Origin of the sequence: Kineococcus lubricus, from assembly GCF_050871965.1 — a bacterium.
In the GTDB taxonomy this organism is placed as follows: Bacteria; Actinomycetota; Actinomycetes; order Actinomycetales; family Kineococcaceae; genus Kineococcus.
Genome location: NZ_JBJLSK010000005.1, coordinates 111,035 through 167,905 on the forward strand (window position 1 = coordinate 111,035; position 56,871 = coordinate 167,905).

Below are 56,871 nucleotides of genomic sequence, written 5' to 3' on the forward strand. Positions count from 1 at the left end.
GACGGACTCGGCCGGGACCGTCCCGGGCAGGGCCCCGTCGCCGAGGCGGGCGACGTCGCGCAGCGGCAGCAGGTCGGTCAGCGCCTTCTCCAGCGCGGCCACCGCGTCCTCGGCGAAACCCTTCGCGCGCAGTTCGCCGAGCACGCCGTCCAGGCCGATCTTGTCGTTCTTGTCGACGGTGATCAGGACGCTGCCGTGGTCGGCCTCGGCGAACCCGCAGCCGGTCAGCAGCCCCGTCAGGACGCCGCGGTCGTTGATCCGCAGGACCGTGCCGGTCAGACCCAGGCGGGTCAGCGCCGTGTGGGTCGCGGTGACGAGCTCGATCTCGGCGAGGCTGCCGGGTTCGCCGACGATGTCGATGTCGCACTGGACGAACTGGCGGTAGCGGCCCTTCTGCGGCCGCTCGGCCCGCCACACCGGCCCGATCTGGACCGCCTTGAAGGGCATCCGCAGCGCCGCCGCGTTCGAGGCGACGTACCGGGTGAGGGGGACCGTCAGGTCGAAGCGGAGCCCGAGGTCGGCGGCGTCGGCCGGCAGCAGCGGCTCGTCGGCGGCCAGGCCGCGGCGCATGACCTTGAACAGCATCTTCTCGTTCTCGCCGCCCTGCCCGGACTCCAGGCGGGACAGTTCCTCCAGGGCCGGGGTCTCGACCTCGTCGAAGCCGAACGAGCGGTAGACCTCCCGGATCACGTGCAGCGCGTGCTCCCGGCGGGCCTTCTCGACCGGCAGGACGTCGCGCATGCCCCGTGCGGGGACCACCTTGGAAGCCATGGGCCCATCGTAGGAGAGCGGCGCGGGCCCCCGGGACGCCCCGGGGGCCCCGCCTCAGCGCGCGACGAGGTCCTCCAGCGTCGCGCGGGCGCCCTTGGCGTGCAGCGACGCCAGGGTGGCGGTGTACTCGGCGACGAACGCCTCGTCGTCGACGAGGTCGCCGAACAGGGACCGGTCGGCGATGAAGGCCGTCGGCTCGTCCCGGTTGCGCTGCGCGGTCGCCACGAGGCGGTCGGCGATCCGGTCGGACACCGCGATCGGCTCGCCCTGCTCGTCGACGCCCTCGGCGTAGCGAGCCCAGCTCGCCACGACGGCGGCGGCGCGGAAGAACTCCCCGCCGGAGGCGATCTGCTGCCGGACCACCGGCAGCAGCCACTTCGGGATGCGGTCCGAGCTCTCGTTGCACAACCGGGCGACGGTGTCGCGGACCTCGCCGTTGGAGAACCGGGCGATCAGCTCGCGCCGGTAGGCGTCCAGGTCGATCCCGGGGACCGGCTCCAGCGTCGGCGTCGCCTCGCGCTCCATGTAGGCCAGCAGGAAGCCCGCGAACAGCGGGTCCTGGGCCACCTCGTGCACGAGCCGGTACCCGGCCAGGTACCCGAAGTAGCACAGCGCCTGGTGGCTGGCGTTGAGCAGCCGCAGCTTCATCAGCTCGTACGGCTCGACGTCCTCGACGACCTGCACGCCGGCGTCCTCGTACGGGGGACGGCCGGCGCCGAAGTCGTCCTCCAGCACCCACTGCACGAACGGTTCGCACACCACGGGCCAGGCGTCCTCGATCCCGAACCGCTCGGAGACCTCGGCGCGGTCGTCGTCGGTGGTGCCGGGGGTGATGCGGTCGACCATGGAGTTCGGGAACCGGACGTTCGCGTCGACCCACGCCCCGAGGTCGGGGTCCTTGGCCGTGGCGAAGGCGACGAACACCTTGCGGGCGACGTGCCCGTTGCCCTGGATGTTGTCGCACGACATGATCGTGAACGGCGGGACGCCGCGCTCGCGGCGGCGGCGCAGCGCCTCGGTGACCAGGCCGAACGTCGTCCGCGGCACGGCCCCGTCGGTGAGGTCGGCGGCCACGCCCGGTTCGTCCAGGACGAACTCGCCGGTGACGGCGTCGATGTTGTACCCGCCCTCGGTGACGGTGAGGGACACGATGCGGATCCGCGGGTCGGCCATCGCCTCGACCGCGGCGTCCGGGTCGGCCGGGGCGTGCAGGAAGTCCAGGATGGACCCGATGACGCGCGGTTCGCGGGAGCCGTCGGGGGCCTTGAGCACCAGGGTGTACAGACCGCCCTGGGCGTCCATGACCTCCTTCATCCGCGCGTCGTGCGGCAGGACGCCGATGCCGCGGATGCCCCAGTCCAGCGCCTGCCCGGCGTTCATGAGGCGGTCGAGGTACATGGCCTGGTGGGCGCGGTGGAAACCGCCCACCCCCAGGTGCACGATCCCCGGCGTGACCTGCGCGCGGTCGTAGGCGGGGACGGGCACCCGGGGGTGGGTGCCGGTGCCGATCGCGGCGAGGTTCTGCGGGTTCAGCTGGGTCACCGGGGTCTCTCCGAACGTCGCTGGGCTGCTGGGGTCGCTGGGGGTGGGGGTCACTCGCTGGGGGTCACTCGGTGCTGGTCACTTGACGGCACCCATGGACAGACCCTGCACGAGCTTGTCCTGGGCGGCGAAACCGGCGACGAGCACGGGCAGGGAGATGACCGTGGCCGCCGCGCACAGCTGGGCGAGGAACAGGCCCTGGCTGGTGACGAAGCCGGTGAGGAAGACCGGCGCGGTCCCGGCGACGGTGGCGGTCAGGGTGCGGGCCAGCAGCAGCTCGTTCCAGGAGAAGATGAAGCAGATCAGCGCGGTGGCCGCGACGCCGGGCATGGCGACGGGCCGGACGATCGACCACAGCATCCGCAGGAGCCCGGCGCCGTCGATGGACGCCGCCTCCAGCATCTCGCCGGGGACCTCGGCCAGGAACGACTGCATCATCCACACCGCGATGGGCAGGTTCATCGAGGTGTACAGGACGATCAGCAGCCAGATGTTGTCCAGGGTGCCGGTCTGCGTGGCGAACAGGTACAGCGGCAGCAGGCCCGCGACCAGCGGCATGAACTTCGTGGACAGGAAGAAGAACATGACGTCGGTCCACTTGCGCACCGGGCGGATCGACAGCGCGAACGCGGCCGGGATCGCCAGGCACAGGACGAGGGCGGTGGAGATCACCGACGCCATCGCCGAGTTCAGCAGCGGGGGGACGGGCCCGGCGGACCAGAACGCGCGGTAGCCGTCCAGGGTGAGGGCGGCGGCGATCGAGGGCGGGTTGGTGGCCGCGTCGGTCTCGGAGTGCAGGGACGTCAGGACCATCCACAGCACGGGCAGGACGAACAGGACGCCGACGACCCAGGCCAGGGCGCCCCAGATCGGCTTGCTGCGGTTCAGCTCCCGGGCGCGCTGCTCCTTCTTGGAGGTGGGGACGTGGGCGTTCGTGCCCGACTTCAGAACGGCGGTGCTCATCGGCCGGCCTCCTGCTTGAACATGCTGGACACGACGCGCAGGGCGAAGGTCGCGATGACGATGGTGGCGATGACGACCACGACGCCCATGGCCGAGGCGAGGCCGTAGTCGTGGGCGGAGAACACGGTCTGGTAGATCGTGTACGGCAGGTTCGCGGTGCCCAGGCCACCGGCGGTGATGGTGAACACGGCGTCGAAGTTCTGCACGATGTAGATGGCGCCGAGCAGGCCGCCGAGCTCGAGGTACTGCCGCAGGTGCGGGAACGTCAGGTACCGGAAGATCTGGAAGGCGCTGGCGCCGTCCATGCGGGCGGCCTCCTCGGCGTCGGCCGGTTTCGACTGCAGGCCCGCGAGCAGGATCAGCATCATGAACGGCGTCCACTGCCAGATGAGGGACACCTCGATGGCGATCTTCGGCGCGGTGGACAGCCAGTCGACCTGCGGGGCCGAGTCGGAGCCGAACAGCTTCCAGACCGCGTTGATCGTGCCGTTGAGCAGGCCGTAGTTCGGGTTGAACAGGGCGTGCTTCCACAGCAGGGCGGCGGCGATGGGGACGACGAGGAACGGCGCGATCATCATGGTGCGCACGGCGCCGCGGCCGGCGAACCTCCGGTCCAGCAGCAGGGCGATGAGCATCCCCAGGACGAGGCTGATGAGCACGACCGTCACGGTGAGGACGACCGTGTTGACGACGGCCTCGCGCAGCTGGGCGTTGGTGAACACCGAGACGTAGTTGTCGATGCCGCCGAACCCGCGGTCCTGGGGGTAGTAGGAGTTCCAGTTCATGAACGAGATGACGATGGTCGCCACGAACGGCAGCTGCGTCACGATGATCGTGAAGATCAGCGCGGGCAGCAGGGGCGCGCGGCGGGCCCAGTCGGCGGCCCGGCGCGCCGAGCCCGCACTGCGCTGGGGCCGGTCGGGGCCCACCTTCGTGTGGTGGGGGGCGGTGCTTGCGCTCATGGGGGACGTCCTCCGTGCTCCCGGGGGGCAGACGGCTGGGGTGGCGGGGCTGGGTGGCGAGGCCCCGGCGTCACCGGGGCCCCGCGGGGGTCACTTCTTGTACTTGTCGCTGACCAGCTTCGTGGCGAGTTCCTGGCCCTGGTCCAGGGCGTCCTCGACGCTGGTCTGCCCGGCGATGGCCGAGGAGACGAACTGCGAGACCTGGGTGCCGAGGTCGGCGAACTCGGGGATCGCGATGAACTGGATGCCGGGGGCCGGGCGGGGCTGCAGGCCCGGGTCCTCCGGGTTCGCGGCGTTGATGGCGTCCTGGGTGGCCTGGTAGAAGGGGCCGGCGGACTTCTGGTAGTCGGCGTTCTCGTAGGTGGAGGTGCGCTTGCCGGCCGGGACGCTGGCCCAGCCGACCTCGGTGCCGACGAGTTCCTCGTACTTCTGGCTGGAGGCCCAGGAGATGAACTTCCAGGCGTTCTCCTGCCGCTTGGACGCCTTCTGCACGCCCCAGGCCCAGGTGTAGAGCCAGCCGGAGGAGTCGGTCTTGTTGACCGGCGCGGCGGTGTACCCGATCTTCCCGGCCACGGGCGACCCGGCCGCGTCGAGGGACCCGGCGGCCGACGTCGCGTCGTACCACATGGCGACCTGGCCCTGGGTCATGCCGTTGAGGCACTCGGTGAACCCGGCCTGCGGGGCGCCGTTCTCGCCGTGGGCGCGGACCAGGTCGACGTAGAACTTCGTCGCCTCGACGAACTCCGGCGCGTTGACCTGCGCGGTCCAGTCCTCGCTGAACCAGGTGCCGCCGAAGGTGTTGACGACCGTGGTGAGCGGGGCGAACACCTGGCCCCAGCCGGGCAGGCCGCGCAGGGCGATGCCCTTCATGCCCGGCTGCGCGCCGTCGAGCTGGGCGGCGAAGTCGGCCACCTCCTGCCAGGTCGGCTTCTCGGGCATGGTGAGGCCCTTGGACTCGAAGACGTCCTTGCGGTACATGAGGAACGAGCTCTCGCCGTAGAACGGCTCGGCGTAGACCTTGCCGTCCTCGCCGGTGAGGGCGGTCGCCAGCGGCTTGAGGATGTCGTCCTGGTCGAACTCCGAGTCGGCGGAGATGAAGTCGTCCAGCGGCGCGAGCCAGCCGTTGGTGGAGTAGAACGGCACCTCGTAGTTGGAGATCGAGGCGACGTCGTACTGGCCGGCCTGGCTGGAGAACTCCTGGCTGATCTTGTCGCGGACGTCGTTCTCGGGCAGCACGGTGTACTTGACCGTGATGCCGGTGTCCTTGGTGAAGTGGTCGGCGGTGAGCTTCTGCAGGTCGACCATCTGCGGGTTGTTGACCATGATGACGTTGAGCGTCTTGTCGTCGCCACCACCTCCGCCGCCCCCTGCGCCGCCCCCGCCGCCGGCGCCGGAGCAGGCGCCCAGGAAGGCCGCTCCGCCCAGCCCGGCCGCGCCGCCCAGGGCCGCGCGGCGGCTGATGCTCGAGCGGGTGCCGGGCAGGTGGATTCCGTGACGTCCAGCCATGGTGTGCCCTCCAGTGTCCTCTTCGACGTCTTCTTCGACTGGTCGAGATCTCCGGGTCCGCGGACCGGGGGTGCCCCGGCGGTGCGACCGTTGCGACCGCTCATTTGAGCGGACTACTCTCAGCTGTGCCGATCGTGACGCGCGACACGGGCACTGTCAACTCATCCACCCCCCAGGAGCAGCCATGGCGAAGACGCCCGCCCGCGGCGCCACGTCCCGCCGCCCGTCCACGAGCGCCCTCGCCCTCGCGGCCGCCGCGGCCCGCCGCTTCTACGTCGAGGGGCAGACCAAGGTCGACATCGCCCGCCAGCTCGGCGTCAGCCGGTTCAAGGTCGCCCGCCTGCTCGCCGACGCCCAGGAGGCCGGCCTCGTGCAGATCCAGGTCGTCGTGCCCAGCTCCCTCGACGGCGACCTCGCCGACGCCGTGCGCGAACGGTTCGGCGTGCGGTCGGTCTACGTCGTGCGGCCCGACGACGACACCGTCGCCGGGCAGCGCCGCGCCGTCGCGACCTTCACCGCCGGGCTGCTGGAGGAGAGCGTCACCGCCGACGACGTCGTCGGCCTCGCCTGGGGCCGGACCATCTCCCAGCTGGCCGCCGCCCTGGCGGCCCCCCTCGGCTGCCGTTTCGTGCAGCTGTCCGGGGCCCTGCCGCGACCGGACGTGGACGAGAGCGCCGTCGAGCTCGTGCGCCGCGCCGCCGAGGCCACCGGGTCCTCGGCCACCACCTTCTACGCCCCCCTGGCCGTGCCCGACGCCGCCACCGCCGACGGGCTGCGGTCGCAGTCGGGCATCAGCGAGGCGCTGGCCGAGCTCGACCGGCTCACCCGCGCCGTCGTCTCGGTCGGCGCCTGGCGGCCGGGGGAGTCGACCGCCCTGGACTCCCTGGGCACCGCCGACCGCGAGGCGCTCTCGGCCGCCGGCGTCGTCGCGGAGGTCACCGGCGTCCTGCTGGGCGCGGACGGGACCGAGGTCGACGCCCTGGCCGACCGGGTCATCGGCGTCACGGGCCGCCAGCTGCGCGCGACCCCCGACGTCGTCGCCATGGCCTGCGGCGACCTGCGCGCCGAGGCCACCGCGAGCGTGCTGCGCAGCGGGCTGGTCTCGACGCTGGTGACGCACGCGTCGCTGGCCCGCGCGGTCCTCGCGACCCCGTCCTAGCCGAGCACGCCTAGCGCCCGCCGCCCGGCTCCGCGCCCGCCGTGCTCTCCCGCACGACGAGCCGGTGCGGGACGACGATCCGCTGGGCCGCGACGGTGCCGCGCCGGCCGATGCGGTCGGCCAGGCACGCGAGCGCGCGGGCGGCGATCTGCCGCTTGTCCGGGGACACGGTGGTCAGCGACGGCGTCGCGTACCGGCCGTCCTCGATGTCGTCGAAGCCGGCGACGGCGATGTCGTCGGGGACGCGCCGCCCGCTGCGCAGGATCACCCGCAGCGCCCCCAGCGCGAGGCCGTCGCTGAAGCAGAAGACCGCGTCGGGCGGTCGCGGCGCGGCCAGCAGGGCTTCCACCGCTCGCGCCCCCTGGGCCCGGTGCAGCGTCCCGACGGGCACCTCCAGCGTCTCGTCGTGGGGCAGACCGGCGTCGGCGAGCGCCTGCCGGTACCCCAGGAGCCGTTGCGCCGCGGTGCCGTTGGTCAGGTGCGGCTGCAGCCCGACCGCGGCGATGCGGCGGCGCCCGAGGCCGGCGAGGTGGGACGTCACCGCGTGCGCCGCGGCGACGTTGTCCACGGTGACGTGGTCGGCCACGCCCGCGGGGTCGCGCTCGCCCAGCACGACCAGCGGCAGCCGGCTCGCGTGCTCGGACAGCTCCTCCGGCGGCAGCGCCCAGGGGCTGACGACCAGGCCGTCGAGCATCCGGCCGCCGCTGCCCTCCAGCAGGCGGCGCTCGCCCTCGACGGTGCCGCCGGACTCGTTGACCAGGACCGTCCAGGACCGTTCGAGGGCGTTCTCGACCAGCAGGCCCGCCACCTCGGCGAAGTAGGCCGAGGTGAGCTCGGGGACGACGAGGCCGATGACGCCGGTGCGGCCGCCGCGCAGGTGGCGGGCGGCCAGGTTCGGCCGGTAGCCCAGCTCGTCGAGGACCTGCTGGACGCGGGCCCGGGTGGCGGGGGCGACCGGGCCGGCCCCGCTGACGACGTTGGACACCGTCCGCACCGAGACCCCGGCCTTCGCCGCGACCTCGCGCAGGTTCGCCGCCACGCGTGCACTCCCTTCGTCCGCTCCCTCCGAGGATCGTCGCACGGTGTTCCCGGCCTCCGCTTGCCACGTGGCATGCCACGTTGCAGACTGGAGTCGCCCCGTACTCGACGAAGAGGTGGACCATGACCGCGAACGTGACGGCGAACCAGACCCCGACCACGCCGCAGGACCCCGAGCCCAGCACCGAGGAGCTCGTCGCGGCGATCTACCGCGACGGGATCGTCGCCCGCAAGGGCGCCTTCAGCACCGAGTGGGCCGACCGGCTCCGCGAGGACATCGAGGCCGCCTTCGAGGAGGCCCGCTCCCGCCCCGACGGCGCGGTGGGCCGCGGCCCCAACCGCTACTACGTGGAGATCCACCCCGAGCAGATGCGCGGGTTCGTCGACCTCGTCGACCACCCGTGGGTGCGCCAGGTCTGCACCGGCGTCCTCGGGGAGGACTACGAGATCGTCGAGCTCGGCTTCGACGTCCCCTTCGCCGGCGCCGTGAACCAGCCCTGGCACCGCGACTTCCCCGCCCCGGAGGAGACCCGCCGCGACCGGCGCCTGACCTCGCTGGCCTTCAACCTCACGGCGGTCGACACCGAGGAGGACATGGGTCCCTTCGAGGTCGCCCCCGGCACCCAGTTCGACGACGGGTCGGAGTTCAAGCACGAGATGTTCCCCGACAAGTCCGTCTACGGCCGCTACGAGGGACTGGCGGTCCGCAAGTACCCGCAGCGCGGTGACATCTCGGCCCGCTCGGCGCTGACCATCCACCGCGGGACGAAGAACTTCTCCCAGAAGCCGCGCCCCGTGCTCGTCCTGGGCGTGGACGCCCCCGGCGCCGGCAACGCCGAGCACCACGACATGGCGGTCACCAAGCAGTACTGGGAGGAGCTGCCCGAGCGGGTGAAGGCCCACCTGCACTGCCCGGTGGTGGACGAGCTCACCCCCATCACGCAGAAGCACACCATCGAGGGCCTCGTCATGGGAGAGGCGTGAGCGTCCGCTCCGCCCCCACGGGCCGGCAACCCCGGCTCGTCTACGCGGTCGCGGCCACCTCCGCCCTCGGGGGGCTGCTGTTCGGCTACGACACCGGGATCATCTCCAGCGCCCTGCTGTTCCTCAGCCGCGACTTCGGGCTGTCCCCGCGCGAGCAGGAGGTGGTGGTCAGCGCCATCCTCGTCGGCGCGATGGTCGGCGCCCTCGGCGGCGGGGCGCTGTCCAACCGGTTCGGGCGGCGGCGCATCGTGCTGGCCGTCGCCGTCGTCTTCGGGCTGGGGGCCGTCGCCGCGGCGCTCGCCCCGGGCACCGGCTCCCTCATCGCCGCGCGCTTCGTCCTCGGGCTCTCGGTGGGCGGCGCCTCGGCGATGGTGCCCGTCTACATCGCCGAGATGGCCCCGCCGGGGATCCGCGGCCGGCTCATGGTGCTGTTCCAGCTCATGGTCGCCATCGGGCAGCTCGTGGCCTACGTCTGCGGGTACCTGCTCGCCGGCCACGGCGACGGCTGGCGGTGGATGTTCGCGCTGGCCCTCGTCCCGGCGCTCGTCCTGGTCGTCGGCATGACGCGGCTGCCGGAGAGCCCGCGCTGGCTGGTGGAGGCGGGGCGGACCGAGCAGGCCCGCGCCGTGCTCGCCCGGCTGCGCCGCCCCGAGGACGACGTGGACGCGGAGATCGCCGAGATCCACGCGGTGCAGGACCGGCTGCCGGCCAACCCCTGGCGGGAACTGCGCCGCGGCTGGATCCGGCCCGCGCTGGTGGCCGCGCTCGGCATCGCCATGTTCTCCCAGCTCACCGGGATCAACGCGGTCGTCTACTACGCCCCGACGGTGCTCACCGACGCGGGTTTCGGCGACTCCGTGGCCCTGCTGACCGGCATCGGGATCGGCGTCATGCTCGTGGCCGCGGGCATCGCCGGGACCCTGCTGGTCGACCGCGTCGGGCGGCGCCGCATCCTGCTGCTGCTCATGCCCGGTTCCGCGCTGGCGATGGGGGTGCTCGCGCTGTCCTTCCTGCCCGAGCAGACCTCCGTGACCCAGCAGTGGGTGATCGTCGGCGCGCTGTTCGCCTACATCGGCCTCAACGGCGTGAGCATGCAGTCGGTCGTCTGGCTGCTCGGGCCGGAGATCCTGCCGCTGGCCGTGCGCGGGCCCGCGACGAGCCTGGCGGCGCTGACCCTGTGGGGCTTCGACCTGCTCATCGCCCTGACCGCGCTCACCGCCGTCAACAGCATCGGCCGGACGGCCACCTTCGGGATCTACGCGCTGATGAACGTGCTGTGCATCGCCTTCGTGGCCCGCTACGTGCCCGAACCCAAGGGCCGCAGCCTGGAGCAGATCGAGCAGGCCCTGCGCGGGCCCGGGCGGTTCGTCGAGTCCGTCGGCGCGGCCGGCCGCGACCCGGCGCCGGCCGCCGCGTCCCGGCGGCCCTGACCCCGCCCGACCCCGCCCGATCCCGTCCCGCGGCTCCACGTCCCGGCGGTCCTGCACCGTCGGGACGTGGAGCCGTACGGCGTCCGGGGGGCGTCAGAACCCGGCGACCTCGTGGGGTTCGTAGGGCGCCTCCAGCTCCGCGACCTCCTCGTCGGTCAGCTCCAGCTCCAGCGCGGCGAGCGCGTCGTCGAGGTGGTGGGGTTTGGTCGCCCCCACGATCGGGGCGGTGACGACCGGGTTCCGCGCCACCCAGGCCAGCGCCACCTGGGCGCGGGAGACCCCTCGGCGCTGCGCGACGCGGGCCACGGCCGCCACCACGTCGGCGTCGGAGTCGCGGTAGAGCGTCTTGCCGAACTCGTCCTTCTCCGACCGGTTCGTCGCGGCGTCCCAGTCGCGCGTCAGCTTCCCGCGGGCCAGCGGGCTCCACGGGATGACGCCGATGCCCTCGTCGGCGCACAGCGGCAGCATCTCGCGCTCCTCCTCGCGGTAGAGGAGGTTGTAGTGGTCCTGCATGGTGACGAACCGGGTCCAGCCGTGGCGTTCCTGCAGGTGCAGGGCCTTGGCGAACTGCCACGCCCACATGGAGCTGGCCCCGAGGTAGCGGACCTTGCCGGCCTGGACGACGTCGTGCAGCGCCTGCAGCGTCTCCTCCAGCGGGACCGTCGGGTCGAAGCGGTGGATCTGGTAGAGGTCGACGTGGTCGGTGCCCAGGCGGCGCAGGGAGTTGTCGATCTCGCTGAGGATCGCCTGCCGGGACAGGCCCGCGCCGTTGGGGCCCGGGCGCATCCGGCCGTGCACCTTGGTGGCGATGACGACCTCGTCGCGCCGGACCGCTCCCAGCAGGACACGGCCCAGGATCTCCTCGCTGGAACCGTCGGAGTACACGTTCGCGGTGTCGAAGAAGTTCACCCCCGCGTCGAGGGCGCGGTGCAGGAACGGGCGGCTCTCCTCCTCGGGCAGGGTCCAGGCGTGGTTGCCGCGCTGCGGGTCGCCGTAGCTCATGCAGCCGAGCGCCAGGCGGGACACCTCGAGGCCGGTGCGGCCGAGTTTCACGTGCTCCATGCCGTGATCCTTCCCCGGGTCGGGTCCGTCCACCCGTCAGCCCCCGGCGAACACCGGCATCGAGCCGACCCGACCCAGGTTGTGACCCCCGGAGGCGCCCGACCCGGGCGCCGAGAACCGTCCGAGGAGGACGATCGTGAACACCTTGTCCGTGTGGCGCCGCAGCCCCTTCGAGACCCAGGCCCGGTTCGACGCGCTGGTCCGCAGCGGCTTCGGCGCCCCCACCCGTCCCGCCCCCGCCGGTCCCGTCCCCGCCGCCGAGGTGGGGCGCGACGGCGACGACGCGGTCGTGAAGCTGGAACTGCCCGGCGTCGCCCTCGACGACGTCACCGTCGAGGTCGAGCAGGGCCGGCTCGTCGTCCGCGGCGAGCGCGAGGACCTCCGCGCCGAGGACGCGCGCGGTCGCAGCGAGTTCCGCTACGGCGCCTTCCGGCGCGCCTTCTCGCTGCCCAGCACCGTGACGGCCGACGCCGTGAGCGCGAGCTACGACGCGGGGATCCTCACCGTCCGGGTGGCGGGCGCGCACGCGACCGTCCAGCCGACCCGCATCGCCGTCACGGCCGCGACCCCGGCCTGACCGTCCCGCGGGAGGGCGGGGGAGAGGAGCGCGCAGGTCAGGGTAGGCTCACCTGATGTGCGCGTGAAAACCCTCGCCCTCACCCTCGCCGCCGGGCTCGTCGCCGCCGGCTGCTCCTCGTCCCCGTCCTCGGCGGCGGGGGAGACCCCGACCGCCGCGGCCGGGCGCAGCGTCCAGCACGCCCGCGGGACCACGACCGTCCCCGCCGAGCCCCGGCGCGTCGTCGTCCTCGAACCCCTCCAGCTCGACACCGCCGTCGCCCTCGGCCTCACCCCCGTCGGGGCCGCCGTCGCGAGCAACGTCACCGGCGTCCCGGCCTACCTCGGCGTCGGCGACGCGGTGCAACCCGTCGGCACCGTCCCCGAACCCGACCTCGAGGCCATCGCGGCGCTCGCCCCCGACCTCGTCCTCGGCACCGACTCCCGCCACGCGGAGCTCTACGACGAGCTGCAGGCCATCGCGCCCACGGTGTTCATGGCGACCCAGTCCGACCCCTGGCAGCAGAACGTCGAACTCGTCGGGGAAGCCCTCGGCCGGGCCGACCGGGCCGCCGAACTGCTCGCCGAGCACCGCCGCCACTGCGAGGAGGTCGCGAGCGAGCACCCGTCCGCCGGCACCGCGAACCTCGTCCGCCCCCGCGACGGCGGCACCCTCAGCCTCTACGGCCCCACCTCGTTCGCCGGCAGCGTCCTGGAGTGCGCGGGCCTGACCCTGCCCGCCCGCGACTGGGCCGGCGGCATCCAGGTCGACATCTCCCCCGAGCGGGTCCCCGAGGCCGCCGCCGACCACCTGTTCGTCCCCGTCCAGGACGTGGACGACCCGGCCGGGGTCCCGGCGCTCGTCGCAGGCAACCCCGCGGCCTTCCCGGCCGTGCACCTCGTCGACACGTCCTACTGGATCTCCGGGGTCGGCCCGCTCGGCGGCCGGCGCGTCCTCGACGACATCGACCGCGTCCTCGACGCCCCCTGACCCACCCTCAGGCGACGGGGGGTTCGGCGCCCGTCAGCAGCAGCAGCTTGCCGACGTGCGCCGAACCCTCCAGCACCTCGTGGGCGCGGGCGGCGTCGGCCAGGGCGAACCGCTCGTGCACCACCGGGCGCACGGCGCCGTCGGCGACCAGCGGCCACACGTGGTCGCGCACGCTCGCGACGATCGCCGCCTTCTCCGCCGTCGGCCGCGCCCGCAACGTCGTGGCGTGCAACGAGATCCGCTTGCGCATCAACGTGCCCAGGTCGACCTCGGCGCTCGTGCCGCCCTGGGTGGCGATCACGACGAGACGCCCGTTCGTGGCCAGGACCTCCACGTTCCGGGCCAGGTAGGGCGCCCCCACGACGTCGAGGACGACGTCGGCCCCCGCCGGTTCCCAGGCCCGCACCGCCGCCACGAAGTCGTCGGTGCGGTAGTTCACGAGCAGTTCCGCGCCGAGCGCGGCGCAGGCCTCCAGCTTCTCCGCCGACCCCGCCGTCACCGCGACGCGCGCCCCGACCTGCCGGGCCAGCTGGATCGCCATCGTCCCGATGCCGCTGGACCCGCCGTGCACCAGCAGCGACTCACCCGGCCGCAACCCCGCCAGCGTGAACACGTTGCTCCACACCGTGCAGGCCACCTCGGGCAGCGCCGCGGCGTCCTCCACCGGCACCCCCGCCGGGACCGGCAGCACCTGACCGACCGGCACCGCGACCAGCTCGCCGTACCCGCCACCGGCCAGCAGCGCACAGACCGGCTCGCCGACCCGCCACCCCGAGACCCCCGGGCCGAGCGCCGCGACCCACCCCGACACCTCCAGCCCGGGGTGCTCCGGGGCACCGGGCGGCGAGGGGTACTTCCCCCGCCGCTGCATCACGTCGGCCCGGTTCACCCCCGCCGCCGCGACCCGCACCAGCACCTCCCCGGGCCCGGCCACCGGGTCGGGCAGCTCGGACAGCCGGAGGGAACCGGGAGGGTCGACGATCACCGCGCGCACCCTGCGGACCCTACGTCGGACGGTCCGTCCCCGCCCCTCCCAGCAGGTCCCGCGCCCGGTCCAGGTCCGCGGGCACGTCCACGTCCAGGCACTCGCGCGCGCTCACGGGGACCTCCGCGACGTGCCCGCGGAACAGCTCGCGCAGCGGCAGCCCGGCCACCGCCGGCAACCCGTCCAGGACGCGGACCGCCGCCGCGCGCCGGTGCGCCGACAGCAGCGGCTGCCGCCGGCCGCCGGGGTCCACCCCCACCACGGCGTCCAGCGCCGGGTCCGCCCGCAACGCCGCCACCAGGCGCGGGACCGCGCTCGCCGCGAACGGCTGGTCCCCGCCCAGCAGCACCACCACCTCGCCCCGCACGGCCGCCAGCCCGGCCGCGAAACCGGCCAGCGGCCCACCCCCGGGCGGGTCCTCGCGCACCCCGCCGGGCCCGACGACCACGACGTGCCACCCGTCCAGCCCCTCCAGGAGGGTGCCCCTCACGGTCGAGGACCCCAGGGGGGCGGCCAGCTTGTCCGCCCCCGCCCCCGCACGGGCCGCGAAACGCGTCCCCGCGCCCCCGGCGACCACGACCACCCCGACCCCGTCACCGCTCACGGGTCGAGGGACGCACGCCGCGCTTGAAACGGTCAAGCGACGCGCCGGGCTGCCGATGGGCCGAACGAGGGTTTCGGTGCCCACCGGGTTCACCCGGCGGTCCCGCGTCCCGATCACTCACGAGTCTGCTCGACACCCCGGTGAGCAGTTCGACCGCTCACCACGCGTACGGAAGGTTGACATGCTGCGGAACCTGAGCATCCGAGCCAAGCTCGCGGTCCTCCTGGTCGTCCCCCTCGTGCTCCTGCTCGTCGCCGTCGTCGCCACGACCGCCCAGAACGCGGTCTCGACCACGGAGCGCCGTCACCTCGCCGCCTACGCGAAGTCGACCGCGACGATCAACGAGTTCTTCACCGCGCTCCAGACCGAGCGCAAGGACAGCGTCCAGTACCTGACCGCGCCCACCGACGAGGGTGAGGGGAAGCTGGCGACCGACCGGGCCGCGACCGACGCCGCGATCGCCGCCGTCCAGCAGGCCGTCGCCGACAGCGGCCTCGACCTCACCGCCGGCAGCGCCGGCGCCGCCAACGACGCCGTCACCCGGGCCCTGGGCCAGACGCTGCCGCAGGCGCGCAACGCCGTCGACGGCGCCACCACCACGCCCACCGCGGCGCTCGACACCTACAGCGCCATCAGCTCCGCCGCGACCGACCTCACCGTCGCCGTGGCCGAGCAGGCCGGCGACCGCGACATGGCGCAGGAGATCGGCGCCTTCGGGTACCTGCTCAAGCGCGTCGACGCCCTCGCGGTCGAGCAGACCGCCGGTTCCCTCGTCCTGGGCGGCACCTCCTCCTCCGCGGTCCAGGGGCTGCGCGAGACCGCCATCGAGCGCGGTGCGTACTTCGAGCAGCAGGCCCGCTACCGCCTGCGCGAGGACGACATCGCCGAGTTCGACGCGCAGCTCAACAGCGGCCCCACGAACTCCGCGCTCGCCTTCCTCAACCAGGACCGCAACCTGTTCGCCGCGAGCAGCACCCCGTCGCTGACGGCGGCCGCGTGGGAGGACACCACCGGGCAGGTCATCACGGCCTACCAGGACGCCATCGTCGAGCGCGCCGCCGACGTCGCCGAGGAGGCCGACGCCGCGGCCACCCGCGCCACCGTCGGCACCGTCGTCCTGCTCGTCGTCGCCCTGCTGCTGTTCGCCGCCGTCGGCTGGTTCGGTTCCCGCACCGCCCGCGACATCGGCCGCCGCCTCGCCGACCTGGCGCGCGCCGCGACCGAGGTCCGCGACGAGCTGCCCCGCATGGTCGAGCGCATGCAGACCCCCGGCGAGGGCCCGGGCGTGGAGTTCACCCCCATCCCCGTCACCAGCAACGACGAGATCGGCCAGCTCAAGGTCGTCATCAACGACCTCAACGAGACGACGTTCCGCATCGCCGGTGAGCAGGCCGCCCTGCGCGCCTCCATCGCCGAGATGTTCGTCAACGTCGCCCGCCGCGACCAGACGCTGCTGGCCCGCCAGCTGGCCTTCCTGGACCAGCTGGAGCGGACCGAGGAGAACCCCGACACCCTCGAGGACCTCTTCACCCTCGACCACCTCGCGACCCGGATGCGGCGCAACGCCGAGTCCCTGCTCGTGCTGGCCGGCATCAACACCGGCCGCCGCCTGCGCCGCCCGCTGCCGCTGTCGGACGTCGTCCGCACCGCGGCCGGGGAGATCGAGCACTACGACCGCGTCGACCTCGCCCTGCAGGTCGACCCGCCGGTCGTCGGCCACCTCGCGCTGTCGGCCTCGCACATGATCGCCGAGCTCCTCGAGAACGCGACGAACTTCTCCGACCCCGGCAGCCGCGTCGTCGTCGGCACCGCCGAGACCGACCGCGGCGTCGAGATCACCATCAAGGACACCGGCCTCGGGATGACCGACGAGGAGGTCCAGACCGCCCACCAGCGCATCTCCGGTGGTCGCGCCTCGGAGTTCGTCGGCGCCCAGCGCCTCGGCTTCTACGTCGTGGGCCGCCTCGCCGGCCGCCTGGACGCCGAGGTCGAGTTCGTCACCGCCGAGGGCCGCGGCACCACCGTGACCCTGGTCCTGCCCGCCGCCCTGTTCACCCCGGGCAGCGTCAAGGGCGGGCAGCCGGAACTGGCCGCGCTGGACTCCGGCCTGCCGGTCGCCGACGCGGCGGTCTCCGCCCTGCCCGAGGCGCCCTCGGCCCTGCCGCAGGCACCTTCGGCCCTGCCCGACGCGCTGCCCAGCCGCACCCCGTCCGCCCCCACCGGCGGCGCGAACACCATCGTCAGCAACCCGCTGGCCGCCAGCGGCCTCGGCGACGCCCTGTCCGAGACGCTGTCGAAGTCCGCGGCCGAGGCCGCCGCCGGCTCCGAGGTCGGGGTGACCGCGCCCAAGGCCAAGGTCGAGGGCCGGCAGCTGCCGACCCGCCGCCGCGGCGCCCAGGCGCAGGCCAAGGCCGACGCCGCGGCCGCCCCGGTGGCCCCGGTGGCCCCGGTGGTGCCGCCGGTCGTCGAGCCCGAGCAGCCCTGGAAGCCCGCCGCGGCCCCCGCCCCGGGTGCCTCCGGCGCCCCGGCGATGCCCAAGCGCGAACGGCGCGAGCAGGCCCCCGCGGCACTGGCCGCGGCGCAGGACATCCTGCCCAGGGCCGGGAAGAAGCCGCGGCAGGTCCGCGACTCCGCGACGCCGCCGAAGACCGCGGCCGAGGCGTTCTGGACGTCCCGCAAGCGCGGGGCCGACACCGAGCTGGCCGGGTCCGCGCTGGACGCCCTCGAGGCGAACCGCGCGGCGGAGACGCCCGCCGAGCCGGTCGCCCCGGTCGTCCCGGTGGCCGAGCCGGTCGTCCCGGTGGCCCCCGTGGCCCCGGTCGCCGAGCCGGTCGTCCCGGTGGTCCCGGTCGCTCCGGTGGCCGAGCCGGTCGTGCCGGTGGCCGAGCCGGTCGTCCCGGTGGCCCCGGTGGTCCCGGTGGCCGAGCCGGTCGTGCCGGTGGTCCCGGTCGCGCCGGTCGCCGAGCCGGTCGTGCCCGTCGTCGAGACGCCCGTGGTCGAGACGCCCGTCGTCCCGGCCCCCGCGGCCCCCGCGGCCCCGGCCGCGAACCGCACGGTCGGTGAGGCCCTGCGCCAGCGCAACGCCCTCGCGGCCGAAGCGCTGAACGCCCTCACCGAGGGGCAGAACTTCACCCCCTCGCGCGGCACCGGCTCCGCCCCGCTCGTCCGCCGCCAGGCGGGCGCCACCGCGGCCGCGGCCAAGCCCGCCCCGGCCCGCCCCGCGGCCAACCGCCAGCGCCGCGCCCCCGCCGACGTCCGCTCGATGCTGTCCGGCTTCCAGGCCGGCGTCTCCCGCGGCCGCGCCGGCGACAACCAGGCCGACGCCCCGGCCGCTCCCGAGAGCGGAACCGCCGGTGACGCCTGACCAGAACCCCCGGAGGACCCTCCGGGCAGCCACCCGCACCACCACCCACCAGCAGAACGCCCCGAGAAGAGGAAACCCACTGTGACCGCGCTTAGCTCCGAGGCCGCCGACTTCAGCTGGCTCCTCGACAACTTCGTCAAGAGCGTCCCCGGCGTCACCCACACCGTCGTCGTCTCCGCCGACGGCCTCCTGATGGCGATGTCCGACAAGCTCCACCGCGAGGCCGGCGACCAGCTCGCCGCGATCGTCTCGGGCGTCTCCAGCCTCGCCCGCGGCGCCGCCAACCAGCTGCAGTCCGGCGACGTCCGCCAGGCCATCATCGAGATGGACGACGCGTTCTTCTTCCTCGTCAACATCTCCGACGGCTCCGTCCTGGCCGTCGCCGCCGAAGCCGGCTGCGACGTCGGGCTCATCGGCTACGAGATGGCGATGCTGGTCCAGCGCGCCGAGACCGTCCTCACCCCGCAGCTGGTGTCGGAGATGCGGGCCGCCCTGCCCACCTCGGCGCCCGTCGCGGGCCGGTGGTGACGCCGGATGACAGCCCCTGGTAGTGCGGACCTCTGGTCCGACGACGACGACCAGGACGCCGAGGAGTTCACCGTCCGCCCGTACACCGTCACCGGTGGCCGCACCCGCCCGAGCAACGCCGACCTGCCGGTCGAGGCGCTCGTGGAGGCCACGGCCGCACCGGAGATCGGGATGACGCCGGAACGGCGCAGGATCCTCGAACTCACCAGGACGTCCTACCTGTCGATCGCGGAACTGTCCGCCCACGTCCACCTGCCGGTCGGTGTCGTGCGCGTCGTGGTCAGCGACCTGTCCCAGTCCGGGAAGGTCCGCATCCACGGCATGACCATGACCTCCGCCCCCCAACCCGCGACCACCATCAGCGTTCTGGAGAGTGTTCTCAATGGCATTTCCTCGCTCTGACGTCAGCCCCGCCGGAGCCGGAGCGCCCGCGGGAACCGACGTCCAGGCACCGCCCACCGTCGTCAAGATCGTCGTGGCCGGCGGGTTCGCCGTCGGCAAGACGACCTTCATCGGCTCGATCTCCGACATCGAGCCGCTGCGCACCGAAGCCGCCATGACCGAGCACTCGGTCGGCGTCGACGACGCGGGCCTGAACTCCGACCGCAAGACGTCCACCACGGTCGCCATGGACTTCGGCCGCATCGCGCTGCCGGGCAACCTGTGGCTGTACCTGTTCGGCACCCCCGGCCAGGACCGGTTCCTGTTCATGTGGGACGACCTGGTCAAGGGCGCCATCGGTGCGGTCGTCCTGGTCGACACCGACCGCCTCGACCAGTGCTTCCCGGCGGTGGACTACTTCGAGTCCCGCGGCATCCCGTTCGTCGTCGCCGTCAACTGCTTCGACGGCGTCGCCCAGCACGAGCTGGACTCCGTCCGCGAGGCGCTCGCCGTCCCCGACCACGTGCCGCTCGTCTACACCGACGCGCGTTCCAAGGCCGCGACGAAGCACAGCCTCATCACCCTCGTGCAGACGGCGCTCGCCCGCCTCAACGCCGGCGCCTGACGCCGCCCGCCCGCAGAGGCCGGTCCCCGATCGCCGGGGGCCGGCCTCTGCCGCGTCCCCGGCCGCCCACCCCTGCGCGACCGCGGGGGCAGGTGGCAGGGGGGTCCGTTTCAGCTCTGCGCCCGACGTGCCGATGAGGACTGGGAGCAAGTGATTGACAGCGGTCCCACAGCCGGGATCGACCGCCGCGAGAAGTGGGAGCGCCACGTGGACGACATGGACGAGATCGTCCAAGAGTTCCTCGTCGAGAGCTACGAGAACCTGGACCAGCTGGACTCCGACCTCGTCGCGCTGGAGCAGCAGCCCGGCTCGCGCGAGCTGCTCGCGAGCGTCTTCCGGACCATCCACACGATCAAGGGCACCTCCGGCTTCCTGGCGTTCTCGCGCCTGGAGTCCGTCGCCCACGTCGGTGAGAACCTGCTGGCCCGCCTGCGCGACGGCCAGCTCGTCATGACGCCGATCACCACCGACGTCCTGCTGCGCATGGTCGACACCATCCGCGCGCTGCTGTCCTCCATCGAGTCCTCGCACAGCGAGGACGGCGTCGAGGTCTCCGCCGTCGTCGCCGCCATCCGCGCCGTGCTCGACGGGGACGTGCCGGTCCTGCCGGCCTCCGACGCCGCCGGCGTCGAGGTCCCCGCCGCGCCCGTCGCCGCCCCGGTCGCCGAGGCCGCCCCGGTCGCCGAGCCCGAGCCCGTCGTGGAGCCCGAGCCCGTCGCCGAGCCCGAGCCGGTCGTGGAGCCCGAGCCGGTCGCCGAGGCCGTCGCCGAGCCCGAGCCGGTCGCCGAGCCCGAGCCCGTCGTCGCCGCACCCGTCGCCGAGGTCCCCGCCGCGCCCGCCCCGGCGCCGGCGGCCCCCGCGCCCGCCGCCGCCCCGGCCCCCGCCGCCGGTGGCGCCTCGGAGAAGGCGTCCGCCGCCGAGGCCACCATCCGCGTCGACGTCGAGCTGCTGGAGTCCCTGGTCCGCCAGGCCGGTGAGCTCGTCCTGGCCCGCAACCAGATCCTCCAGCGCGCCGGCGCGCTGCGCGACGAGGACCTCACCCGCGCCTGCCACCGCCTGAACCTCGTCGCCAGCGAGATGCAGGAGACGGTCATGCGGACCCGCATGCAGGCCATCGACCACCTGTGGTCCAAGCTGCCCCGCGTCGTCCGCGACCTCGGCAACATGCTCGGCCGCAAGATCAAGCTCGAGATGGAGGGTGGGGAGACCGAGCTCGACCGCACCCTGCTCGAGGCGGTCAAGGACCCGCTGACCCACATCGTCCGCAACGCGGTCGACCACGGCATCGAGTCGCCCGAGACCCGCCGCGCCGCCGGCAAGAACGAGGTCGGCACCCTGAAGCTGCGCGCCGCGCACGAGGGTGGTCAGGTCGTCGTCGAGATCAAGGACGACGGCAAGGGCATCGACCCGGCCGTCATCGGCGCCAAGGCCGTCGAGAAGGGCCTGGTCTCCGCGGCCAAGCTGGAGTCGCTCACCCCGAACGACATCCTGCAGTTCCTGTTCCTGCCCGGGTTCTCCACCGCGGCGAAGGTCACGAACGTCTCCGGCCGCGGCGTCGGCATGGACGTCGTGAAGACGAACATCGAGCGCATCGGCGGTTCGGTCGACGTCGAGTCCGTCACCGGCCAGGGCACCGTCTGGCGCCTGCGGATCCCGCTGACGCTGGCGATCGTGCCGGCCCTGACCGTCGAGTGCGCCGGCCAGCGGTACGCCATGCCGCAGGTCAACCTGCTCGAGCTCGTCAGCCTCGACACCGAGCGCATGAGCAAGGCGATCGAGGACGTCGGTGGCGCCAAGGTGTACCGCCTGCGCGGTGCGCTGCTGCCGCTGATCCGCCTCGAGGAAGCCCTCGAACTGGCCCGGCCCGCCGACGTCGAGCTGCCGACGAACCTCGTCATCGCCGTCCTGGAGTGCGACGGGCGCCGCTTCGGCCTGCTCGTCGACCGCGTCCTGGACACCGAGGAGATCGTCGTCAAGCCCCTGTCGGGCGCGCTGAAGGCCATCGGCGCCTTCGCCGGGGCCACGATCCTGGGTGACGGCCGCGTCTCGCTGATCCTCGACGTGCAGTCCCTGGCCCGCCGCACCATGCGCTCCGACGGCGTCGAGCACGTCGCCGACCAGACCGCCGCCGAGCACGCCACGACCGGTGACGGTCAGCGCCTGCTGGTCGTCGGCCTGGGCGACAACCGCCGGGTCGCGATCCCGCTGGACGTCGTCACGCGCCTGGAGGAGTTCAAGACGGAGTCCATCGAGCGCGTCGGCCGCCGCGAGGTCGTCCGCTACCGCGGCGAGATCCTGCCGCTGGTGCGCCTGTCCCACCACCTCGGTGGCGGGGCGCGCGCCGGGTACGGCGCGCAGGAGGTCACGTCCCTGCCGGGTGTCGTGTACTCCGCGCGCGGCCGGTCCGTCGCGATCGTCGTCGACGAGATCGTCGACATCGTGTCGGGGCAGGACGCGCACAGCGACATCGACGACGCCGGCCTGGTCGGTTCCGCGGTCATCCGCGACCGCGTGACCGAGCTCCTCGACGTCCGCGCCGCGATCCTGGCGGCCGACCCGAACTTCTTCACCGAGCAGGCTCAGAACGAGCTGGCCGAAGCTTCCAAGCGACTGGGGGTCTGACGTGTCCACGCAGTACGCCACGTTCCACCTGGCCGGGCACCTGTTCGGTGTCGAGGTCCGGCGCGTGCAGGAGGTGCTCACCGAGCAGCCCCGCACGCCCGCCCCGCTGGCGCCGTACGCCGTCGCCGGGCTGATCAACCTGCGCGGTCAGGTCGTCACCGCGCTCGACCTGCGCCGCCGGCTGAACATGCCCGACCGCGCCGAGGGCAAGGTCGCGATGAACGTCGTCGTCCGCGCCGCCGAGGAGGTCTGGAGCCTGCTCGTCGACTCGATCGGCGGGGTCATCGAGGTCACCGACTCCACCTTCGAGCCGCCGCCGGACACGCTGTCCGGCCCGATCCGCGAGCTGATCCGCGGTGCCTACAAGCTCGACGACGCGCTGCTGCTCGTCCTCGACGTGGACAAGGCGCTGGAGATCGAGGGCGCGGAGGGCGCGGCCTGAGAACCACCCGGACGGGGTGGGACCCGAGAGGGTCCCACCCCGTCCGGCGTTCCCGGGGCGAACCGCGCGAGGGGATCAGCCGCGCGGTGACGGTGAGCGGCTCCGAGGTGCCCCCCCGCGCGGGTACCGGCCGTCGGCACGGGGCGCGTCAGGGCCCGCCGGCGCGCTGCAGCACGATCAGCGGGGTCAGGTAGTGCTCGAGCACCCGTCCACCGAGTTCTTCGACCGCACCGGCCGCCTCCGCCACCTCGGCCGCGTCCCAGTTGCTGAAGGTGGTGAACAGGTCCCGCACCTCCTCGGTGCTCAGCTCGATGGCCCAGGGGAACTGCTCGACGTGCCTCGGGCTGAAGTGCCCGCTGCGGGTCAGCCGCTCGACCCACGCCGTGGTGTCCAGCTCCCCGGGGCCGGGCCGCGGCGGCTCGCGGCGGTGGGCCGTGATCTGCGCGACCCGCTCCCGGAAAGGCGTCGGGGGCACGGACGGGTCACCGAAGACGTTGCGCCACACGGCGAACCAGCCGCCCGGGACCAGGGCGCGGTGCACTCTGGGCAGCACCGCGTCCAGGTCGAACCAGTGCACCGAGGTGGCCGCCACCGCCACCTCGAAGGCCGCCGTCGGCAACGGCGCGCGTTCGGCGGTGCCGACCCGCACCTCGACCTGCGGGAAACGCCGGCGCAGGCGCCCGGCCAGTTCGGCGCCGGGCTCCACGGCCAGCACCCGGGCGCCGGCGTCGACCATCGGCCCGGTGGCCTGCCCGGTCCCCGCGCCCAGTTCGAGCACCCGGGCCCCCGGTACCAGCAGACCCAGCTCCGCCAGGCGGGCCCACAGCTGCGCCGGGTACGGCGGTCTGGCCCGTTCGTAGGTCTCGGCGTGGATCTCGAAGTGCTCCGGGCCAGGCACCTGCACACCGTAGGCGGCTGGGCGCGCCCCGTCAGGGGACCGCGTGGTCGGCACCCGCTCGGCCCGGCCGGTGCCGCCGCTGCCCTGGGCGGTCCCGTCACCGGCGTCGCGCGGCGGGACGCGGCGTTCCCGGGTCAGCCGGGGCGTCGGTAGAGGTGCCGGTCGGCCTCGGCGACGACGGGGACCTGCTCGTCCGGGGTCGCGCGCGGAGCTGCGGCCGGGGGTTCCGCGGGGAGTTCCGCGGGGGGTTGAGCGGGAGGTTCCGCGAGTGGTTCCGCGGCGGGTTCCGCGGGCGGCTCGGCCGCCGGTTCGGCGGGCGGCCGGGCGGGCGCGGGACCGGTCGCGGGGGACCCGGGCACCGGCTCGGCCCGCCACAGGACCCCGCCGGTGAGGGCGGGCACCAGGACCGCGGGGACCAGCACCGCCACCGCCGCGGCCAGGGCGGGCGGGTCGTCCGGCAGCCCGCCGCCGAAGATCGCCGGCAGCCGGCCCTGCCGGTCCTGCGCCGGGGCGGACCAGGCCGACAGCACCCCCAGCAGCGCCGCGAGGGACCCCGCGGCCGACAGCCACGACGCCGCCGCGGGGGCCCGCCGCGCCCACCGGCCCGGGACCAGCGCGGCCGGCCGGCCGGTCAGCACGACCACGGTGAGCAGCAGGCCGCCCACGACGGTGCCCCACAGCGGGCCGGGCAGGTCCAGGACGGCCCACAGCACGCGGAACCGCTCGCCCAGCGAGGCGTCGGCGGGGGAGGTGGAGACGTCGTCGAATGAGGTCGCCGCGTACCAGCCGAAGTAGTCGTCGTCGTGGTCCCCGCCCAGCACCCGCCGCGCCGCCTCGGCCAGCAGCAGCGGCGGCGCGACGCACGCGGCGACGAGCAGCCACGAGGCCCAGCGGCCGGGGGCCGGCGCGTCGTCCCCGACCTCGTCCTCGCGCGCGTCCCCGCGCGCGTCCCCGTGGGCGTCCTCGTCCCGGTCCACCCCGTCCACCCCGTCCACCCCCTCCACCACGACTCGACGTTACGGCCGCAGGGCCGCCACGTCCCCCGGACGGGTGCACGCCGTCGCGGTCGGTGAGCGGCCGGGAGCGCCCCCACCGTCGTGGTGCGGCCGGACGGAGGACTCCGCCTGGTCTCGGCGCTCACGCAGTGTCAGGGTGTGAAGACTCCGCCGGACCGGGTGGAGGTGTCCCAGGCCTGGAGGCGACGACCGTGCACTACTCCCTGGTGAGTTCCCCAGTCCTGGGCTTCGACCTCGTCCGCCTGCCCAGCGGCGACTCCGCCGCCGAGGTGCTGCTGCGCGCCCTCGACTGCGGCCCCCGCGAGATCGAGGTCCTCGCCGCCCGGCACGACCCGGCCGTGCGCACCGCCGCGTGGGCCGCGGTGCGGACCGCCACCGACAACCTGCCGCAGATCACCGACGTGCTGCACCAGGTCGCCAACGGCCTGGCCCACGACGACTTCACCGACGAGGTGTCCGGCGCCCGCGTCGAGGCCGGGGTGGTGCGGGTCCTGCAGACCAGCACCATCGCCGACGCCGACGCCCTCGTCCGGCTCGTCGGGCACGACGTCCTGGACTGGACCTGGACCGAGCCCCTGGCCGGGGGCCCGCGGCTGCGGACCGAGGACTCCGCCCGCGCCGCGGACGTCCTGGCCGACGCGGCCGTCTCGGCCTACCTCGGCGACCGGCTGCCCGACCACGTCCGCCGCGTCCTGGCCCACCCGTACCTGCAGGCCGCCCGCGACCTGGCCCCGCTGTCCGAGCACCCCGCGGGCCTGGGCCCGGAGCAGGCCGGGGTCGCCCGCGTCCTGGACACCCTGCGCCGCCTCGACGGCACCGACCGCGCCTGCCTGCGCGCGGTGGCCGCGACCAGCCGCCCGTCGGCGGGGGAGTGGGCCGGCGCCGTCCACGACGCGTCGTGGGCCGTGCACCTGTCCGACCGGGTCCGCACCGCGGCCGTCGCCCAGCTGCTGGCGGTGCGCGCGTTCCGGGCCGGTGGCCTCGACGCCGCCGACGGCGCGAACGGGCTGTGGAACGTCGTCAGCGGGGTCGTGCACGCCGAGGTCGTCGCCGACCTCCTCAGCTCCGACGCCCGCGCGGTCCTGCTGCGCCCGTGGGAAGCGGCGTTCGGCCCGGCCTGACCCCCGTCCCGCCCACCACCTCGGCCACCACTCCGGCCGAGGTCCCGGGGGCCGGTCCGCCGCCGGTACCGTGACCGGGTGCTGACCGCCCTCCCGACGACCGGTCCGGCCGGTCCGACGGGCGGGACGCTGCGGCTGCTGCGCGCCGGGGGCGTCGCCGCGACCGTCCTGGGTCTGGCCGCCGGGTCGCACGCGAGCGCCGGCGGTGCCCTGCCGGGGCCGTTGCTGCTGGGTGCGGTCGCGGTCCTGCTGGTCGCCGTCTGCCTGCTGCCGGCCGGCCGTCGCCTGTCCTGGCCGGTGCTGGCCGCGCTGCTCGGCGGGGGGCAGTTCGCGCTGCACTCCCTGTTCGAGACCTGCGCCGGGCCGCTGTACGCGGTCGCCTCCACCGGGCACCACCAGACGCTCGTGCCCCTCGGGCAGGTCGTGCTGCCGGCGGTCCCGTCGGTGCCGATGACGTGCGCGCACGTCCTCGCGACGGGGCTGGCGCTGCTGGCGCTGCTGCACGCCGAGGGTCTGCTCTGGTCGTTGTGGGCGTGGTTGCGCCCCCTCGTGCGGGTGGCGCGCGCGGTGGCGCCCCCCGTCACCGGTCCGCGTCCGCGGGTGCGGGCGCAGGAACGTCCGCGGCCGCGCTGGGTCGTGGTGCGCCGGGTCCGCCGGCGTGGTCCGCCGGGGGTTCCCGCCCTCGCCACCACGTCCTGACGACAGACACCCGGAGAAACCCCGTGAAGCGTTCCACCCTGCCCTCCCGCACGCCCCGGCGCGTCCTCGCGGTCGCCGCGACCGCTTGCGGCGCAGCGTTCCTGGCCGCCGCGCCGGCCTCGGCGCACGTGCACGCCGTCCCCGACGCCACCGCCGCCGGCGGCTACAGCGTCGTGACGTTCCGCGTCCCGAACGAGTCCGACGCGGCCGCGACGACGTCGGTGCGGGTGACCCTGCCGACCGACCACCCGTTCACCTACGTCGCGACCCGGCCCGTCGCGGGCTGGACCGCCACCGTCACCGAGGGGGCGTTGCCCGAACCCGTCGAGACCGACGGGGTGACCGTGACGCGGGCCCCGCTGACGATCACCTGGACGGCCGACCCCGGGACCGCGGGCATCGGCGTCGGGCAGTTCGAGGAGTTCGAGGCGAACGTCGGCCCGCTGCCGGAGGAGGGGACCCGCATCACCCTGCCGACGGTGCAGACGTACGCCGACGGCGAGGTCGCGGACTGGGCCGACGTCGCGGCCGAGGGGGCCGCCGAACCGGAGCACCCCGCGCCGGAGTTCACGACGACGGCGGCCGCGGACGGCGCCGACGCCCACGGCGCCCACGGCGCGACCACCGCGGACGACACCGCGGACGACACCGCGGACGGAGCGGCGGACGACGCCGCGCAGGAGTCGGCGCGGGGGTCGGACCCGCTGGCCCGCGGGCTCGCCGGCGGGGGGCTGGTCCTGGGCCTGGCCGCGCTGGTGGTCGTCCTGCTGCGCCGCCAGCGCTGACCCACCCGCGCTGACGCCCCCGGCGATCGAGGACCCCGCGTCCCCGGTCGCCGGGGGAGGGGCCGGGCGGGTGGGGAGCGGGGCCGGGCAGGTCTTTAGATAGGCTAACCTCAGTGCCGAGCCGGGCCGTCCGCTCGAAACCCCCTGGAGCTGTGATGATCGTCGTGTCCCGTCGTGCCCTGGCACCCCTCGGCGGGGCCGCCGCGCTGGCCCTCGCCGGCTGCGGGGCCTCCGAGGTCGTGGAGCCGGGGAGCACCGCCACCGCCGGTGAGGGCGGCACGCGGTACCCGGTCGTGCTGGACAACGGCGGCCACGAGGTGCGGGTCGAGGCGGCGCCGCAGCGCGTCGTCTCCCTGGACCAGAACTCCACCGAGATCCTGCTGTCCCTCGGCCTGGCCGACCGGATCGTCGGCACCGCGTCGTGGACCGACCCGGTCCTGGAACCGCTCGCGGAGGTCAACGCCTCCGTGCCGCGGCTGGCCGACAACGCCCCCAGCTACGAGGTCCTCATGGGCGCCGACCCCGACTTCGTCACCGCCTCCTTCGGCCGGCACTTCGAGGAGCAGGGCGGGGTCGCCACCCGCGAGCGCCTCGCCGAGACCGGCGTCGGCAGCTACCTGTCGCCCACCGACCTCGACGACGGCACCAACGTCAACGGCGGCAGCCTCAGCCGCACCACGCCCCTGACGATCGACGCCCTGCACACCGAGATCCGCGAACTGGCCCGGATCTTCGACGTCACCCAGCGCGGTGAGGACCTCATCGCCGACCTGACCGCGCGGGCCACCGCCGCCGTCGAGGGCGTCGACCTCGGCGGGCGCACCGTGATGTTCTGGTTCGCCGCCCTCGACGCCCCCTACGTCGCCGGCGGCCGCGGCGCGGCCGCGCTGCTGACCCGCACCGTCGGCGCCGAGAGCGCCTTCCCCGACGAGGACCAGGACTGGCCCGCCCTGACCTGGGAGGCCGTCGTCGCCGCCGACCCCGACGTCCTCGTGCTGGGCGACCTGCACCGGAACCGCTTCCCCGGCGACCAGCTCGCCGAGAAGCAGGGGTTCCTGCGCACCGACCCCGTCGCCGGCACCCTCACCGCCGCCCGCGCCGAGCGCTGGATCGCCCTGCGCGGCGCCGAGATGAACCCCTCGATCCGCTACGTGGACGGCCTGGAGAAGGTCCGCGCCTGGTGGCAGGACCACGGCAGTGACCTCTGAACCGGCCCTCGCCGCACCGCCCGCGGCCCGCGCCGCGCGCCCGGCCCGCCGCCGCGGCGGGGTCGTCGCGTTCCACGTCCTGGCCGTCGCGGCGCTGCTGCTGTCGGTCGCGGCCACCGCGACCCTCGGCGCCGCCGACGTGTCCCTGGTCAACGTCCGCGACATCCTGCTGAACCACCTCGGGCTCGCCGACGTCCCCGTCCGCGTCTCCGAGGACGCCATCGTCTGGCAGGACCGCGTGCCGCGCTCCCTGGTCGCCGCGGCCTGCGGCGCCGGCCTGGGGCTGTGCGGGCTGGTCATGCAGTCGCTGCTGCGCAACCCGCTGGCCGACCCCTTCGTCCTGGGCATCTCCTCGGGCGCCTCCACCGGCGCGGTCGCCGTCGCGATCCTCGGGCTGGGCACCGGGCTGGGCCTGTCGGCGGGCGCGTTCGTCGGCGCCGTCGCCGCGTTCGCGTTCACCCTCGTGCTGTCCCGGCTGACGCGGTCGGGGTCCACCGGCACGCTGCTGGCCGGCGTCGCCGCCACCCACCTGTTCTCCGCCCTCACCTCCCTGGTGGTGTTCGCGTTCGCCGACTCCGACGAGACCCGCGGCGTCATGTTCTGGCTGCTGGGGTCGCTGGAGGGCATCCGCTGGCCCGACGTCGTGCTCACCGCCTCCGTCGTCGCCGTCGGCGCCGTCGTGGTCCTGGCGCACGCCCGCCGGCTGGACGCCTTCGCGTTCGGCGAGGACGTCGCGGCGTCCCTGGGCGTCCCGGTGGCGCGGGTCCGGGCGGTCCTGCTGCTGCTGACGGCCCTGGTGACCGCGACGCTGGTCAGCGTCGCCGGGACCGTCGGGTTCGTGGGCCTGGTGCTGCCGCACGTCGCGCGGCTCGTCGTGGGGCCCGGGCACACCCGCACCGTGCCGGCCACGATCGTGCTCGGCGCCCTGTCGATGGTCTGGATCGACGCGCTGTCCCGGGTCGCGTTCTCCCCGACCCCGCTGCCCGTGGGCGTCGGGACGGCCCTGGTCGGGGTGCCCGTCTTCGTCGTCCTGCTCGTGCGCCGCCGGAGGGTCCCGTGAGCCTGCACGCCCGCGACGTCCGCTGGCGCCGCGGCCCGCGGCTCGTCCTGGACGGCGTCACCCTCGAACCGGCGCCGGGGCAGACCGTCGGCCTGCTCGGGCCCAACGGGTCCGGGAAGTCCTCGCTGCTGCGGGTGCTGCACGGCGCGGCGGCCCCCTCGTCGGGGTCGGTCCTGCTCGACGGCCGCGACCTGCACCGCACCCCGCGCCGCGAGGTGGCGCGGCGGGTCGCGACCGTCACCCAGCACGCCGAGACCGACGTCGACCTCACCGTCCGCGACATCGTCCGGCTCGGCCGCACCCCGCACCGCCGGCCCTTCGCCGGCCCCGGCGCGCGCGACGAGTCCGTCGTGGAGGAGGCCATCGCGCTGGTCGACCTGGGCGCCAAGGCCGACGACTCCTGGCACACGCTGTCCGGCGGGGAGCGCCAGCGCGCCCACATCGCCCGGGCCCTGGCGCAGGAACCGCGGGAACTGCTGCTGGACGAACCCACCAACCACCTCGACGTGCGGCACCAGGTCGAGCTGCTGGCGCTGGTCGCGGCGCTGCCGGTGACCACCGTCGTCGCGCTGCACGACCTGAACCTCGCCGCGGCGTACTGCGACGTCCTCGTGGTCCTGCGGGCGGGGTCGGTCGTCGCGGCCGGCGCCCCGGAGGAGGTGCTGACGCCCGGGCTCGTCCACGACGTCTACGGCGTCCGGGCGCACGTCGCGCCCGGCCCGCACGGCAAGCTCACCGTCGTCTTCCTGCCCCCCGAGCCGCGGGTCCCCGCGGCGCCGGGAGCCGCGCGCGCCTGAGCCCGGCCGGGTGAACCCGGTGCCGGTTCCCTCAACCGGCGCCCCGGTCCGGTCGACCGCCTGTCCGTGGTGAACGGACCGACACAGAACTACGCCGAGGGCGGCCCGACGACGTGGCGCCCCCGGCCGGTCCTGGCCGCTCTCGTCCGGGCCGGCGCCTCCGGCGGGCCGGTGCTGTTCGCCCTCGCCGCCGGGACCGCGGCGGCGCGCTGGCTGCCCGCGTCCCGGATCGGCCTGCCGCCGCTGCTGTGGCTGGCCCTCGTCGTCGCCCTGTCGTCGGTGCTGCTGCTCGTCGTCTCGCGCCGGCTGCGCCGGCTGGTGCCGCTGGCCGCGCTGCTGCGGCTCAGCCTGGTGCTGCCCGACCGGGTGCCCAGCCGGTTCGAGGTCGCCCGCCGCACCTGGTCGCCCACGGTCCTGGAGCGGGACGGGGGCACCCGCGAGCACGCCGGGGAGGACACCGGGGAGGACGACCGCGAGGGCGCCGGGGGGTCCGCGCAGCGGCTGCTGGCGCTGGTCGGCAACCTCGCCGCGCACGACGACCGCACCCGCGCCCACGGCGAGCGCGTCCAGGCGTACGCCGCGCTCATCGGCCGCGAGCTGGGCCTGCCCGACGAGGACGTCGACCGGCTCAGCTGGGCCGCGCTCCTGCACGACGTCGGCAAGGTCCACGTCCCCGTGGACGTCATCAACAAGAACGGGCGGCCCTCCGAGCAGGAGTGGGCCCTGCTCCAGGAGCACCCCTGCCACGGCGGCCGCCTCGTCGGGCCGCTGCGTCCCTGGCTGGGCCCCTGGCTCGACGGCGTGGAGCAGCACCACGAGCGCTGGGACGGGACCGGGTACCCGCGCGGCCTGGCCGGCGCGGACGTCTCCCTCGCCGCGCGGATCATCGCGGTCGCCGACACCTACGACGTCATCACCTCGGCGCGCGCGTACAAGAAGCCGATGTCGGCCGAGCAGGCCCGCGCCGAGATCACCCGGTGCGCGGGGTCCCAGTTCGACCCCGAGGTGGTCCGCGCCTTCCTGTCGGTCGGCATCGGCCGGTTGCGGCTCGTCGCCGGCCCGGCGACCCTGCTGGCCGCGCTGCCGGGGGTGGGGTCCGTCCCGGCGCAGGCGCTGTCGACGGTCTCGACCGCCGCGCAGACGGCCGGTGGGCAGGTGCTCGCGGCGGTGCTGTCGGCCACCGTCGGGGTCGGTGCGGGGGTGACCGCCGCCGCGGCGGTCACCGCGCCCGCCGCCGCGCGGGTCACCGACGTGGACCTCGCGCGACCGGCCGCGGCCGGGACCCCGGCCGGGACCCCCGCCACGACCCCGGCCGCGACCTCGCCCACGTCCCTCCCGGCGACGACCGCCCCGGTGGGCGCCCCGGCCCCGGCTCCGGTGGCCGTCGCGACCACCGCCCCGACCGGTGCCCCGCCGCGGGACGGCACCCGGGCGGCCGTGGCCCGCACCGCGGGCCGCGCCGCGACCTGGACCGCGACCCGCACCACCGGCCGCCCGGCGCCCACGCCGACGGCGAGGCCCACACCGGCGGCCACGCCGACGGCCACGCCCACGTCGGTCCCGACGTCGGTCCCGACGACGGCCCCGACGACGGCCCCGACGACCACGCCGACGGTCACCCCGACGGCGGGGCCCACCGGCAGCCCGACCACGACCCCGCCCGCCACGACCCCGCCCGCCACGTCCCCGGCGCCGAGCCCCCCGACCGGCGCACCCGGCGCGACCGCCACCGCCACGCCGACGGCCGCGCCCACCGCCGCTCCCACGGCCACGGCGACCGCCACGCGCACCCCCATCGCCACGCCCACGCCCACGCCCACGCGCACGCGCACCCCCACCGCCACGCCCACCGCCACGCCCACCGCCACACGCGTCGGCAACTGCAGCGGCAACGGCCAGGGGAACGGCAACGGGAACGGCAGCGCCCCCTGCTGAGCGCCGCTCAGGCCGACAGGCCCTGCACGGCGTGGACGACGGCCTCGTGCAGCCCCGGCTCGCCGAGCAGCCGGAAGTGCCCCTCGTAGGGCAGCTCGACCTCGACGGCCCCGGCCAGCGGTGCGGCCCCGGCCTCCCGGGGGACGTGCGGGTCGAACCGGGGCCGCAGCGCCACGGTGCGGGCGTGGGACGCCGTCTGCGCGGCCAGCCGCCGGATCGCGGGGTCGCGCGGGGACAGCCGCCGCACGGGTCCGGCGGGGAACCACGTCGCGTACCGGGATCCGCTGAACGGGGTGGCGACGGCGACGAGCCCGGCGACGCGGTCGCCGGCGTCCGGCCGCGCCATCACCTGCTTGGCGATGAGGCCGCCCTTGGAGTGCCCGACGAGGACCACGCCGCGCAGGTCCAGCGCGAGCAGGCGCTCGCGCACCAGGCCCGCGGACACCTCCAGGTCGGCGGAGTTCGTCCCGAGGCCGGGCACGACGTGCACGGGGTGCCCGGCGCGGTGCAGCGCGTCGCCGAGGTCGCGCAGGACGTGCCAGGTCTCCCAGATGCCGGGGACGAGCAGCACGGGGGCCGCGGTCCCGCCGGACCAGTCGGGGCGGCCGGGCCGCAGCTGGGCGCGGACGAGCCAGGCGTAGTCGGCCAGCCGAGCGGACAGGCGCACCGCGCTCAGCGCCCGACGAGGTCGTGCAGGTGGGCGGCGACCTCCCGGGCGTGGTCGAAGACGACCGAGTGCGCGCCGGGCACCTCCGCGAAGGTGCCCTTGCGGGCCCGGTCGGTCAGCAACCGCGACCAGCCCTCGGGGGCGATCGCGTCGTGCCGGCCGCGCAGCACCAGGACGGGGACGTCGAGGTCGCCGATCCGGTCCTCGATGGGGTAGCGCATCATCGACGGCAGCGTGTGCGCGAACCAGCGCCACCCGCACCGCAGGTACCCCTGCAGGGACATGCCGAGCACCACGGCGGGTTCGAAGACCGCCGACTGCAGCAGCCGCAGGCCCTGCCGCGGCACCGAGCGCTCCTCCAGGTTCACCGGTGGGCCGATCAGCGCGACGTGCGCGACGGCGTCGGGGTCGTCCAGGGCGGCCTCGACGGCGACCTGCGCGCCCATGGAGTGCCCCACGAGCAGCACGTTGGTCAGGTCCGCGCCGCGGATCCAGGACGCGACGAGCGCCCCCATGTCGCGGGTGGTGAGGGGCCGGTCGGGGTGGGGGACCCCGGCGAACCCGGGCAGCTCCAGCAGGTGCACGGTGCCACCGCGGGCCAGCTCCACGGCCAGGTGCTGGAAGTAGTCCGAGGACACCCCGAGGCCGTGGACGAGGACGACGTCGTGGCGGTGCTCGGGAGGCACGTCGGCGGTCTCGGCGATCCACATCGTCCACGTCCGCATCCACAGCCCGTCGAGGTGGACCCGGTCGATGCGCAGGGTCAGTCCGGTGGGCATGTCGAACGGGGTCACGCGGCGGGGCACCGGATCATCATCGCCCGGCACCCTGGGAGCGAGCCCCACGCCGACGCGGCCCCGCTCGACGCGTCACGACCGGCGACGCAGAGTAGTCGTGTACGTCCGGTCATCACATCCGCGTGTCGTTCAAGGTTGCGGGCCAGGCGCCGATGGATAGGGAGCCGCTCGATCCGGAGCGGTGTCCCACGGCGTCGGAACCCCGCGCCGGCGGCAAGGAAGGTCAGGTGCGACGTGGGCCCCATCAAGGTCCTCACGGTGGACGACTCCGTCGTCGTCCGCCGGATCGTGACCGACGTCCTCGCGTCCGATCCCGACATCGAGGTCGTCGGGACGGCGGCCAACGGCAAGATCGCCCTGGAGAAGATCGCCCAGCTCAAGCCCGACGCGGTGACCCTGGACATCGAGATGCCCGTCATGGACGGCCTCGAGACGATCCGGGAGATCCGCAAGATCGACCGGCGGCTGCCGGTCATCATGTTCTCCACCCTCACCGAGCGCGGCGCGACCGCCACCCTGGAGGCCCTGTCCTCCGGCGCCTCCGACTACGTGACGAAGCCGGCCAACGTCGGCAGCGTCAGCGAGTCCATGGAGTCGGTGCGCCAGCAGCTCATCCCCAAGATCAAGGCGCTGGTCCCCGGGCTGCTCACCGCGGCCCCCGCCCCGGTCGCCGCGGCCCCCGCCCGGCCCGCCACCCCCGTCCCGACGCGCGAGCGCGCCCCCGGCGGCAAGGCCCCGCGCGCCCTCGTCGTGGGCTCGTCCACCGGCGGCCCCGAAGCCCTGTCCGCCGTCCTGGCCAAGCTGCCCGCGAACATCGGCGTCCCCGTCCTGGTCACCCAGCACATGCCGCCGGTGTTCACCCGGCTGTACGCCCAGCGGCTGGACAAGGCCAGCGCGCTGACCGTGGTCGAGGCCGCCGACGGCGACGTCGTCACCCCCGGCACCGTCTACGTGGCCCCCGGCGACTTCCACATGGAGGTCACCCGGCGCGGCCCGCAGATGGTGATCAAGTTGAACCAGGGACCTGCCGAGAACTTCTGCAGACCCGCCGTGGACGTCATGCTCCGGTCCGCGGTCGCCGCCTTCGGCGGTGAGCTCCTCGCCGTCATCCTGACCGGCATGGGGTCGGACGGGAAGCTCGGCTGCAAGGCCGTCGCGGCGGCCGGCGGTCAGGTCCTCGCCCAGGACGAGGCCACCTCGGTGGTCTGGGGCATGCCCGGCGCCGTCGCCCGCGAGGGCATCGCCGACGAGGTCCTGCCGCTGGGTTCCATCGCCGACGCCATCCAGCGCCGGCTCGGGCCGGCGGCGCGCACCGCGTTCCCCGGCCCGGCCCCCCGCACCACCCCCGCCACCGCCGCGGGGACCCCCAGCACCACGAGCAGCCGCTCCAGCACCAACCCGCCGGCCCGTCCGCCGGCGTTCCGTCCGGCCGCCCCCGCGGCCCGTCCCTCCCAAGGCAGGTGGTGACATGGCACTCACGCCCACAGCCTTCGACTGGGTCTGCACCCTGGTGCGCAAGGAAAGCGCGATCGTCCTCGAGAAGGGCAAGGAGTACCTCGTCGAGTCCCGGCTCGTGCCCCTGGCACGCGCTGCGGGTGCGAGCGACGTCTCGGCCTACGTCGACGGCATCCGGTTGCGTCCCGACCGCGGTGCGCAGACCGCCATCGTCGAAGCGCTGACGACCAACGAGACGTCCTGGTTCCGAGACGGTGCGCCCTTCCAGGCGTTCTCGACGTCGGTGCTGCCCGCCCTGAAGCAGGCTCGCGCCACGACGCGCTCGCTGCGCGTCTGGTCGGCGGCGTCGTCCACCGGCCAGGAGGCCTACAGCCTCGCGATCAGCCTGCAGGACAGCCTGGTCGCCGAGGGGTGGCGTGCGGAGATCATCGGCACGGACCTGTCGAACGAGGTGCTGGAGAAGGCCAAGGCGGGTCGTTACTCGCAGCTGGAGATGAACCGCGGCCTGCCGGCGCCCCTGCTGGTCCGGCACTTCACGCGGGTCGGGACCCAGTGGCAGGTGAACGACAACCTCAAGAAGATGGTGCGTTTCCAGCAGCTGAACCTCACCAGCTCGTACGCCGCCCTCGGGCAGTTCGACGTGGTGTTCCTGCGGAACGTGCTGATCTACTTCGACCTGGAGACCAAGCGGGACATCCTGTCCCGGGTCCGGAAGGTCCTCAAGCCCGGGGGATACATGTTCCTCGGTGGTGCAGAAACGACGCTCGGCGTCGACGAGAACTGGGACCGCGAACTCATCGGACGAGTTTCGGTCCACCGTCCCAAGAACGGAGGTCAGGCATGAGGGCTCTTGTTGTCGACGACTCCCGCGCCATGCGGAAGATCATCGCCGGTGCACTGCGCAAGCTGGGTTACGAGACGGTCGAGGCGGCCGACGGCGCCGAGGCGCTGAAGGTCCTCGAGGCGGGCCCGCTGCCCGACCTCGCGACGGTCGACTGGAACATGCCGGTGATGGACGGTCTCACGTTCGTCACCCAGGTCCGGGCGAACCGCGACTACCGCGCGCTGACGCTGATGATGGTCACCACGGAGGCCGAGCACGGGCAGATCGTCCGCGCGCTCGCCGCCGGGGCGCACGAGTACCTCATCAAGCCGTTCACCGTGGAGTCCCTCGAGGAGAAGCTCTCCCTCCTCGGGCTCCTGCCGGAAGGGGCCCAGGCGTGACCGAGCTGGTCGAGGAGTACTACGACGAACCCACCGACTACGTCGAGGACGAGGCCCTCGGGCAGATCGTCGACGCGATGTGGTCGTCCTACTTCGCCCACACCGAGTTCCTGCTGCCGTCCTTCGAGCAGCACGACATCGAGGGCGACATCCTCTGCGCGTCGGTGACGATCTCCGGGGCCCGCCCCGGCATCGTGACCGTCAGCGTCGAGCGCGAGCTGGGCCGACCGCTGTCCGCCGCCCTCCTGCAGGAGGACGGCGAGCTGAGCGACGAGGACGTCTACGACTCCCTCGGCGAGGTCGCGAACATCGTCGGCGGCAACATCAAGGCGCTCGTCCCCGACGCGGGCTCGCTGGGCCTGCCCGTGGTCTCGACCGCCCTGCCGCTGCACGGTGGTTCCGACCGCCTCGCGGCGCGCCTGGACGCGAACTGGCAGGGCCGCTGGATGACGTTCGAGGTCTGGCTGTCCGGCGGCGGCACCGAGACCGGGCAGGGGTGAGGTCGTGAAGGCCCTCGTGGTCGACGACAGCCGCGTCATGCGGCAGATCGTCATCCGCACGCTGCGCCAGGCCGGGTACGACTGGGTCGACGTGGTCCAGGCCGAGAACGGCAAGGAAGGCTTCGACGTCGTCCGCGAGGAGAACCCGGACATCGTCCTGTCCGACTGGAACATGCCCGAGGCCACCGGCTACGAGATGCTGCAGAACCTGCGCGGTTCGGGCATCGACGTGCCGTTCGGGTTCGTGACGTCGGAGGGTTCGGAGGAGATGCGGGAGAAGGCGGCCGCGGCCGGCGCCCTGTTCCTCATCGCCAAGCCGTTCACGCCCGAGGCGTTCGCCGCCGCGCTGGCCCCCGTCCTCGGCGGCGACGCCGGGTCGGGTGCGGCGGCGGAGACCGCCGTCGCGCAGGGCGAGGTGAAGTTCGACGTCAACCCGTTGCCGTCGAACCTCGCGATCCGCAACCTCCTGTCGGACCTGCTCAACCGCGACGTCGAGCTGAAGGACGGCCCGGCCGTCGCCGTCGGCGGCGTCCCCGGCTCGCTCGTCGGGCTGTACGTGGACGACCACCTGAAGTCCAAGGCCGTCGTGGTCTTCGACTTCGCGCTCGCCGCGCACGCCGGTGCCGCGATCGGCCTGCTGCCCCCCGGGGCCAGCGAGGCCGCCATCGAGGACCGCGACCTGCCGGAGAACCTCGCGGTGAACGCCCGCGAGGTCCTCAACATCATGGCGTCGCTGTTCAACGTGGAGGGGGCGGCGCACCTGAAGCTGTACGCCTCCTACGTCCCGGGCGAGGTCCTGCGCCCGGACGTGGTGGACTGGGCGACCCGCACGGGCAGCCGCCTCGACCTCGCGGTCGAGGTGAGCCGCTACGGCAAGGGCGGCCTGAGCATCACCACGTTCTGACCGCCTGACCCGAGAACCCCTCGTCCGACCGGACGGGGGGTTCTCGCGTCCGGTCCCCCGGACGGCGACGGGGCCCGAGCCGGAAGGCGCTCCCGCCCGCACCCCCCGCCGCGCCACCCTGGCGGCGTGACCACCACCGAGGACGCCGTCCTGCTGCTGCTGGACGGCGGGCCCCGCACCCCGGCGCCCGCCGTCCTGGCCGCGGCCACCGGCGGCGCCCTGCTGCTCGACCTGCTCGACGGCGGCCACCTCCACCTCGAACCGTCCGGCGTGCTGCCCTACCGCCGGACCGTGCGGCCCACCGGGCCCGGCCCCGCCGACCCGCTGCTGCGGCGCGCCACCGCCGTCGCGGGCGGGCCCACCGGGACGGGGCTGCCCGCGGTCACCGCCGTCGAACGGCTCGCCGAGCAGCTCGTGCCCCTCGTCCTGGACCGGCTCACCGCCGCCGGTGCCGTGCAGCCGCGCCGCGCCGGGTTCGGGGCCGGCCTGCTGGGCGGCCGCGACGGGTGGGCCCTCACCGCCGTCGGGGCCGCGCTCCGCGACACCGCCCGCGAGCGCGTCCGCGCCGCCCTGACCGGCCGGCGGACGGTCACCGGCGCCGACGTCGCCCTCCTCGCCGTCCTCGCCGAGAGCGGCCGCGGCCTGCCGCTGGCCGGGCTCGGCTGGTCCGCCCGGCGCGCCGCCACGACCCGGGCCCGCGCCCTCACCGCCGCCCTCACCGGCCGCGCCGCCCTGCGCTGCGCCGTCCTGGCCGCCGTCGACGGCCACGGCCCCGCCTACGCCCGCCCGGGGGAGCCGGCCCGCGACGCGCTCGCCTCAGCGCAGCAGGATCGCGGTCGTGTCGTCCGGTCCCGCACCCCAGCGCGGGTCGGGGGTCGGCCGGCCCAGCAGGTACCCCTGACCGCAGTCGACCCCCAGGTCGGTCAGGACGGCCAGCTCGTCGCGCCGCTCGACGCCCTCGGCGACCATCGTCGAGCCCAGCTCGGAGGCGAACCCCACCAGGGCCCGGGCCACCGCGCGCCGCGCCGGGTCGGCGTCGATGCCCCGCACGAACGCGATGTCCATCTTCACGATGTCCGGGGTGAGGTGCAGGACGTGCTGCAGGCTGGCGAAACCGGCGCCCGCGTCGTCGACGGCCACCCGCACCCCGTGCCCGCGCAGGCGCGCCGTGGCGTCGGTCAGGGCGGCGTAGTCGGCGACCGGGTCGTGCTCGGTGACCTCCACGACGAGCCGGTCGGGGACGGCCGACAGCAGCAGCTCGTGGGTCCGGTCGTCCAGCAGCGCCTCCGCCGACGCGTTCACGCTGAGGTAGGCCCCCGCCGGCAGCGCCGGCAGCATCCGCAGCGCTGAGGCGATCGCCGCCTGCTCCAGCCGCACCCCGATGCCGGAGGACCGGGCGTCGCTGAACACCTGCTCGGGCCGGCGGGCCACGCCGGTGGCGCTCGCGAACCGGCTCAGCGCCTCGGCCCCCACCACGCGCCCCGAGCGCAGGTCCACGATGGGCTGCACGACGGTCGTGCGGCCGGTGCCGGCGACCAGGGCGTCCAGGGAGGCCAGCCGGTCGTCCCGCTCGCTGCGCCGGCGGTCCCGGTGGTGCAGGACGCCCGCGACCAGCGCCGCGACGACGTGCAGGGCCTCCTGCTGGCGGGAGTCCAGCCGCGGCCGGTGCGGGGTCTCCCCGACGCCCACGAGCCGGCCGTCGGCGACCCCGTCGGGCCGCACGACGTCCACCGTGAGCGCCGCCGCGCCCAGGTCGGTGCCGGCCAGCAGCCGGACCGTGGAGTGCGGGTCCAGGGCGCTGCTGGTCTGCTCGACGTGGTGGGGCGTGGTGACGGTGCGGCGGGTCAGCGCGGCGACGGGCGTGCCGAAGATGTCCCGGGCGAGGTCCAGGAGCTGGGCGACGGCGTCGGCGTCGGTCTCGGTGTCGTCGTCCCGCGCGTGTCCTCGCACCGGTCGACCTCCCGCGGACGTTGCCTCGTGCCTCGTCGCCCTCGCCCCGTCGGACCGCACAGCGGGGGGTCGGTGCGGGCGCGCGCCGGGGGCGTTACCGGTCAGGACCTTCCCAGAACCGGCGCCCCCCGGCAACCACGAGCCGGTCCCGGCGAGGACCCGCGCCCGCCCCCCCGCGGCACCGATGACTTCCGGCGCCGCCGCCGGTCGCAGGGGTGTGCGCCCGGACCCGCCGGGCGGCCGTCCCCAGGAGGTTCCCCGTGGCCCCGACCCTGAGCCCGTACGTCTGCCTCGCCGGTACCGCGCGCGAGGCGCTCGCCTTCTACCGCTCCGTCCTCGGCGGGGAGGTGACCATCTCCACCTTCGCGGAGTTCGGCGGGGGCGGGGAGGGCGTCGACCCCGACGCCGTCATGCACGGCCAGCTCGACACCCCCGCCGGGTTCACGCTCATGGTCTCCGACGCCATGCCCGGGATGGCGGCGAACTCCGACGGCAACGTCGCCCTCTGCCTGACCAGCGACGACGCCGTGCAGCTGCGCGCCTGGTTCGACGGCCTCGCCGAGGGCGGGAAGGTCACCACCCCCATGGAGCGGCAGGTGTGGGGCGACGAGTACGGCGCCCTCACCGACCGGTTCGGGGTGGACTGGATGGTGAACGGCGCCACGCCCCCGGAGTGAGCGGGGGGTTCAGCGGCGGCCGGTGGGGCCGTGGCGGCGCATGCGCACCACGGCCAGCATCGCCTCGCCGATGATCTCCTTCGACATCTTCGACGTCCCGTGGGCCCGCTCGGTGAACAGGATCGGGACCTCGCGCACCGTCGCGCCCCGCTGCAGCGCCGCCAGCGTCGTCTGGATCTGGAACGCGTACCCGGCGGCCGTCAGCTCCGACAGGTCGATGCGCCGCAGCAGGTCCGCGCGCCACGCCTTGAAACCGCCCGTCAGGTCGGCCACCGGCGCCCGCAGCAGCACCCGCGCGTAGACGTTCGCGCCGCGCGACAACGCCTTCCGGTACCACGGCCACGCGTCGTCGAGGGCGCCGCCGGGCACGTACCGCGCGCCCAGGACGAGGTCCGCGCCGTCCGCGAGCTCGGCGAGCATCCGCTCCAGCGCCTCCACGGGGTGCGACCCGTCGGCGTCCATCTGCACGACCACGTCGTGGTCGCCGGTCGCCAGCGCGTGCGCGAAACCGGCCCGGTAGGCGGCCCCCAGGCCGTCCTTCACGGTCCGCGTCAGCAGCCGCACCCGCCCCTGCGGGTACCGCGCCGCGACCTGCTCCACCAGCGCGCCCGTCCCGTCGGGGGAGGAGTCGTCGACGACCAGGACGTCCGGGGCGACGGGGGAGGCCAGGACCCGGTCGAGCATCCCCGTGATGTTGTCGGCCTCGTCGTACGTGGGCAGGACGACGACGCAGCGCAGGGCTTCGGCCAACGGGAACTCGCTCGGTGATCGGGGACGAGGGTCGCCCGACGCTACACCGACCGGTACCGCGCGCGGCGCTGAGTCCGGCGCCGCCGCGGGGTCGGGAGGACGTGGAGACCCTCGCCGCGGCCCGCCGCGCCCTCGCCGCCGACCTCGCCGACCTCACCCCGCAGCAGTGGGCGACGCCCTCGCTGTGCGGCGGGTGGACCGTCGAGCAGACCCTCGCCCACCTCACCGCCGCCGCCGTCACGACGCTCCCGCGCTGGCTGCTCGGCGTGGCCGCCGCCGGGGGGCGCCCCGCCGTGCACGACCAGCGCCGCCTCACCGAGCAGCTCGGCCCCGACCCCGCCGGCACGCTCGCCCGGTTCGCCGCGGTCGACCCCGCCCGCACCGGCCCCTCGAAGCACACCGCCGCCTGGCTCGGGGAGGTCCTCGTCCACGGGCAGGACGTCCGGCGGCCCCTGGGGCTGCCGGGCACGCCGCCCGTCGCGGCCTGGACGACCGTCGCGGGGTTCTACGCCGCGCGCGACTTCGCGGTGCCCAGCCGCACCGTCGCGCGCGGTCTGCGGCTGGAGGCCGTCGACGGCCCGTTCGCGACCGGCGCGGGGCCGCTGGTGCGCGGCCGCACCGAGGCCCTGGTCATGGTGCTGGCCGGGCGCCGGGCCCACCTGGAGGAGGTCGACGGGGAGGGGATCGCCGTCCTGGCCGGACGGATCCGAGCCGGTGCGGGTCCGTATGCTGTTCCGGCCGGGAGGGCTGGCCGAGTGGTTGAAGGCGGCGGTCTTGAAAACCGCTAGGGAGGTACCCACTCCTTCCTCATGGGTTCGAATCCCATGCCCTCCGCCCCCGCCCCGCGCGGTGCCCGACGCCCCGCGGTGGGCTTGAATCCACGGGTGAGCGGTGACACGGACGACGACATGGCGGTCTTCCGCGGGCTGGTCGCGCGCGACGCCTCGACGTGGCAGGCCGTGCTGCGGGCCGAGTCCGACCGCGGCCGGATGAGCCGCCAGTTCGAGGAGGCCGCGCAGGAGCACGACGACTGGCACGACCTCATGCACCTGGCCGCCATCGGCCCCGACGGCCGGGTCTGGGAGTCGCTGGCCGCCCACCGCGAGGAGGTGCTGGCGGCGCTGTTCGAGCGCAAGGCCGTCGAGGGCGACCACGTCGCCGCCGCCCGGTACGCCGACTGGGACGGCGAGGAGCCGTCCGACTAGCCGACCGCCCACCGCCGATCACGCCGTCGCCCGGGCCCGGCACCGCCCGTCGCGTACCCTGACCGCGGCGAGGGTGAGGCACCCCGCACCCCCCGCCCCCTCCACCGGCGGGCGACGGAACGACCAGGGAGCAGGACGATGAGCGCGGTCGTGGGCCCCGAGATGACCCCCCAGCGCCGGGCGACGGCGCTGCGGGCGTTCCACACGCTGCCCCGCGAGGACCGGCAGGACGCCGTGGCCCTGGCCCGGCAGGGCCGCCGGCACCCCGACGAGCGGGTCGCGGCCGTCGCCTGGTGGTACGCCGCGGCCGTGCTGCAACCGCGCTGGTACAACCGGCTGCCGCTCGCGGTGCCCGTCGTCGTCGTCCTCGCGCTGCTCGCGGCGTCGTTCGCGCTGAACTCCTGGCCCCTGGGCCTCCTCGCCCTCGTCGTGCTGCTCGTGACGGCCGCCCTCGTGCGGCAGCGGCTGCTCACCGCGCCGCTGCTGGGCCTCATGCGGCCGCCGTCGGCGGGCGACGTCCCGCAGGAGTGAGCCCCGGCCACCGGCTGTGCCGGACGGGTGACTCCGTCGGGCCGAAGGGTGGACGACGGTCCAGGCCGGCCCCGGCGGCGACGATCCAGGGAACGTGCGGACCGGGTCGAGCAGTGGACGGGGCGCGCTGAGCGCCGCGGGCCGGCTCGGCGCGGACTCCGCCGTCCTCGCGCTCGCCGTCCTCGCCCTCGTCCTCACCCAGGCCGTCCTGGGGCGGGGGACCACGCCCGCGCTCCTGGTCGTCGGGCTCGCCGAGGCCGCTGCCGGCTTCACGGCCGCCGCCGCGCTGGCCCGGACGGGGTGGCGCACCGTGCCGGCCGGGTGGCCGCGCCGCAGCTGGCTGCTGCTGGCGGCGGCCTGCGGCTGCTGGGGCCTGGGGCAGGTCGTCTACGCCGTGCAGGACGTCCTGGACCTCGACGCCAGCGCCACCAGCCTGGCCGACGGCCCCTTCTTCGCGTACTCGCTGCTGTCCGTGGCCTCGGTGTTCGTGCACCTGTGGCACCGCGGCCGCACCCACCTGGGCGTCGGGGCGGTCCTCGACGGCCTGCTGCTCGGCACGTCGCTGCTGACCGTCGTGTGGGTCGTCTCGCTCGGTCACGCCGTCCGGTTGTCCGACGCCCCGCCGTCGCAGCTCGTGTTCCCCCTGCTCTACCCGTTCATGGACGTCGTGTTCCTCACCGGCGCCATCGTGCAGGTGGTGCGCTTCGGGGTCACCGGCGTCGGGGTCCTGTGCGTCGTGGCGTCCTGCGCGATGTCGGTGGCCGACGCCGTGTACTTCCACGGCGTCCTGGCCGTCGACGGGTTCCAGACCGGTGGGTTCGCGGACTTCGGGTGGGTCGTCGGGTTCGGCGTGTTCGCCGTGGCCGCCCGCCACCGCCGCCTCACCACGCGCCCGCAGCGCGTGCCGTCGTCGGGGTCGTGGGGCTGGCTGGTGCCGTACGTCGCGATGCTGCCCGCCACGGCGCTCGGCGCCGTGCGGCTGTGGGACACGACCGACCGGCTCGTGCTCGTCGCGCTGCTGCTCATGGCGGTCCTCGTCATGGGCCGGCAGTTCCTCGCCCTCGACGCCCACCGCCGGCTGCTCGCGACGGCCGAGCGGCAGCGCCGGCTGCTCGACGCCGTCGCGCACGTCGACCCGCTGACCGGGCTGGAGAACCGCCGCCGCTTCGCCGACCGGATCGCCGACGCCGTCCGCCGCGGCCTGGAGACCGGGGACCCCGTGGTCGTCGCCTTCGTCGACCTCGACGGCTTCAAGGCCGTCAACGACACCCTCGGGCACGCCGCGGGCGACGACCTGCTGCGCGGGGTCGCCGCCCGCCTGCGCACCTGCGTGCGGGTGGCCGACTGCGCGGCCCGCTGGGGCGGCGACGAGTTCGCGGTGCTCGTCACCGACCCCCGGGCGAGCGCCGACGGCGTCGTCGGCCGGCTGCGGGACGCCTTCGCCGAGCCGTTCGCGCTGGCCGGCGCGCCGCTGCGCGCCTCGGCCAGCGTCGGCGCCGTGCGGGAGGACCCCCGGCGGCTGCGGGCCGCGCTGCCGCCCGGCGGCGACCCCGTCCCCGGGATCGTCGAGGCGCTGCTCGCCGCCGCCGACGCCCGGATGTACGTCGTCAAGCGCGCCCGCCGCGGCGCCGCGGACGCCCCGCACCCCTCCGCGGTCGAGGACTGACCCGGGAAAGGGGTGGACGGGGGGAGGGCGGCGGAGCGCACCCTCGACGACGTGGAACCGTCCGCCCTCGCCACCCGCCTCGTGACCGTCCCCGGGATCGTCGCCGTCGCCCTCGGCGGCAGCCGCGCCCGCGGCGAGCACTCCCCGGACTCCGACGTCGACCTCGGCCTCTACTACCGGCCGCCGCTGGACGTCGCCGCGCTGCAGGCGCTCGCCGACGAGCTCTCGGAGGTCCCCGCGACGGTGACCGCCCCCGGCGGGTGGGGGCCGTGGGTCGACGGCGGGACGTGGACGCGGATCGGCGGGACGGCCGTGGACTGGATCTACCGCGACCTCGACCGGGTGCGCCGCAGCTGCGACGACGCGCGCGCCGGGCGGTTCGAGTGGCACGTCCAGCCCGGGCACCCGCTGGGTTTCCCGGGGACGACGTACGCCGGGGAACTCGCCCACGCCGTCGTGCTGGCCGACCCCACCGGCGAACTGGGCCGGACCCGGCCGGCGGGGTTCCCGCCGGCGCTGCGGGCCGCCGTCGTGGAGCGGCTGTGGGAGGCGGGGTTCCTGCTGGGCGGGGCGGCGAAGGCCGCGCCGCGCGGGGACAGCGCCTACGTCGCCGGCTGCCTGTTCCGCGCCCTGCTGCTGTGCGTGCACGCCCTGCACGCCGACGCGGGCCGCTGGGTGCTCAACGAGAAGGGCGCGGTGGCGGCCACGGCCCGGTTGCCGCGGGCACCGGAGGGGTTCGCCGACCGGTGCCGGGCCGTGTTCTCCGCCACGGGGTCGACCCCGGACGAGCTGCGGGAGTCCCTGGCCCGCGCCCGGGAACTGCTCGAGGAGACGCGGGCCGCGCTGTCAGACGACGGTCCGCAGGGCCAGCGGTAGGCAGCGCACCGTCACCGACGAGCCCGCGTCGACCTGGAACACCTCCCCGTCGAGCTGCAGCGGCATCGGGGTGTGCGTGCGGAACTCGTACGGTTCGGTCCGCGACCGGACCTCGTGCGCACCGCGCAGGACGCGGGCGAACTCGGCCAGCAGCCGCAGCTTCCCGCGGTGCGGGATGAGCAGCGTCTCGTAGCGGCCGTCGTCGGGGGCGGAGTCGTCGGCGAGCTGGGCGTACTTCGCCATCCGGTCGATGTTCGCGAACACCAGGCTGTCGAGGCGGATGTCGTGGCCGTCGTGGGTGATGGTCAGCGGCCGGTACCGCCAGAACGCGCGGACCACCAGCAGCGACTCCTTCACCGCGTCGAGGTCGTGCTCGTTCAGCGCCGCCGCCGCCACGGGCGTGATGCCGACGCCGGCGTAGGAGTGGGCGACGCGGGTGCGCCCGGCCCCGGAGACCTCCAGCAGGTCCATGGGCGTCACCCGGCCCCCGCCGACGACGTCGCGGATCGCCTCGGCCAGCGGGCGGTCCTGCGTCGCGGTCGCGTGGTCGTTGGCGTTGCCCGACGGCAGGACGGCCGCGAGCCCGCGGCCGCCGGTGACGACGCCGTTGACGACCTCGTGGTAGCCGCCGTCGCCGCTGGCGGACACGACGAGCGTCCCGTCCTGCTCGCGGACGGCGTCGCGGGCGATCTCCTCGGCGTGCCCGGCGCGCTGGGTCTCGACGAGCTCCACGTCGACCACCCCCTGGAGGTCGTCGCGCAGCTGCCGCGCGTTCGACGGCCCGTCCCCGGTGCTGTTCGGGTTGAGGACGACGACGACGCGACGGATGGTTTCACTCACGTCGTCACCGTAGGGGTCGTGGCGTACCCGTGCTGCTTGTCGACGACGTGCAGCAGCCCCTCGCCGGTGGTGAAGCGCCGCACCTGCTCGCGCAGCAGGTCCTCCAGGCGCTGCGTGAAGCCCTCGGCGTCCCCGGCCAGGTGCGGGGAGACGAGCGCGCCGGGGGTGTCCCACCACGGGCTGTCCACGGGCAGCGGTTCGCGCTCCCACACGTCCAGGGCGACCCCGGCGAGGTGGCCCCCGGTGAGCGCGCGCCGCAGGGCGTCCTCGTCGACGACGGGGCCGCGGCCGACGTTGACGACGATCGTGCCGGGGCGCATCGCGGCCACGACGTCCGCGCCGACCAGCCCGCGGGTCGCGGCGGACAGGGGGGCGGTGACGACCACGACGTCGTGGTCGCCGACGACCGCGGCCAGGTCCTGCGGGCCGTGCAGCGCGCCGAAGGGCGCGGTCGCGGGCCGCGCCGTGCGGACGACGCCGTCGACGCGGGTGCCCAGCGCGGAGAACACCCGTGCGACCCGGGTGCCGATGGACCCGGCGCCGACGACGAGGACGCGGCGACCGGCGAGGCTGCGGGTGACGCGGTGCTGCCAGCGGTGCCGGTCCTGCAGGCGGACGGTGGTGGGCAGGTCCTTGAGGAACCCCAGGACGCAGGCCAGGACGTACTCGGCGATGTCGTCGTCGAGGACCCCGCGGCTGCAGGTGAGGGTGCTGGGGTGGGCGGCCAGGGCGGGGAACAGCAGCCGGTCCGGTCCGGCGCTGGAGGTGTGGACCCAGCGCAGGCGCCGGGGCGCGGCCGCGGCCCAGGCGTCCGGGAGGCCGTCGTGCACGCCGTCCCACACGACGAGCCCGTCGGCTCCGGCGAGCGCCGCGGGCAGCCCGGGGTCGGTGGGGCCGACGACCCGGACGGTCGCCAGGTCGCGCAGCGGGGCCGGGTCGGGGGAGCTCCCGACGGGGACGATCACGATCTCGGTCACGTCCCCATCCTCCCCACCCCGGCGATCAAGGACACCCGCGCGGCGATCAAGGACACCCGCGCGGCGATCAAGGACACCCGCGCGGCGATCGAGGACACCCGCGTGGCGATCGAGGACACCCGCGCGGCGCCGCGGTCCGCACACCCGGTGGACGACGCCCCCTCCTCCACAGGCGCGGCGCCACGCACCCGCGACCCCGCGGGAGCGGCGATCGTCTGCGCCGTGCACGCCGTACCGAAGAACGCCCGCCTGCGCCACCACCTCGCCGACCTCGGCGTCGACGAGGCCCACCGCCGCACCCTCCTGGCGCCCGCCCTGCCTCCCGGTTCCGCCTACTGCCGGCGGACCGCCGCCCGTCTGCACGGGTTCGACGTCCGCATGCCGTTCGAGCGGGAGGCGCGTTTCCCGCTGGAGGTGGCGATCCCCTTCGGCACCGAACCGGTGTCGCGCGCCGGGGTCGCCCCGCACGTGTGCGAGCTGGGCCGCGACGTCACCGCCGTCGAGGGGGTTCCGGTGACCGATCTGAACCGCACCCTGCTCGACGTGGCGCGTTTCGCCAGTCGTCCGGTGGCCCTGGCCACGATGGACCAGGCTGCGGCGCGCTCGGTCCTGGACCGTGAGGAACTGCTGCGCCGGTTGCGCAGGTTGCGCGGGCACCGGTTCGTCGCGCAGGCGCGGGCGCTGGTGGAACTGGCCGACGAGGGGGCGGAATCGCTGCAGGAGTCGTTCTGCCGGTTGCGGATCGTCGACGCGGGGTTCGAGCCGCCGCAGACGCAGATCAGGGTGTGGCGGCCGGGTGGGGCCGAACCGTTCCGGCTGGACATGGGGTGGCCGGAACTGGGGAAGGCCGTCGAGTACGACGGGGTCGAGGAGCACGAGAACCCCGTCGCCCGGGGGCGTGACGGGTGGCGGCGCGCCTACCTGCGCCGGGCCGGCTGGGAGGTGCTGGTGGTGGGCAAGGGGGAGGTGCTGGGGACGGCGCAGCACTTCGAGCGGGCCCTCGGCGACTTCCTCGGGCGGCCGTGGAACGGCCGCCCGAGGAGGTGGTAGTCCTTGATCGCCACCCGGGTTTCCTTGATCGCGGAGGGTCAGAGGGTGGAGGTGTCGATCACGAAGCGGTACCGCACGTCGGAGGCGAGGACGCGCTCGTAGGCCTCGTTCACCTGGTCGGCGGCGATGACCTCCACGTCGGACCCGATGCCGTGCTCGGCGCAGAAGTCGAGCATCTCCTGGGTCTGGCGGATCCCGCCGATGTTCGAGCCGGCGAAGCTCTTGTTGCCCATGACGACGGAGAACATCCGCAGGGACAGCGGCTTCTCGGGGAGCCCGACGTTCACCATGGCGCCGTGCACGTCGAGCAGCGACAGGTAGGCGTCGAAGTCGAGCATGGCGCTGACGGTGTTGATGATGAGGTCGAACCGCCCGCGCAGCGCCTTGAACGTCTCCGGGTCGGACGTCGCGTGGTAGTGGTCGGCGCCCAGGCGCAGCCCGTCCTCCTGCTTCTTCAGGGACTGCGACAGCACGGTCACCTCGGCCCCCAGGGCGTGGGCGATCTTGACGGCCATGTGACCCAACCCGCCGAGGCCGACGACGGCGACCTTCTTGCCCGGGCCGGCGCCCCACTGCTTCAGCGGGGAGTAGGTGGTGATGCCCGCGCACAGCAGCGGCGCGGCGACGTCGAGGCCGATGCCCTCGGGGATGCCGCACACGAAACGCTCGGTGACGACGATCGCCTGCGAGTACCCGCCGTGGGTGGGCTCGCCGTCCTTGCCGACGCTGTTGTACGTCCCGACGTTGCCCTCCAGGCAGAACTGCTCGTCACCGGCGAGGCAGTTCTTGCACTCCCCGCAGGAGTCGACCATGCAGCCGACGCCCACGCGGTCGCCGACGGAGAACTTCGTGACCTCCGAGCCGACCTCGGCGACGATCCCGGCGATCTCGTGGCCGACGACGACGGGGTAGGTGGCCGGACCCCACTCGCTGCGCGCGGTGTGGATGTCGGAGTGGCAGATGCCGGCGAACTTGATGTCGATCCTGACGTCCTTGGGGCCGACGTCGCGGCGCTGGAGCTCGAAGGGCGTCAGCGGCTCGGTCGCGGACGTGGCGGCGTAGGCCTTGACGGTGGTGGGCACGACTTCTCCTGGGGGGAGGTGACGGACTGGTGGGACGCTTCGTCGCGCCGGGGGGAACGCTATCCCGGCCTCCCCGAGATCGCAGCACCGGTGGTTGCACCTTCTACCAGACGCGCCCCGGCCGCCGCAGCAGCACCATGGGGGGGTGTGCACCGTGACTGCAGCAGCCGGTCTGGACCTGCCCGCCGACCTCAGCGCCGCCCGGCGGGCCCGGGAGTTCGTGCGGTCGCGGATCTGCCCCGACCACGGCGGGGACGTGCTGGAGCGGGCGCTGCTGGCGGTCTCGGAGCTCATCGTCAACGCCGTCGAGCACGGCCGCCCGCCGGTGCACGCGCACGTGGCCTGCCGGTGCGGGGTGCTGCGGCTGGAGGTCAGCGACGGCAGCCCGGAGGCACCCCGGCACAACGTGGCCGACAGCGCGGCGGAGTCCGGCCGGGGGGTCGCGCTGGTCGCGGCGGTCTCCTCGGACTGGGGGGTGCGCGCGAGCGGGCGCGGCAAGACGGTCTGGTGCGAACTGACGGCGTGACCGGGGCCGCGTGCCCCCGGTCGCCGGGGGCGGCGGGTCAGGGCAGGAGCGGGTCGAGGTCGCCGGGGAGGCGTTCGGGTCCGGCTCCGGGCGGGCGCGGGCGGTCCGCGGGCAGCACCCGCAGCACCAGCAGCGCGACGTCGTCCTCGCGCCCGTCGGCCAGCCGCTCGACCAGGGCCTCGCACAGCGCGTCGGGGGTGCTGCCGACGAGGTCGGCGGCGTGCCGGCGCAACCGCTCCAGCCCGACGTCGAGGTCCTCACCGCGCCGTTCGACGAGGCCGTCGGTGTAGAAGAGGACGGTGTCGCCGGCCTCGAGGCCGGCGGTGTGGTCGTGGCGGTCGAAGCCGGTGTTCAGCCCGAGCATCACGTCGTGCTCGCGGTCGAGCAGCTCGGCGCGCCCGTCGGCGTGCAGCAGCAGCGGCGGCAGGTGCCCCGCGCTGGACCAGCGCAGCACCCGCGGCCCGGCCGTGCCGGGCGGGCCCGGCTCGACCGTGGCGAGCACGGCCGTCCCCAGGGTGCCGACGGCGAGGTCGTGCACGGCCCGGTCCAGGGCGCGCAGGATCCGCGCGGGGGAGTCCCCGACGGCGTGGGCGACGCCGCGCAGGACGTTGCGGACCTGCGCCATCGCGACGGCCGCGCCGCGGTCGTGGCCGGTGACGTCGCCGACGACCAGGCAGGTGCTGCCGTCGCGCAGGACGAACCCGTCGTACCAGTCGCCGCCGATCTGGGCGCCGTCGGTGGCGGCGACGTAGCGGGCGACCAGGTGCAGGTGGTCGGGTTCGGGCAGGTCGGCGAGCAGGCTGAGCTGGAGCTCCTCGGCGAGCCCGCGCTGCTCGGCGTACAGGCGCCCGTTGTCCAGGCCCAGCCCGATCTGCCGGGTCAGCTCCGCCAGCTCGGTGACGTCGTCGTCGGTGAACGCGGGCCGCTGCGCGCCGCGGACGAGGGTCAGCAGCCCGCGGGTGCGGCCGCGGCCGCGCAGGGGCAGGACGAGGGTGGAGGCGGGGGCGAGCCCGGTGAGGAGGTCGTGGGCGCGGCCGGGGGCGAGCTGGCCCCGCGGGTCCGGCGGCCGGGTGTGCGTCAGGCGCGTGACGGTGCCCTCGAACAGGGCGGTGCGGGCGGCGGAGTGCTCGGTCCAGGCGCCGGCGCGGACGGCGCGGTACTCCTCGAGGAGGCCGGCGAGGCCGGGGTCGCGGTGGGCGGCGCCGACGTCGCGCAGCCGGCCGCGCCAGTCGCCCTGGCCCTCGTCGAGGACGGAGGCGATGACCCAGTCCCCGTGGCGGGGGACCAGGCTGCGGGCGGCCTCGACGAGGGCGGTCTCGGCGTCGGCGGTCTCGGTGAACGCCGACGCGACCCGCGCGAGGGTCTCGGCCCGTTCCCGGTTCCGCTCCGAGAGCCGTTGCGCGGCGACGCGTTCGGTGATGTCGAGCAGGTACACGCCGAGGCCGTCGGGCAGCGGGACGACGCGGTTCTCGTACGACCCGTGCAGGGGGGTGGGGAAGTGCGTGTCGAAGGCGGCTTCCTCCCCGGTGCGGGCCACGTGCCGCAGCCGCCGTTCGGTCTCGGTCCCGACGAGCGCCGGGAACAGGTCCCACACGGTCCGGCCGAGCAGGTCGGCGCGGGGGTGCCCGAGGATCCGCTCGGCCTCGGAGTTGACGTGGGTGTACCGCCAGGCGTGGTCCAGGGTGAGGTAGCCGACGGCCATGGTGTCCAGGACGGCGCCGAGGCGGGCCTCGCCCTCGTGCACGGCGGTGAGGTCGGTGACGGCCCCGATCAGGCGGGCCACCGAGCCGTCCGGGCCGGTCAGGGGCTTGCCGCGGGAGACGACCCAGCGCGTGGCGGAGTCCGGGCGCAGGACGCGGAACTCCGCCTCGAACGTCCGCGCCTCGCGCACGCACAGGTCGACGGCCTCGGAGACGTGGGCGAGGTCGTCGGGGTGGACGGCGGAGAAGAAGCTGTCCACGGTGCCGCCGAAGGTGGCGGCGGTGAGGCCGAACAGGTCCAGCAGGACGTCGTCCCAGACGAGGGAGCCGTCGGCGAGGTTCCAGTCCCAGGTGCCGATCCCGGCCGCGCGGGCGGCGCCCTCCAGGGCCGCGGCGCGCTGCGCCCCGCGGTACTCCTCGGTGAGGGCGGCGACCTCGAGGTGCCCGGTGGCGACGTGGGCGAGCTCGGCGAGGACGTCGGTGTCGTGCGGCGTCCAGGCGCGCGCGTCGTGCTGGTGGACGCACAGCGACCCGACGACGGTGCCGTCGTCGGCGACCAGGGGGACGCCGAGGTAGGAGCCGAGGACGCCGGTGCGGACGACGGCGAGGTCGCGGACCCGCCCGTCGTGGACGGCGTCGGGGACGGTGAGGGGGGTGCTGCCGCGCACTACGAGGTCGCACAGCGACGCGGCGCGCTCCGTGGTGGTGCCGACGCGGGCGGTGGCCTCCCCGGCGGCGACGACGGTGTGCCGGACGTCGGTGACGAGGGCGACCTCGGCGGAGGTGGTGCGCAGCAGGCGGCCGGCGACGTCGGTGACGACGCCGAGGGCTTCGCGGGGCGCCGAGCGCAGGAGGCGTCGCGTCGCGGCCACCCGCACCTCTTCGCGCGTGCGCTCGATCACCCTGAACCTCCGCCGGGGAAGGGGACAGGTGCTGCGGGCACCTCGATCCACTATGACCCACCACGGAGAGTCACGACACGAAGTTACTGACTCCGCGTCATTTCTTGCTCACGCTCCGGCGTCGTCCGCTTCGACGCGCACCGCCACGACGGCGACGTCGTCGTCGCTGCCGTCGGGCAGCATCCGTCCCAGCAGCTCGTCGCAGAGCGACTCGACGTCCCGGCCGGCCAGCGAGGCCACGACGTCGCGCAGCTCCCCGAGGCGGACGTCCATGGGGCGGTCGCGCCGCTCCACGAGGCCGTCGGTGTACAGCAGCAGCGTCGCGCCCGGCTCCAGGGTCCTCTCCTGCTGCACGCGCCGCTGCCCGGCCCCCAGGCCCAGCACGATGCCGTCCCCGTCGAGCAGCCGCGCCGTCCCGTCGGGGTCGGCGACCACCGGCGGCAGGTGACCGGCCGTGCACCAGCGGATGCGGCGCGCGCCCGAGCCGGCTTCGAACTGCAGGACGACGGCGGTCGCCAGCGTCGTCAGCCCCAGGCCCTCCAGCAGCCCGTCGAGGCGGCGGACCACCTCGGCCGGCTGCGCCGACCGGTCGTAGGCCAGCGCGCGCACCAGGGTCCGCACCTGCCCCATCGCGGCGGCGGCCGACACGTCGTGACCCATGACGTCGCCGATGACGACGACGGTCGACCCGTCGGACTGGGTGAAGGCGTCGTACCAGTCCCCGCCGACCTGCGCCGCCTCCGCGGCCGGCAGGTAGCGGGTCGCCACGGACAGGCCGGGGGACTTCGTCGGAGGGGTGAGCAGGCTGCGCTGCAACGTCTCCGACGACGTGCGCTGCTGGGCGTACAGGCGCGCGTTCTCCAGCGCGACCCCCGCGCGGGCGCCGAGGTCGGCGGCGGTGGCGAGGTCGTCCTCGGTGAACGGCGGCCGGTCGGGACCGGACAGCAGCGTCAGCGAACCCGTCACCGCGCCGCGGGCCCGCAACGGCACCACCACGGCGCTGCCCAGCCCCAGCCGCCGCATGACGTCGGCGATCTCCCGGGTGGTGGTGCCCCGCTCGACCTCGTCGTCCCCGACCCGGACCAGGGTGGGCCCGAGCTCGCCGCGCAGCACCCGCATGGAGACGGAGCCCTCGCTCAGCCCGCTGTGCAGCCGCTGGAACCGCTCGGCGTCGGCGGCCCGCTCGGGACGGGCGTGGGTGGCGCGGATGTGCCGGGTCCGGCCCGTCGCGTCGAGCATCGTCGCGAAGGCCCACTCGGCGAAGTCGGGGACCACCAGCGAGGGCAGCAGGTCCTGCGCCGCGACGGGGTCCAGGACCTCGGACAGCCGGTCGGTCACCGACGACAGGAACTCCAGGCGGCGCTTGGCGTCGCGGGCCACCCCGAGCGCGGCGTCGCGCTCGCGCTCGGCCTGCACGCGCAGCGTCACGTCGGACTGGACCCCGACGAAGTGCGTGACGCGGCCCGTCGCGTCGTGCACGGGGGAGATGACGACCTCGTTCCAGAAGGCCGTGCCGTCCTTGCGGTAGTTCAGCAGGAGCTCGGTGATCGTCTCCCCGGCCGCGAGGGCCTCGCGGATGCGCTGCACCGCGGCCGGGTCGGTGCCCGGGCCCTGGAGGAAGCGGCAGTTGCGGCCCAGGACGGCCTTGCCGTAGCCGGTGACCTTCTCGAACGCCGGGTTGACCCACACCAGCGGGTTGTCGGGCTGGTTGGGGTCGGAGATCGTGAACGACAGGTCGCTGGCGACGACGGCGCGCGAGTGCAGCCGCTCGGCGGAGTCCTGCGCGTCCCGGACCAGGTCCTCCTCGCGCAGCGGCATCAGGGCCACCAGCGCGAGCCCGGACAGCTCGTCGACGGGGGCGTCGGACAGCGGCAGGCCCACGACCCACAGGGCCTCGCGGACCCCGGACATGTCCGAGGAGCGGGCGGCGGTGACGCGCTCGCCGTGGACCGGTTCGCCGCGCGCGATGCGCGACAGCGGGGAGGAGTCGTTGCGGGGGTCGTTGATGTCGTCGCCGGACTCGCTCTCCAGCCCGGCGTGCCGCGACCACTCGTCGACGGGGCACGGCAGGCTGGTCCCGGGCGCCAGCTGCTCGGCCAGCGGGTTGGCGAACAGGACCGTGCCGTCCTCCACCCGCACCAGCAGGACCGCGCCGGGCTGGCCGTGCAGCACCTCGGGCAGGTCCGAGAGGGCGCCTCCGGCGACCGCGGCGTTCGTCCCGTCCATCGCAACGACTTTAACGGCGGGGTCGGACACCCGCGAGCCGCGGGCCCCGCGTGAGGACCGCAGTACGCTGCGTGACCAGCGGCGTCGGGTCCGGGGGGATCCCCGACAGGTGACCGTCGCCGACACCGCCGAGGTGCACACTGTTCACGTGATCGCCTCGCACGACGAGTGGCTCGACGGCCTCGACGGCACCCTCCGCGCCGAAGCCCTGCACTGCCTCATGACCGGCACGTACTCGCGGGCCCTGCTGGAGTCGCTGCGCCGTGACGGCCCGGTCATCTCCCGGCGCGAACGCGGCCTCGACGACCCCGAGAAGGCCCACGCCGGGGACCCGCTCGGGGCGAACCTCCAGACCTTCCTGCGCGAACGCCTCGTCCTGCAGGCCCCCGAGCCCGTCAGGCGCTGACGGCGCCGATCAGCCCCGCGACCTCCCCGGCCGGCACCGGCCGGGAGAACAGGTAGCCCTGCGCGCCGTCGCAGCCCAGGGCCCGCAGCAGCGCCACCTGGTCGGTGCGCTCGACGCCCTCGGCCACCACCCGCAGCCCGAAGGCGTGCGCGGCGTGCACCACCAGGCCGACCAGCGCCTCGTCCTGCGGCCGCGTCGAGGCCAGGAAGCTGCGGTCGATCTTGAGGGTGTCCAGCGGCAGCGACCGGAACTGCTCGATGGAGGTGTACCCGGTGCCGTAGTCGTCCAGGCTCAGGCCCACCCCCAGGGCCTTCAGCTCCCGCAGGTTCGGCAGGACGCGGGCGGTGTCCAGGACGACGGTCTCGGTGACCTCCACGACCAGGGCCCCCGCCGGCAGCCCGGCCGCCTCCAGCGCCGCGGCGACGTCGTCGACGACCCCCGGCTGCACCAGGTGCCGGCCCGAGAGGTTCACCGCGACCCGCACGTCCCCGGTGACGGTCCCCTCGGCGCGCCACCGCGCGAGCCGGCCCGTCGCCTCGGCCAGCACCCAGCGGCCGATGCGGCAGATCAGGTCGCTGCGCTCGGCGACGGGGATGAACAGGTCGGGCCGGACGGTCCCGTGGCCGGGGCGGTGCCAGCGGATCAGCGCCTCGAAGCTCGTGATCCGGCCGCTGTCGAGGTCCAGCACAGGCTGGTAGTGCAGCTCGAACTGCCCGGCGGTCACCGCGACGGCCAGGGCGGCCTCCAGGTCGGCCTGCTCGTCGAGCTCGGCCCGCAGCGCGTCGTCGAAGAACCACGTCCGGCCCTCCCCGGACGCCTTGGCCCGCCCCGTCGCGGTGACGGCCTCGTGCAGCAGCTCCGTCGGCCCCACCTCCCGGCCCGGGCGCTGCACGGCGACGCCGACGCCGCAGGTCAAGGTCAGCTCCGCGCCGGGCAGCGCCACCGTCAGCCGGGTGAGGCGCTCGGCCAGCTCCGCCAGGCCCGCCTCGTCCGGGACGTCCTCGACGACCACGACGAACTCGTCGCCGCCCAGCCGGCCCACGCGGTCGCCGGGGCCCACGGCCCGGACCAGCTCCTGCGCCAGCGCCCGCAGCGCCCCGTCGCCCGCCCCGTCGCCGAAGGTGTCGTTGACGCGGCTCAGGTGGTCCACGTCGAGGACGAGGAGCCCCACGGCGCGGCGGGTGCGCGCGGCGCGCGCCTGGGCCTGCCGCAGCAGCCGCAGGGCCGTCGCCCGGTTCGGCAGCAGCGTCAGCGGGTCGTGCGCGGCGTGGTGGTCGGCCTCGGCGCGCAGCCGCTCGGAGTCCCGCGCGGCCCGCTCGGCGGCCACGACGGCCCCGCGCACCCGCGCCACCCCCAGCACGACGACCACGGTGGCGGTCAGCGTGGTCTCCCACAGGTGCACCCCGGTCACGCCCGCCGTCTGCAGGGCCAGGGCGACCGGGACGGCGAGCATCGCGGCGCCCAGGACCCCCAGGCGCCGCCAGCTGGCCGGGGCGGCGACGTCCTCCGGGTCGGCCGCGCGCACCATCGACGGGTGCAGGGCGGCGGCCCCGTAGAGCAGGTACGACGCGAGCCAGCAGGCGGTGCTGGCGCTGCCTGCGAGCCCGTCGCCGTCGCCGAGGAGGATGAACGCGACGTCGGCGACCGGCACCGTCAGCGCCCCCAGCCCCAGCAGCCGGGTCGCGCCGTTGAACGCCCCCGCCACCGCGCCCAGCCGGACGAGCAGACCCAGCAGGACCAGGTCGAAGACCGGGTACGCCAGGTCGATCGCCCGCAGCCCCCACGACCGCCCGGCGTCCAGGACGACGGGCTCGCCGAGGAAGATCCAGACGGGCAGGGCGAGGGCGGCGACGACGATGCCGACCTCGACGCGGCCGGTGGCGTCGACCGGCCGCCGCCCCGTGAGGGTGAGGATCCCCGCGCACAG

At 75.0% G+C, this 56,871-nt stretch carries 52 protein-coding genes, 1 tRNA gene and 2 pseudogenes (2 of these 55 only partly in view); 34 read left to right on the plus strand and 21 right to left on the minus strand.

All coding sequences use genetic code 11. From position 1 onward, the window contains the following. From hisS to ACRYRX_RS05370, 5 genes are all read right to left on the minus strand, one after another. On the minus strand, positions 1-771 hold the 5' portion of the coding sequence (hisS, locus tag ACRYRX_RS05350) for a histidine--tRNA ligase (protein WP_432510790.1). The gene continues 498 nt to the left of window position 1, outside the view; the window shows 771 of its 1,269 coding nt (coding positions 1-771); it begins with the start codon at positions 769-771; its stop codon lies beyond the left edge, outside the window. Positions 772-825: 54 nt separating this feature from the next. After that, positions 826-2,313, minus strand: coding sequence for a mannitol dehydrogenase family protein (locus ACRYRX_RS05355; protein ID WP_432510791.1), 1,488 nt, complete (start codon positions 2,311-2,313; stop codon positions 826-828). Positions 2,314-2,391: 78 nt separating this feature from the next. Further along, entirely contained in the window at positions 2,392-3,276 is an 885-nt protein-coding gene (locus tag ACRYRX_RS05360) for a carbohydrate ABC transporter permease (RefSeq protein ID WP_432510792.1), read from the minus strand. Beyond that, positions 3,273-4,238, minus strand: a complete 966-nt coding sequence (locus tag ACRYRX_RS05365) for a carbohydrate ABC transporter permease (RefSeq protein ID WP_432510793.1) — start codon at positions 4,236-4,238, stop codon at positions 3,273-3,275. The genes ACRYRX_RS05360 and ACRYRX_RS05365 overlap by 4 nt, the downstream gene beginning before the upstream one ends. 90 nt (positions 4,239-4,328) lie before the next feature. Then, complete coding sequence (locus ACRYRX_RS05370; protein ID WP_432510794.1) at positions 4,329-5,744, minus strand: ABC transporter substrate-binding protein; 1,416 nt, start codon at positions 5,742-5,744, stop codon at positions 4,329-4,331. Positions 5,745-5,928: 184 nt separating this feature from the next. On the opposite strand from ACRYRX_RS05370, the gene ACRYRX_RS05375 reads away from it, so the two are divergent. Then, the gene (locus tag ACRYRX_RS05375; protein WP_432510795.1) at positions 5,929-6,903 is read left to right on the plus strand and encodes a sugar-binding transcriptional regulator; all 975 of its coding nucleotides are present in this window, start codon (positions 5,929-5,931) and stop codon (positions 6,901-6,903) included. 10 nt (positions 6,904-6,913) lie between these two features. On the opposite strand, the gene ACRYRX_RS05380 is transcribed toward ACRYRX_RS05375, so the two are convergent. Further along, on the minus strand, positions 6,914-7,942 hold the full coding sequence (locus ACRYRX_RS05380) for a LacI family DNA-binding transcriptional regulator (protein WP_432510796.1): 1,029 nt from the start codon (positions 7,940-7,942) through the stop codon (positions 6,914-6,916). A gap of 122 nt (positions 7,943-8,064) precedes the next feature. On the opposite strand from ACRYRX_RS05380, the gene ACRYRX_RS05385 reads away from it, so the two are divergent. Both ACRYRX_RS05385 and ACRYRX_RS05390 read left to right on the plus strand, forming a co-directional pair. Then, positions 8,065-8,925, plus strand: coding sequence for a phytanoyl-CoA dioxygenase family protein (locus ACRYRX_RS05385; protein ID WP_432510797.1), 861 nt, complete (start codon positions 8,065-8,067; stop codon positions 8,923-8,925). Then, positions 8,922-10,355, plus strand: a complete 1,434-nt coding sequence (locus ACRYRX_RS05390; protein ID WP_432510798.1) for a sugar porter family MFS transporter — start codon at positions 8,922-8,924, stop codon at positions 10,353-10,355. The genes ACRYRX_RS05385 and ACRYRX_RS05390 overlap by 4 nt, the downstream gene beginning before the upstream one ends. Before the next feature lie 93 nt (positions 10,356-10,448). Here ACRYRX_RS05390 and ACRYRX_RS05395 read toward each other — a convergent pair whose 3' ends face one another. Further along, the gene (locus tag ACRYRX_RS05395) at positions 10,449-11,417 is read right to left on the minus strand and encodes an aldo/keto reductase (RefSeq protein WP_432510799.1); all 969 of its coding nucleotides are present in this window, start codon (positions 11,415-11,417) and stop codon (positions 10,449-10,451) included. A gap of 136 nt (positions 11,418-11,553) precedes the next feature. Between ACRYRX_RS05395 and ACRYRX_RS05400 the strand changes: the two genes are divergently transcribed. Both ACRYRX_RS05400 and ACRYRX_RS05405 read left to right on the plus strand, forming a co-directional pair. After that, a complete protein-coding gene (locus ACRYRX_RS05400; RefSeq protein ID WP_432510800.1) occupies positions 11,554-11,994 on the plus strand; it encodes an Hsp20/alpha crystallin family protein in 441 nt (146 codons plus the stop codon). A 57-nt stretch (positions 11,995-12,051) separates the two neighbouring features. After that, a complete protein-coding gene (locus ACRYRX_RS05405; RefSeq protein WP_432510802.1) occupies positions 12,052-12,963 on the plus strand; it encodes an ABC transporter substrate-binding protein in 912 nt (303 codons plus the stop codon). Positions 12,964-12,970: 7 nt separating this feature from the next. Here the strand turns inward: ACRYRX_RS05405 and ACRYRX_RS05410 are convergent, their stop codons facing one another. Both ACRYRX_RS05410 and mobA read right to left on the minus strand, forming a co-directional pair. Then, entirely contained in the window at positions 12,971-13,957 is a 987-nt protein-coding gene (locus ACRYRX_RS05410; RefSeq protein ID WP_432510803.1) for an NAD(P)H-quinone oxidoreductase, read from the minus strand. Positions 13,958-13,967: 10 nt separating this feature from the next. Beyond that, on the minus strand, positions 13,968-14,552 hold the full coding sequence (gene mobA / locus ACRYRX_RS05415) for a molybdenum cofactor guanylyltransferase (protein ID WP_432510804.1): 585 nt from the start codon (positions 14,550-14,552) through the stop codon (positions 13,968-13,970). Between the two features lie 181 nt (positions 14,553-14,733). On the opposite strand from mobA, the gene ACRYRX_RS05420 reads away from it, so the two are divergent. From ACRYRX_RS05420 to ACRYRX_RS05445, 6 genes are all read left to right on the plus strand, one after another. Further along, positions 14,734-17,916, plus strand: coding sequence for a sensor histidine kinase (locus ACRYRX_RS05420; protein WP_432510806.1), 3,183 nt, complete (start codon positions 14,734-14,736; stop codon positions 17,914-17,916). An 81-nt stretch (positions 17,917-17,997) separates the two neighbouring features. Further along, the gene (locus ACRYRX_RS05425; RefSeq protein WP_432510807.1) at positions 17,998-18,444 is read left to right on the plus strand and encodes a roadblock/LC7 domain-containing protein; all 447 of its coding nucleotides are present in this window, start codon (positions 17,998-18,000) and stop codon (positions 18,442-18,444) included. A 6-nt stretch (positions 18,445-18,450) separates the two neighbouring features. After that, positions 18,451-18,846 carry a DUF742 domain-containing protein gene (locus ACRYRX_RS05430; protein WP_432510808.1) on the plus strand — a complete coding sequence of 132 codons (396 nt, stop codon included), beginning with the start codon at positions 18,451-18,453 and terminating at the stop codon, positions 18,844-18,846. Next, positions 18,827-19,450 carry a GTP-binding protein gene (locus ACRYRX_RS05435; protein WP_432510809.1) on the plus strand — a complete coding sequence of 208 codons (624 nt, stop codon included), beginning with the start codon at positions 18,827-18,829 and terminating at the stop codon, positions 19,448-19,450. The genes ACRYRX_RS05430 and ACRYRX_RS05435 overlap by 20 nt, the downstream gene beginning before the upstream one ends. Positions 19,451-19,657: 207 nt before the next feature. Further along, on the plus strand, positions 19,658-22,072 hold the full coding sequence (locus tag ACRYRX_RS05440; protein ID WP_432510810.1) for a chemotaxis protein CheW: 2,415 nt from the start codon (positions 19,658-19,660) through the stop codon (positions 22,070-22,072). A gap of 1 nt (position 22,073) precedes the next feature. Then, a complete protein-coding gene (locus tag ACRYRX_RS05445; RefSeq protein WP_432510811.1) occupies positions 22,074-22,514 on the plus strand; it encodes a chemotaxis protein CheW in 441 nt (146 codons plus the stop codon). A 148-nt stretch (positions 22,515-22,662) separates the two neighbouring features. Here the strand turns inward: ACRYRX_RS05445 and ACRYRX_RS05450 are convergent, their stop codons facing one another. Continuing rightward, complete coding sequence (locus ACRYRX_RS05450; protein WP_432510812.1) at positions 22,663-23,412, minus strand: class I SAM-dependent methyltransferase; 750 nt, start codon at positions 23,410-23,412, stop codon at positions 22,663-22,665. 134 nt (positions 23,413-23,546) lie between these two features. Beyond that, a complete protein-coding gene (locus tag ACRYRX_RS05455) occupies positions 23,547-24,419 on the minus strand; it encodes a hypothetical protein (protein ID WP_432510813.1) in 873 nt (290 codons plus the stop codon). 215 nt (positions 24,420-24,634) lie between these two features. On the opposite strand from ACRYRX_RS05455, the gene ACRYRX_RS05460 reads away from it, so the two are divergent. The 7 genes from ACRYRX_RS05460 to ACRYRX_RS05490 all read left to right on the plus strand — a co-directional run bounded on the left by ACRYRX_RS05460 (position 24,635) and on the right by ACRYRX_RS05490 (position 32,033). Further along, entirely contained in the window at positions 24,635-25,549 is a 915-nt protein-coding gene (locus ACRYRX_RS05460; protein ID WP_432510814.1) for a hypothetical protein, read from the plus strand. A 78-nt stretch (positions 25,550-25,627) separates the two neighbouring features. Next, positions 25,628-26,248 (plus strand): hypothetical protein, encoded by a 621-nt coding sequence (locus ACRYRX_RS05465; protein ID WP_432510815.1) that lies wholly within the window; start codon positions 25,628-25,630, stop codon positions 26,246-26,248. 23 nt (positions 26,249-26,271) lie between these two features. After that, positions 26,272-27,033, plus strand: coding sequence for a YcnI family protein (locus ACRYRX_RS05470; protein WP_432510816.1), 762 nt, complete (start codon positions 26,272-26,274; stop codon positions 27,031-27,033). A gap of 155 nt (positions 27,034-27,188) precedes the next feature. Next, complete coding sequence (locus ACRYRX_RS05475) at positions 27,189-28,241, plus strand: ABC transporter substrate-binding protein (RefSeq protein WP_432510817.1); 1,053 nt, start codon at positions 27,189-27,191, stop codon at positions 28,239-28,241. Further along, positions 28,231-29,301, plus strand: coding sequence for a FecCD family ABC transporter permease (locus ACRYRX_RS05480; protein ID WP_432510818.1), 1,071 nt, complete (start codon positions 28,231-28,233; stop codon positions 29,299-29,301). The genes ACRYRX_RS05475 and ACRYRX_RS05480 overlap by 11 nt, the downstream gene beginning before the upstream one ends. Beyond that, positions 29,298-30,098 (plus strand): ABC transporter ATP-binding protein, encoded by an 801-nt coding sequence (locus ACRYRX_RS05485; RefSeq protein ID WP_432510819.1) that lies wholly within the window; start codon positions 29,298-29,300, stop codon positions 30,096-30,098. The genes ACRYRX_RS05480 and ACRYRX_RS05485 overlap by 4 nt, the downstream gene beginning before the upstream one ends. Positions 30,099-30,167: 69 nt before the next feature. Beyond that, positions 30,168-32,033, plus strand: a complete 1,866-nt coding sequence (locus ACRYRX_RS05490) for an HD-GYP domain-containing protein (RefSeq protein ID WP_432510820.1) — start codon at positions 30,168-30,170, stop codon at positions 32,031-32,033. 7 nt (positions 32,034-32,040) lie between these two features. On the opposite strand, the gene ACRYRX_RS05495 is transcribed toward ACRYRX_RS05490, so the two are convergent. Both ACRYRX_RS05495 and ACRYRX_RS05500 read right to left on the minus strand, forming a co-directional pair. Continuing rightward, positions 32,041-32,700: an esterase/lipase family protein gene (locus ACRYRX_RS05495; protein WP_432510821.1), complete on the minus strand. Its 660-nt coding sequence runs from the start codon at positions 32,698-32,700 to the stop codon at positions 32,041-32,043. A gap of 5 nt (positions 32,701-32,705) precedes the next feature. Then, positions 32,706-33,506 (minus strand): alpha/beta fold hydrolase, encoded by an 801-nt coding sequence (locus ACRYRX_RS05500; protein WP_432510822.1) that lies wholly within the window; start codon positions 33,504-33,506, stop codon positions 32,706-32,708. A gap of 225 nt (positions 33,507-33,731) precedes the next feature. Between ACRYRX_RS05500 and ACRYRX_RS05505 the strand changes: the two genes are divergently transcribed. From ACRYRX_RS05505 to ACRYRX_RS05530, 6 genes and pseudogenes are all read left to right on the plus strand, one after another. Further along, positions 33,732-34,964, plus strand: coding sequence for a protein-glutamate methylesterase/protein-glutamine glutaminase (locus tag ACRYRX_RS05505; protein ID WP_432510823.1), 1,233 nt, complete (start codon positions 33,732-33,734; stop codon positions 34,962-34,964). Between the two features lies 1 nt (position 34,965). Then, the gene (locus tag ACRYRX_RS05510; RefSeq protein ID WP_432510824.1) at positions 34,966-35,796 is read left to right on the plus strand and encodes a CheR family methyltransferase; all 831 of its coding nucleotides are present in this window, start codon (positions 34,966-34,968) and stop codon (positions 35,794-35,796) included. After that, positions 35,793-36,176 (plus strand): response regulator, encoded by a 384-nt coding sequence (locus ACRYRX_RS05515; RefSeq protein ID WP_432510825.1) that lies wholly within the window; start codon positions 35,793-35,795, stop codon positions 36,174-36,176. Before ACRYRX_RS05510 ends, ACRYRX_RS05515 begins: the two co-directional genes overlap by 4 nt. After that, positions 36,173-36,676 carry a chemotaxis protein CheX gene (locus ACRYRX_RS05520; RefSeq protein ID WP_432510826.1) on the plus strand — a complete coding sequence of 168 codons (504 nt, stop codon included), beginning with the start codon at positions 36,173-36,175 and terminating at the stop codon, positions 36,674-36,676. The genes ACRYRX_RS05515 and ACRYRX_RS05520 overlap by 4 nt, the downstream gene beginning before the upstream one ends. A gap of 4 nt (positions 36,677-36,680) precedes the next feature. Next, positions 36,681-37,037: pseudogene (locus ACRYRX_RS05525) on the plus strand (response regulator); the annotation flags it as partial. Between the two features lie 669 nt (positions 37,038-37,706). Further along, a pseudogene (locus tag ACRYRX_RS05530) lies at positions 37,707-38,315 on the plus strand (GPP34 family phosphoprotein); the annotation flags it as partial. Between the two features lie 81 nt (positions 38,316-38,396). On the opposite strand, the gene ACRYRX_RS05535 reads toward ACRYRX_RS05530, so the two are convergent. Continuing rightward, complete coding sequence (locus tag ACRYRX_RS05535) at positions 38,397-39,530, minus strand: EAL domain-containing protein (protein ID WP_432510827.1); 1,134 nt, start codon at positions 39,528-39,530, stop codon at positions 38,397-38,399. 260 nt (positions 39,531-39,790) lie between these two features. On the opposite strand from ACRYRX_RS05535, the gene ACRYRX_RS05540 reads away from it, so the two are divergent. After that, positions 39,791-40,207: a VOC family protein gene (locus ACRYRX_RS05540; protein WP_432510828.1), complete on the plus strand. Its 417-nt coding sequence runs from the start codon at positions 39,791-39,793 to the stop codon at positions 40,205-40,207. 9 nt (positions 40,208-40,216) lie between these two features. Here the strand turns inward: ACRYRX_RS05540 and ACRYRX_RS05545 are convergent, their stop codons facing one another. Continuing rightward, positions 40,217-40,957 carry a polyprenol monophosphomannose synthase gene (locus ACRYRX_RS05545; RefSeq protein WP_432510829.1) on the minus strand — a complete coding sequence of 247 codons (741 nt, stop codon included), beginning with the start codon at positions 40,955-40,957 and terminating at the stop codon, positions 40,217-40,219. Between the two features lie 101 nt (positions 40,958-41,058). On the opposite strand from ACRYRX_RS05545, the gene ACRYRX_RS05550 reads away from it, so the two are divergent. The 6 genes from ACRYRX_RS05550 to ACRYRX_RS05575 all read left to right on the plus strand — a co-directional run bounded on the left by ACRYRX_RS05550 (position 41,059) and on the right by ACRYRX_RS05575 (position 45,235). Next, positions 41,059-41,745, plus strand: a complete 687-nt coding sequence (locus tag ACRYRX_RS05550) for a maleylpyruvate isomerase family mycothiol-dependent enzyme (RefSeq protein WP_432510874.1) — start codon at positions 41,059-41,061, stop codon at positions 41,743-41,745. After that, positions 41,699-41,791 (plus strand) — tRNA-Ser (locus tag ACRYRX_RS05555). The genes ACRYRX_RS05550 and ACRYRX_RS05555 overlap by 47 nt, the downstream gene beginning before the upstream one ends. Positions 41,792-41,841: 50 nt before the next feature. Beyond that, the gene (locus ACRYRX_RS05560) at positions 41,842-42,162 is read left to right on the plus strand and encodes a hypothetical protein (RefSeq protein WP_432510830.1); all 321 of its coding nucleotides are present in this window, start codon (positions 41,842-41,844) and stop codon (positions 42,160-42,162) included. Between the two features lie 138 nt (positions 42,163-42,300). Next, a complete protein-coding gene (locus ACRYRX_RS05565) occupies positions 42,301-42,693 on the plus strand; it encodes a hypothetical protein (protein WP_432510831.1) in 393 nt (130 codons plus the stop codon). A gap of 94 nt (positions 42,694-42,787) precedes the next feature. Further along, the gene (locus ACRYRX_RS05570; protein WP_432510832.1) at positions 42,788-44,359 is read left to right on the plus strand and encodes a GGDEF domain-containing protein; all 1,572 of its coding nucleotides are present in this window, start codon (positions 42,788-42,790) and stop codon (positions 44,357-44,359) included. A gap of 51 nt (positions 44,360-44,410) precedes the next feature. Further along, positions 44,411-45,235: a nucleotidyltransferase family protein gene (locus ACRYRX_RS05575; protein WP_432510833.1), complete on the plus strand. Its 825-nt coding sequence runs from the start codon at positions 44,411-44,413 to the stop codon at positions 45,233-45,235. Here the strand turns inward: ACRYRX_RS05575 and ACRYRX_RS05580 are convergent. After that, a complete protein-coding gene (locus ACRYRX_RS05580; protein ID WP_432510834.1) occupies positions 45,206-46,075 on the minus strand; it encodes a diacylglycerol/lipid kinase family protein in 870 nt (289 codons plus the stop codon). The genes ACRYRX_RS05575 and ACRYRX_RS05580 overlap by 30 nt on opposite strands. Continuing rightward, the gene (locus ACRYRX_RS05585; RefSeq protein ID WP_432510835.1) at positions 46,072-47,052 is read right to left on the minus strand and encodes a D-2-hydroxyacid dehydrogenase; all 981 of its coding nucleotides are present in this window, start codon (positions 47,050-47,052) and stop codon (positions 46,072-46,074) included. Before ACRYRX_RS05585 ends, ACRYRX_RS05580 begins: the two co-directional genes overlap by 4 nt. A 222-nt stretch (positions 47,053-47,274) precedes the next feature. Between ACRYRX_RS05585 and ACRYRX_RS05590 the strand changes: the two genes are divergently transcribed. Continuing rightward, the gene (locus tag ACRYRX_RS05590) at positions 47,275-48,102 is read left to right on the plus strand and encodes a hypothetical protein (protein WP_432510836.1); all 828 of its coding nucleotides are present in this window, start codon (positions 47,275-47,277) and stop codon (positions 48,100-48,102) included. 38 nt (positions 48,103-48,140) lie between these two features. Here the strand turns inward: ACRYRX_RS05590 and ACRYRX_RS05595 are convergent, their stop codons facing one another. Continuing rightward, positions 48,141-49,184 carry an NAD(P)-dependent alcohol dehydrogenase gene (locus tag ACRYRX_RS05595; RefSeq protein ID WP_432510837.1) on the minus strand — a complete coding sequence of 348 codons (1,044 nt, stop codon included), beginning with the start codon at positions 49,182-49,184 and terminating at the stop codon, positions 48,141-48,143. A gap of 154 nt (positions 49,185-49,338) precedes the next feature. Here ACRYRX_RS05595 and ACRYRX_RS05600 point away from each other — a divergent pair, with 154 nt between their 5' ends. Next, positions 49,339-49,710, plus strand: coding sequence for an ATP-binding protein (locus ACRYRX_RS05600; protein WP_432510838.1), 372 nt, complete (start codon positions 49,339-49,341; stop codon positions 49,708-49,710). Positions 49,711-49,747: 37 nt separating this feature from the next. On the opposite strand, the gene ACRYRX_RS05605 is transcribed toward ACRYRX_RS05600, so the two are convergent. Together ACRYRX_RS05605 and ACRYRX_RS05610 are read right to left on the minus strand one after the other, a co-directional pair. After that, positions 49,748-52,312, minus strand: coding sequence for a SpoIIE family protein phosphatase (locus tag ACRYRX_RS05605; protein ID WP_432510839.1), 2,565 nt, complete (start codon positions 52,310-52,312; stop codon positions 49,748-49,750). 108 nt (positions 52,313-52,420) lie between these two features. Beyond that, complete coding sequence (locus ACRYRX_RS05610; RefSeq protein WP_432510840.1) at positions 52,421-54,538, minus strand: SpoIIE family protein phosphatase; 2,118 nt, start codon at positions 54,536-54,538, stop codon at positions 52,421-52,423. A gap of 148 nt (positions 54,539-54,686) precedes the next feature. Between ACRYRX_RS05610 and ACRYRX_RS05615 the strand changes: the two genes are divergently transcribed. Continuing rightward, the gene (locus tag ACRYRX_RS05615) at positions 54,687-54,944 is read left to right on the plus strand and encodes a hypothetical protein (RefSeq protein WP_432510842.1); all 258 of its coding nucleotides are present in this window, start codon (positions 54,687-54,689) and stop codon (positions 54,942-54,944) included. Here ACRYRX_RS05615 and ACRYRX_RS05620 read toward each other — a convergent pair. Beyond that, positions 54,934-56,871, minus strand: partial view of a putative bifunctional diguanylate cyclase/phosphodiesterase gene (locus ACRYRX_RS05620; RefSeq protein WP_432510843.1) — the 3' portion only. 321 nt of this gene lie beyond the right edge of the window; 1,938 of the gene's 2,259 nt are visible here — the last part of the coding sequence; its start codon lies off the right edge, out of view; it ends in the stop codon at positions 54,934-54,936. The two genes, ACRYRX_RS05615 and ACRYRX_RS05620, sit on opposite strands and share 11 nt — an antisense overlap.

What these genes read in the sequence shown, in the direction of transcription:
- ACRYRX_RS05515 (WP_432510825.1), top strand. Translation starts at nt 35,793, where the DNA reads ATGAGGGCTCTTGTTGTCGACGACTCCCGCGCCATGCGGAAGATCATC.
- ACRYRX_RS05395 (WP_432510799.1), bottom strand. Translation starts at nt 11,417, where the DNA reads ATGGAGCACGTGAAACTCGGCCGCACCGGCCTCGAGGTGTCCCGCCTG.
- ACRYRX_RS05385 (WP_432510797.1), top strand. Translation starts at nt 8,065, where the DNA reads ATGACCGCGAACGTGACGGCGAACCAGACCCCGACCACGCCGCAGGAC.
- ACRYRX_RS05475 (WP_432510817.1), top strand. Translation starts at nt 27,189, where the DNA reads ATGATCGTCGTGTCCCGTCGTGCCCTGGCACCCCTCGGCGGGGCCGCC.
- ACRYRX_RS05510 (WP_432510824.1), top strand. Translation starts at nt 34,966, where the DNA reads ATGGCACTCACGCCCACAGCCTTCGACTGGGTCTGCACCCTGGTGCGC.
- ACRYRX_RS05565 (WP_432510831.1), top strand. Translation starts at nt 42,301, where the DNA reads ATGAGCGCGGTCGTGGGCCCCGAGATGACCCCCCAGCGCCGGGCGACG.
- ACRYRX_RS05430 (WP_432510808.1), top strand. Translation starts at nt 18,451, where the DNA reads ATGACAGCCCCTGGTAGTGCGGACCTCTGGTCCGACGACGACGACCAG.
- ACRYRX_RS05375 (WP_432510795.1), top strand. Translation starts at nt 5,929, where the DNA reads ATGGCGAAGACGCCCGCCCGCGGCGCCACGTCCCGCCGCCCGTCCACG.
- ACRYRX_RS05370 (WP_432510794.1), bottom strand. Translation starts at nt 5,744, where the DNA reads ATGGCTGGACGTCACGGAATCCACCTGCCCGGCACCCGCTCGAGCATC.
- ACRYRX_RS05435 (WP_432510809.1), top strand. Translation starts at nt 18,827, where the DNA reads ATGGCATTTCCTCGCTCTGACGTCAGCCCCGCCGGAGCCGGAGCGCCC.
- ACRYRX_RS05360 (WP_432510792.1), bottom strand. Translation starts at nt 3,276, where the DNA reads ATGAGCACCGCCGTTCTGAAGTCGGGCACGAACGCCCACGTCCCCACC.
- ACRYRX_RS05365 (WP_432510793.1), bottom strand. Translation starts at nt 4,238, where the DNA reads ATGAGCGCAAGCACCGCCCCCCACCACACGAAGGTGGGCCCCGACCGG.
- ACRYRX_RS05420 (WP_432510806.1), top strand. Translation starts at nt 14,734, where the DNA reads ATGCTGCGGAACCTGAGCATCCGAGCCAAGCTCGCGGTCCTCCTGGTC.
- ACRYRX_RS05610 (WP_432510840.1), bottom strand. Translation starts at nt 54,538, where the DNA reads ATGGACGGGACGAACGCCGCGGTCGCCGGAGGCGCCCTCTCGGACCTG.